The sequence below is a fragment of the Microcoleus sp. AT8-B5 genome, assembly GCF_036705565.1.
Lineage (GTDB): Bacteria > Cyanobacteriota > Cyanobacteriia > Cyanobacteriales > Microcoleaceae > Microcoleus.
Genome location: NZ_JAUBUY010000016.1, coordinates 1 through 57,671 on the forward strand (window position 1 = coordinate 1; position 57,671 = coordinate 57,671).

36 protein-coding genes, 1 other RNA gene, 5 pseudogenes and 1 CRISPR repeat array (1 of these 43 running past the window's edge) are annotated in these 57,671 nt (G+C 45.3%); of the genes and pseudogenes, 28 read left to right on the forward strand and 14 right to left on the reverse strand.

The features are described 5' to 3' along the window. Positions 1-14: 14 nt before the first annotated feature. From QUB39_RS13075 to QUB39_RS13090, 4 genes are all read right to left on the reverse strand, one after another. Positions 15-269 carry a hypothetical protein gene (locus QUB39_RS13075; RefSeq protein WP_333208182.1) on the reverse strand — a complete coding sequence of 85 codons (255 nt, stop codon included), beginning with the start codon at positions 267-269 and terminating at the stop codon, positions 15-17. A gap of 161 nt (positions 270-430) precedes the next feature. Further along, a complete protein-coding gene (locus QUB39_RS13080; RefSeq protein ID WP_333053709.1) occupies positions 431-682 on the reverse strand; it encodes a hypothetical protein in 252 nt (83 codons plus the stop codon). A gap of 242 nt (positions 683-924) precedes the next feature. After that, complete coding sequence (pdhA, locus tag QUB39_RS13085; protein WP_333053708.1) at positions 925-1,962, reverse strand: pyruvate dehydrogenase (acetyl-transferring) E1 component subunit alpha; 1,038 nt, start codon at positions 1,960-1,962, stop codon at positions 925-927. Positions 1,963-2,046: 84 nt separating this feature from the next. Next, entirely contained in the window at positions 2,047-3,234 is a 1,188-nt protein-coding gene (locus QUB39_RS13090) for an RNA-guided endonuclease TnpB family protein (RefSeq protein ID WP_333053707.1), read from the reverse strand. Between the two features lie 519 nt (positions 3,235-3,753). Between QUB39_RS13090 and QUB39_RS13095 the strand changes: the two genes are divergently transcribed. The 5 genes from QUB39_RS13095 to QUB39_RS13115 all read left to right on the forward strand — a co-directional run bounded on the left by QUB39_RS13095 (position 3,754) and on the right by QUB39_RS13115 (position 14,705). Continuing rightward, entirely contained in the window at positions 3,754-6,072 is a 2,319-nt protein-coding gene (locus tag QUB39_RS13095; RefSeq protein WP_333208181.1) for an IMS domain-containing protein, read from the forward strand. A gap of 419 nt (positions 6,073-6,491) precedes the next feature. Then, a complete protein-coding gene (locus tag QUB39_RS13100; RefSeq protein ID WP_333208180.1) occupies positions 6,492-7,718 on the forward strand; it encodes a glycosyltransferase family 4 protein in 1,227 nt (408 codons plus the stop codon). A gap of 87 nt (positions 7,719-7,805) precedes the next feature. Beyond that, a CRISPR array of direct repeats spans positions 7,806-10,345; the repeat unit is 37 nt; unit sequence GTTTCAATCCCTGATAGGGTTTTAGGTTTTTTCCGGC. A 1,192-nt stretch (positions 10,346-11,537) separates the two neighbouring features. Continuing rightward, positions 11,538-12,296, forward strand: a complete 759-nt coding sequence (locus QUB39_RS13105; RefSeq protein WP_333053703.1) for a dienelactone hydrolase family protein — start codon at positions 11,538-11,540, stop codon at positions 12,294-12,296. 83 nt (positions 12,297-12,379) lie between these two features. Beyond that, positions 12,380-13,624, forward strand: a complete 1,245-nt coding sequence (locus tag QUB39_RS13110; protein WP_333053702.1) for a transposase — start codon at positions 12,380-12,382, stop codon at positions 13,622-13,624. A 181-nt stretch (positions 13,625-13,805) separates the two neighbouring features. After that, positions 13,806-14,705, forward strand: coding sequence for a S1 RNA-binding domain-containing protein (locus QUB39_RS13115; RefSeq protein ID WP_333053701.1), 900 nt, complete (start codon positions 13,806-13,808; stop codon positions 14,703-14,705). A 349-nt stretch (positions 14,706-15,054) separates the two neighbouring features. Here QUB39_RS13115 and QUB39_RS13120 read toward each other — a convergent pair whose 3' ends face one another. Both QUB39_RS13120 and QUB39_RS13125 read right to left on the reverse strand, forming a co-directional pair. Then, positions 15,055-17,286: a polysaccharide biosynthesis tyrosine autokinase gene (locus QUB39_RS13120; protein WP_333053700.1), complete on the reverse strand. Its 2,232-nt coding sequence runs from the start codon at positions 17,284-17,286 to the stop codon at positions 15,055-15,057. A gap of 21 nt (positions 17,287-17,307) precedes the next feature. Next, the gene (locus tag QUB39_RS13125; protein WP_333053699.1) at positions 17,308-18,738 is read right to left on the reverse strand and encodes an SLBB domain-containing protein; all 1,431 of its coding nucleotides are present in this window, start codon (positions 18,736-18,738) and stop codon (positions 17,308-17,310) included. 33 nt (positions 18,739-18,771) lie between these two features. Here QUB39_RS13125 and QUB39_RS13130 point away from each other — a divergent pair, with 33 nt between their 5' ends. Next, positions 18,772-20,127 carry an O-antigen ligase family protein gene (locus QUB39_RS13130; protein WP_333231762.1) on the forward strand — a complete coding sequence of 452 codons (1,356 nt, stop codon included), beginning with the start codon at positions 18,772-18,774 and terminating at the stop codon, positions 20,125-20,127. A gap of 120 nt (positions 20,128-20,247) precedes the next feature. On the opposite strand, the gene QUB39_RS13135 is transcribed toward QUB39_RS13130, so the two are convergent. Together QUB39_RS13135 and purD are read right to left on the reverse strand one after the other, a co-directional pair. After that, positions 20,248-22,413 carry an ATP-binding protein gene (locus QUB39_RS13135; RefSeq protein ID WP_333053697.1) on the reverse strand — a complete coding sequence of 722 codons (2,166 nt, stop codon included), beginning with the start codon at positions 22,411-22,413 and terminating at the stop codon, positions 20,248-20,250. Between the two features lie 170 nt (positions 22,414-22,583). Continuing rightward, positions 22,584-23,864, reverse strand: a complete 1,281-nt coding sequence (gene purD / locus QUB39_RS13140; protein ID WP_333208178.1) for a phosphoribosylamine--glycine ligase — start codon at positions 23,862-23,864, stop codon at positions 22,584-22,586. Positions 23,865-24,202: 338 nt separating this feature from the next. Here purD and QUB39_RS13145 point away from each other — a divergent pair, with 338 nt between their 5' ends. Together QUB39_RS13145 and ssrS are read left to right on the forward strand one after the other, a co-directional pair. Continuing rightward, positions 24,203-25,465, forward strand: coding sequence for a 5-(carboxyamino)imidazole ribonucleotide synthase (locus QUB39_RS13145; RefSeq protein ID WP_333485070.1), 1,263 nt, complete (start codon positions 24,203-24,205; stop codon positions 25,463-25,465). A 50-nt stretch (positions 25,466-25,515) separates the two neighbouring features. Then, positions 25,516-25,703, forward strand: a non-coding RNA gene (gene ssrS / locus QUB39_RS13150) — 6S RNA. 73 nt (positions 25,704-25,776) lie between these two features. Here ssrS and QUB39_RS13155 read toward each other — a convergent pair. From QUB39_RS13155 to QUB39_RS13170, 4 genes and pseudogenes are all read right to left on the reverse strand, one after another. Then, positions 25,777-25,911: pseudogene (locus QUB39_RS13155) on the reverse strand (IS630 family transposase); the annotation flags it as partial. A 428-nt stretch (positions 25,912-26,339) separates the two neighbouring features. After that, on the reverse strand, positions 26,340-27,215 hold the full coding sequence (locus tag QUB39_RS13160; protein ID WP_333312636.1) for a hypothetical protein: 876 nt from the start codon (positions 27,213-27,215) through the stop codon (positions 26,340-26,342). Between the two features lie 39 nt (positions 27,216-27,254). After that, positions 27,255-27,932 carry a hypothetical protein gene (locus tag QUB39_RS13165; protein WP_333485071.1) on the reverse strand — a complete coding sequence of 226 codons (678 nt, stop codon included), beginning with the start codon at positions 27,930-27,932 and terminating at the stop codon, positions 27,255-27,257. A 125-nt stretch (positions 27,933-28,057) separates the two neighbouring features. Continuing rightward, the gene (locus QUB39_RS13170; RefSeq protein ID WP_333053692.1) at positions 28,058-29,014 is read right to left on the reverse strand and encodes a hypothetical protein; all 957 of its coding nucleotides are present in this window, start codon (positions 29,012-29,014) and stop codon (positions 28,058-28,060) included. A 359-nt stretch (positions 29,015-29,373) separates the two neighbouring features. On the opposite strand from QUB39_RS13170, the gene QUB39_RS13175 reads away from it, so the two are divergent. The 4 genes and pseudogenes from QUB39_RS13175 (at position 29,374) to QUB39_RS13190 (ending at position 37,632) form a co-directional block, all read left to right on the forward strand. Then, the gene (locus QUB39_RS13175; RefSeq protein WP_333208175.1) at positions 29,374-30,360 is read left to right on the forward strand and encodes an AEC family transporter; all 987 of its coding nucleotides are present in this window, start codon (positions 29,374-29,376) and stop codon (positions 30,358-30,360) included. A 164-nt stretch (positions 30,361-30,524) separates the two neighbouring features. After that, a pseudogene (locus tag QUB39_RS13180) lies at positions 30,525-33,353 on the forward strand (ATP-binding protein); the annotation flags it as partial. Positions 33,354-33,809: 456 nt separating this feature from the next. Further along, a pseudogene (locus QUB39_RS13185) lies at positions 33,810-35,606 on the forward strand (GAF domain-containing sensor histidine kinase); the annotation flags it as partial. 355 nt (positions 35,607-35,961) lie between these two features. Further along, positions 35,962-37,632 (forward strand): calcium-binding protein, encoded by a 1,671-nt coding sequence (locus QUB39_RS13190; protein ID WP_333053689.1) that lies wholly within the window; start codon positions 35,962-35,964, stop codon positions 37,630-37,632. A gap of 67 nt (positions 37,633-37,699) precedes the next feature. Here the strand turns inward: QUB39_RS13190 and QUB39_RS13195 are convergent, their stop codons facing one another. Then, on the reverse strand, positions 37,700-38,062 hold the full coding sequence (locus tag QUB39_RS13195) for a hypothetical protein (protein WP_333053688.1): 363 nt from the start codon (positions 38,060-38,062) through the stop codon (positions 37,700-37,702). A 401-nt stretch (positions 38,063-38,463) separates the two neighbouring features. Here QUB39_RS13195 and QUB39_RS13200 point away from each other — a divergent pair, with 401 nt between their 5' ends. Further along, complete coding sequence (locus tag QUB39_RS13200) at positions 38,464-39,306, forward strand: photosystem II manganese-stabilizing polypeptide (protein ID WP_333053687.1); 843 nt, start codon at positions 38,464-38,466, stop codon at positions 39,304-39,306. A 462-nt stretch (positions 39,307-39,768) separates the two neighbouring features. After that, complete coding sequence (locus QUB39_RS13205; protein ID WP_333053793.1) at positions 39,769-40,542, forward strand: RNA polymerase sigma factor SigF; 774 nt, start codon at positions 39,769-39,771, stop codon at positions 40,540-40,542. Between the two features lie 123 nt (positions 40,543-40,665). Here QUB39_RS13205 and QUB39_RS13210 read toward each other — a convergent pair whose 3' ends face one another. Further along, positions 40,666-41,832, reverse strand: coding sequence for a pyridoxal phosphate-dependent aminotransferase (locus QUB39_RS13210; RefSeq protein WP_333208173.1), 1,167 nt, complete (start codon positions 41,830-41,832; stop codon positions 40,666-40,668). Between the two features lie 237 nt (positions 41,833-42,069). Between QUB39_RS13210 and QUB39_RS13215 the strand changes: the two genes are divergently transcribed. The 14 genes and pseudogenes from QUB39_RS13215 to nrdJ (QUB39_RS13275) all read left to right on the forward strand — a co-directional run. Next, positions 42,070-42,582: an adenine phosphoribosyltransferase gene (locus QUB39_RS13215; protein ID WP_333175468.1), complete on the forward strand. Its 513-nt coding sequence runs from the start codon at positions 42,070-42,072 to the stop codon at positions 42,580-42,582. A gap of 225 nt (positions 42,583-42,807) precedes the next feature. Then, entirely contained in the window at positions 42,808-43,848 is a 1,041-nt protein-coding gene (locus QUB39_RS13220) for an ABC transporter permease (protein ID WP_333208172.1), read from the forward strand. Positions 43,849-43,942: 94 nt separating this feature from the next. Beyond that, the gene (locus tag QUB39_RS13225) at positions 43,943-44,242 is read left to right on the forward strand and encodes a BrnT family toxin (protein WP_333208171.1); all 300 of its coding nucleotides are present in this window, start codon (positions 43,943-43,945) and stop codon (positions 44,240-44,242) included. Next, positions 44,239-44,439, forward strand: a complete 201-nt coding sequence (locus QUB39_RS13230; protein WP_333208170.1) for a hypothetical protein — start codon at positions 44,239-44,241, stop codon at positions 44,437-44,439. Before QUB39_RS13225 ends, QUB39_RS13230 begins: the two co-directional genes overlap by 4 nt. Before the next feature lie 209 nt (positions 44,440-44,648). After that, complete coding sequence (locus tag QUB39_RS13235; protein WP_333208168.1) at positions 44,649-45,224, forward strand: hypothetical protein; 576 nt, start codon at positions 44,649-44,651, stop codon at positions 45,222-45,224. 224 nt (positions 45,225-45,448) lie between these two features. Beyond that, positions 45,449-46,663: pseudogene (locus QUB39_RS30600) on the forward strand (leucine-rich repeat domain-containing protein); the annotation flags it as partial. A gap of 498 nt (positions 46,664-47,161) precedes the next feature. Continuing rightward, positions 47,162-47,725 (forward strand): annotated as a pseudogene (locus QUB39_RS30605) (DUF6745 domain-containing protein); the annotation flags it as partial. A gap of 481 nt (positions 47,726-48,206) precedes the next feature. Continuing rightward, the gene (locus tag QUB39_RS13245) at positions 48,207-49,160 is read left to right on the forward strand and encodes an ABC transporter ATP-binding protein (RefSeq protein ID WP_333208165.1); all 954 of its coding nucleotides are present in this window, start codon (positions 48,207-48,209) and stop codon (positions 49,158-49,160) included. A 193-nt stretch (positions 49,161-49,353) separates the two neighbouring features. Further along, positions 49,354-51,048, forward strand: a complete 1,695-nt coding sequence (locus QUB39_RS13250) for a hypothetical protein (protein WP_333208164.1) — start codon at positions 49,354-49,356, stop codon at positions 51,046-51,048. An 826-nt stretch (positions 51,049-51,874) separates the two neighbouring features. Further along, positions 51,875-54,037, forward strand: coding sequence for a DUF4394 domain-containing protein (locus QUB39_RS13255; protein WP_333208163.1), 2,163 nt, complete (start codon positions 51,875-51,877; stop codon positions 54,035-54,037). Positions 54,038-54,459: 422 nt separating this feature from the next. Next, entirely contained in the window at positions 54,460-54,747 is a 288-nt protein-coding gene (locus QUB39_RS13260) for a hypothetical protein (RefSeq protein WP_333053679.1), read from the forward strand. 208 nt (positions 54,748-54,955) lie between these two features. Next, a complete protein-coding gene (gene nrdJ / locus QUB39_RS13265; RefSeq protein WP_333208162.1) occupies positions 54,956-56,200 on the forward strand; it encodes a ribonucleoside-triphosphate reductase, adenosylcobalamin-dependent in 1,245 nt (414 codons plus the stop codon). A gap of 104 nt (positions 56,201-56,304) precedes the next feature. After that, a complete protein-coding gene (locus QUB39_RS13270) occupies positions 56,305-57,339 on the forward strand; it encodes an NUMOD3 domain-containing DNA-binding protein (RefSeq protein WP_333053676.1) in 1,035 nt (344 codons plus the stop codon). A 5-nt stretch (positions 57,340-57,344) separates the two neighbouring features. Further along, positions 57,345-57,671, forward strand: partial view of a ribonucleoside-triphosphate reductase, adenosylcobalamin-dependent gene (gene nrdJ / locus QUB39_RS13275; RefSeq protein WP_333208161.1) — the 5' end (the start) only. The gene runs 747 nt beyond the window's last position; only the first 327 of its 1,074 coding nucleotides appear in the window; it begins with the start codon at positions 57,345-57,347; its stop codon lies off the right edge, out of view.

Consider the following 57,671-nt stretch of genomic DNA (forward strand, 5'->3'; position numbering starts at 1 on the left):
ATTCATCTTTTTATTCACGATCGAGTATTGCATATAATAGTATCATAGTCTTGATAATCATTTAGGATTGCTATATAGTAGTGAACTCTCAATACAAACCTTTCGGGATTTTCGGGATTGGGAATTAGACGCGGATTTTTGCAATCTACTAGCAAATCGAAAGTGTCTAACACAGTGTGACCGATGAATACGATATCGCCTAAAACCATTACCGCATCAATCGTTTCGCGCCCTTGCATTTCAATGATAATCGGCCCAGTAAAACCCACTGTTTCTTGTCGGCTATCAGCATATTTTGCTATTTCCTGACCACCAATTTCTTCATGTGGTAGCCGCCACGTGATTTATCCGTGGAATCAATCCAAAATCGAAAATCGAAAATCCTCAATAAAGAGCATTTATCTGTGGGGTCGCCTCTAAAATCTAAAATCTAAAATCTAAAATCTAAAATCGATTGACTCCTAATTCTTAAACCCAGGTGTTCGCGGACTTCTACAGGAATAGCTGTGCGTACCGTACCAGTATCTATGAGTGCTTCTGCTTCGTACACACGCAACAGATTTGGATTGAGCAATCCTCTTTGGACTACCTCTGCATCAATGGCATTCGTTAGCTTGACTTTGACTCGAACTGCACCCATATTTTTGCGGGATTGAGTTTGAGCGCGATCGAGATTTATCATATCGCCTCTTTTCGTCTAGAAAGTCTACCTTTGATTCTAGCCCTAATTGATGGTTGTAAGGTTCGCAATGCACACCCTACAAGTAGAGTTTGTACGTAAGTCTTACAGCGTATTTCTGGTTTAGGAAGTGCAGTAGGGACAAAGGCTTTCGCCGTATCCCTACGGGCTTCTATCACTCTTGTGGGGAGTAGGGGTTGGGCCTAAGAGCCCGCCCTAAACATACAAGTTAAATGCACAACAGCTTACTCATCTTCTGCATAGATAAACCGATACAATTCGCTAGGATCTGGTTCAGCGCTTTTCTCAGCAAAATCCACTGCATCGTCAATTACTGCTTGAATCTTACGATCGATCTCTTTCAATTCTTCAGCCGTTGCCAAAGTTCGATCGATCAACTCAGCAGCCAACTTCTTAATCGGATCGCGGGGGAACCAATATTCCTTCTCTTCCTTAGAACGCAACTCATCAGGATCGGCCAAAGAATGCCCGCGAAAGCGATAAGTCAAAGCCTCGATCAAAGTCGGTCCCTCGCCGGCCCGCGCCCGCGCCACAGCTTCCTTCGCCACTTCCCGCACCGCCAAAACATCCATCCCGTCAACCTCAAAACCAGCCATGCCAAAAGCATGAGCCTTCTTGTAAATTAGCGGGTCAGAAGTAGCTCGCTCGTGGGCCATCCCGATCGCCCATTTGTTGTTTTCCACAACATAAATAATCGGCAACTTCCACAAAGCCGCCATATTCAAACACTCAAAAAACTGCCCGTTATTTGCAGCACCATCGCCAAAAAAACAAGCAGTCACGCCATCGGAACTCTCATCCCCCAAAGCTTCGCGCCGGTACTTCGATTGAAAAGCCGCACCCGTAGCTACAGGAATTCCCTCAGCCACAAAAGCATAACCTCCCAACAGTCGGTGTTCTGCCGAAAACATGTGCATCGAACCGCCGCGGCCCTTCGAGCAACCCGTTTCCTTCCCGAACAACTCCGCCATTACCTCCCGCGCCGGCACGCCCGCGCTCAAAGCGTGAACGTGATCGCGGTAGGTGCTGCTAACGTAATCAGTGTCATCCCGGCGCATCGATCGAATCACGCCAGTAGACACAGCTTCCTGACCGTTGTACAAGTGGACAAAACCAAACATTTTGCCCCGGTAGTACATCTCAGCACACTTGTCCTCAAAGTAGCGCCCCAAGACCATATCCTCGTAGAGCATTAAGCCCTCATCCCGAGAAATGGTTACGCTTTGCGCGTCAAAAACTGGTAAAGTCCGTTCCTGAACCATAAATAATTAATACCCGACGATCGGCTTCCTAGACATGTGAACTACCCAGCGCTGACATAAAGGTACAGCGTGAGCTTCTGACTTCTACGGGGATTGCGTCAACTTGGACTTGCGTCCCAGTCTCGGACTCACATCCCCTCCATCAGCAGCAGTCCTGGTTCCCAAGACCGATAGCATTCTGATTCCTTCTGCTCTGATATTGGTTGCAGCGTTGCCATCTCTATCGTGATGAGTACCACAACTAGGGCAAGTCCATACCCTAACACCTAATGGCATTTCATTCACCTGATAGTGACAATTTGAGCAGAGTTTCGAGCTAGGGAACCATCGGTCAATCTCTACTAACACTTTACCTTCGCGGTCAAGTTTGTAATGCAAGAAATTGACAAACATTCCCCAACCTACATCAGAAATTGCTTGAGCTAGTTTGTGATTACGAACCATGCCCTTAACGTGAAGGTTTTCGACTACGATGACTTGGTTATCGTCAACAAGCTTTCTTGACAGCTTATGCAAGTAGTCTTGGCGGACATTGCTAATTCGTTCGTGAACCCTAGCCACCAGTTTCGTGGCTTTATTTCTAGACTTGCTTCCTTTCTCCTTTCTGGCTAATTTTTGCTGCTTTCTTTTCAGGTTGCGTTCATGTTTTGCTAAATGCTTGGGATTAGGGTACTTGGATGTCTTGATGCCATCATTAACAACAGCAAAATCTTTCAATCCCAAGTCAACTCCGGCAACTTTTCCATCGGTGCAAGCAACTGGTTTATCTCCTTCGAGTTTTGTCAGCACAGAGGCATAGTATTTCCCCGAAGGAGTAACACTGACTGTTACAGTTTTGATGGTTCCTTCAATCGGTCGATGTAACTTGGCTTTGACAAGGCCGACACGACCGGGAAACTTGAGGGAGCCGTCAACCAGTTTGACTGATTGCGGGTACTGGATTGACTGCCTATTTTTCTTGGATTTGAATCTAGGGTATTTTGGCCTAGACTCAAAAAAGTTCTTGTAAGCAGTTACCAGGTTAAGCGTAGTAGCTTGCAGAACCTGAGAGTAACACTCAGACAACCATTGTGTTTCTTCTTGTTTTTTAAGGTTTGGCAGGAGTTTGTTTAACGCAACTTGGGTCAAGCCTTTACCCGTGGCTTTGTAGGTTTCAATACACATATTTAGTGCGTAATTCCACCACCAGCGGGAACAGCCAAAGTGTTGAGCTAGTATCCCCTGCTGTTGGGTTGTCGGATATAGCCTAACTTTGACGGCTTGATGCTGCATTGTTTTCACATCCCTTTAGAATTATATATATTTCTGATAAAATTATTCCCTCTAGCTTGCAAATTTTACGCCTGATTGACCAGATAAAATTTGCTTGGGGGAGTCCATGTATCCCAACGCTGACCCAACGGGTACAGGGTGGGACTTAGAGCTGCCCCAAACCCCCTCAAAAGTTAAAATGAGTTTGGCCCTCGGGGCGGATTGCCGGGACTCGGAGAACAAACTCCCATCTAAACCCCATGCACACGAATGATATAATTCCATTACTCTCAAACCCGAAAATGCTCAAGAGTCAAACCACTCATTTAGCTGACGGGCAATGGGCCTTGGCATTTTCCTCACTGTAAAACGCCCTAGAGGGAAAAAAATCAGAGTATCTCTACGGCAAGTCCAACATACCGTGAAGGGGGCGGTTGGAAGCCAACACCAGAATTTTTGATTTGGTTTGCGGGAGTATGTCACTTAAGATAGGCTAATTCAGTTGCTAGCGCTTTGGGGAAGTGGACAGTTCTTTAACTTATGTTAATTCCACTAGATTACTACCGGATTTTGGGTCTACCGATTCAAGCTACTGCCGAACAGTTGCAGCAGGCTCACCGCGATCGAACTTTACAGCTTCCGCGCCGGGAGTATTCCGAAGTTGCGATCGTCGCCCGCAAACAACTGCTCGATGAAGCCTGCGCCGTTCTGTCAGACTCAGAGGGGCGCAAAGCTTACGATGCCAGTTTTTTAGCCAAAACTTACGATCGAGAGTCGGAAGCGGCACAGGAAGCCAAGCACCAGAGGTCAAAAACCTCAGCAGGCCCGGCCACCTTCCTGCAAGACGCAGGAGAAACCGTTCCGGCAGAGTCCAAGGCTTTAGAGGCTGCTCCCGACCCCCACACTCCAAGTATTGAAATCGATGACAACCAATTCGTAGGAGCCCTGCTCATACTGCAAGAACTGGGAGAATACGAACTCGTACAGAAGCTGGGTCGCCCGTATCTTAACAATGGCAGCATCGCGATCGCAGAAGGTCGTTTCGGCGACCCGCAGCTCGTGAGGCCAGATATAGTTTTAACCGTCAGCCTTGCCTGTCTAGAACTCGGCCGGGAACAGTGGCAGCAAGGTCAGTACGAAAATGCCGCAAAATCATTAGAAGCAGGTCAAGAATTGCTGCTGCGCGAAAGCCTATTTGCAAGCGTGAGGGGTGAAATGCAAGCCGACATATACAAACTCCGTCCGTACAACATTTTAGAGCTATTATCACTTCCGGAAGAAAAAGTCGCTGAGCGTCGCAAGGGACTGGAAATCCTGCGAGAAATGCTTCAAGAACGAGGCGGTATCGACGGTTCGGGAGACGATCGATCGGGTTTAGGAATAGAAGACTTCCTCCGGTTCGTGCAGCAAATGCGTAAACACCTAACTAGCAGCGAGCAGCAGGCGCTATTTGAAGCCGAAGCCGGTCGCCCCTCCGCAGTCGCCACTTACCTCTCGGTCTACACCTTGTTAGCCCAAGGATTTGCCGCCAGACAGCCATCGATGATCCGTCGGGCCAAGCTGATGCTGATGCAACTGGGTCGCCGCCAAGACGTTCACCTGGAAAAAGCCGTCTGTTCCCTGCTGCTGGGCCAGACAGAAGAAGCCAGCAGAGCCCTGGAACTGAGTTCGGAAAAAGAACCCCTGGCCTTCATTCGCGAACATTCCCAAGATTCACCCGACTTGTTGCCCGGACTGTGCTTGTACGCCGAACACTGGCTACAAGAAGAAGTGTTTCCCCACTTCCGCGACTTGGCCAACGAGTCAGTGTCCTTGAAAGATTACTTTGCTGACCCGAAAGTACAAGCTTACCTAGAAGCTTTGCCACAGGACGCAGAAACCGCCAACGAATGGGTCGTGGTGCAGCCCCGCTCCGGCAAGCTTCCAGGGCGACTGCAACCGACAGCAGGCCGATCGCCCGCTGCCATACCCACACCGGCACCCACAGCCAAGCAGGGAGCCAGTACGGTCACGTTGACCCCCGTACCGGGCGCGGATTCCACCGCAGCCTCTGGCGCGAAATCCCCGGCAACGGTGGCCGCGCCTAGCGCTGTTGCCCCCGTCTCTCTCCCGATAGCTACAGTGCCACACCCTGCAGAATCGACTTCCAAACATCGCAGACGCCAACATTCAGGGCGCAGCGGAGCAAGTGGCAAGGGGCTAAAGGGCGATTTTGTCGATCGAGCGCGCACCAAGGCAACAGAAATTACCGCCCAAGTCAAGTCCATGCCTCCAAACAAGCTGGCTTTGCTTCTAGTGGCAGGTGTCCTGAGCCTGTTATTCCTGTGGTTAATACTCAGTCTGTTGGCTAGCGCGATGCAAGCCCTATCGGGCCCCCTCCAAGGAGAGCAAGCCCTCGTTCGCCTGGAAGAACCGCCCATAGAAATCCCTGCCTTGGCCCCAACCCCAGAACCGAGCGCCACAGGCGCAGTATCGGGAGCAATCACTGAGGAATCAGCCGGACAAATAGTTCAAAGCTGGCTATCGGCGAAAGCAGCGGCTTTGGGCCCCAATCACGCTGTCGAAGAATTAAAGCAAGTTCTCACAGAACCGGCTTTGTCTCGCTGGCAATTAATGGCAGAAGCTCAACAGCGTAACAACGCGCACCAGCGTTATGTACACAAGCTGCAAGTTAATGGAGTTACCACAAATCCGACTAATCCCGATCGCGCCCAAGTAGATGCCCAAGTCGCGGAAAAAGCCGAAGTGTTCGATCGTTCTCAACTCGTTTCTTCCCGCAATGAAAACCTGCGGGTGCGCTACGACTTGATCCGCCAAGAGGGACAGTGGCGGATTATGGATTGGCAAGTGATTAAGTAAGGAATTGGTAATTAGTAATTGAGCAGAAGGAGTCAGAAGTCAGAAGTCATATTATGTCGAGTAGATTACGCCTAATAAGGTAGGGGCGGGTTCACGAAAAATATCTGCCAATAATTGACAATCTCAAAAACCCGCCCTTTTAATCGCTCGATATCCATCCGATATGATATCAGAAGAAAGAAGACTGGATTAAGCATACCTATGCCTGAAGTCAGGGGTAACTGTCACGGAAAGAATTTTTTGGTGTCCACGATTAAAATCGCGGGATTTAAAGCTCGATTCTCCATCCTGTCCCACAGAAACTGTTCTGGATTCTGGCTCCTGAATTATTCGTAATTGGTAATTTATGCTGGCTAATTACTAATTACCAATTTCTGATTATTAGGTGAATTTTTAATTCCAAAAGCGGGAGTTTTGAATTGCAGATTATTGTTGAAGGCTGGCGTTTTATTTATCATTCCTATTGCGTAGCCAATCAATTTCAACTGCTGGAAATGCACGCGCGGCGCAGCTATCCCGTAGGGAATCGCCCGCGAGGACAAATTGAGCTTTTTCACCGCGATATGCCCTACATTGACCCAGCTTGGGAGACGAAAATTAGTTTATTCGATCGCCCAAATGAAACATTACTTCGCAGCATTAAGAGCCCTGCGGTAAATCAGTCAGCGGATGTTACTCTGCGAATGTACTGCCCGTGGGACTTCTCGGCATCCAGCAGCGCTCAAACTTGGGTATTTGCAGCGACAGAATGGGGGATTATTACGAGTTCAGTATTACAGGGGATGGGTGTTAAGTCGATCGCCGAAACTGCGGTTAACTCAGAAACGAAAATTATTACACCTTCAGCTTGGTCAAAAGCTGGCTTAATTCGCAGCGGTGTTGAGGCCGATCGCATTGCCGTCGTACCTTTGGGAGTCGATCCTAAGATTTATTATCCTGCTGCGGGCGATCGGCGTCAATCACTGCGCCAAAGCTTGGGCTGGTCAAACTATTTTATATTTTTAAACATCGGAGGACAAACGGATCGCAAAGGTATTCGCCCTTTATTAAAAGCCTTCGCTGCGGTAGTTGACAAATATCCAGATGCGAGATTAGTTTTAAAAGGTTCTGAACTGCTTTATCCGTCGAGAGACGAGATTGCCCAAGCCTGCCGAGTTGTGCTCAACGATGCGGAAAGAGCGAGGGTTTTACCAAGATTAATTTATACTGGTAGCCAGCTATCTTTTGCTCAAATAGCAGAGTTTTACCAAGCAGCAGATGTTTATGTTTCTCCCTATTTGGCAGAAGGTTTTAATCTGCCGGTGTTGGAAGCTGCCGCTTGTGGTTTGCCGGTTATTTGCACTGCGGGCGGCCCTACGGATGATTTTACGCGATCGAACTTTGCACAGCGGATTGAGAGTAAATTTACGGCTGTGGTGAGTGACGGGGAAACCTTATTTATCTTAGCTCCTGATGGGGAACATTTGATTGATTTGATGTGCAGGGCGATCGAACAGCCTGGATTGGCTGCGAAAGCGAGGGTTGCGGGCCCGGCTTTTGTGGCTGAAAATTTTACTTGGAGGCGTGTAGTCGATCGATTGCTTGAGGTTATGGGAGGAGATAAAAAGAGAGAGGAGAGGTCTATTTTTGAGCCAATAATTTTGTAGTTTGGGCGTTTCAAGCCCTAGATGGGGAAATAGGTTTTTTCCGGCATAAGCGGGTGTTGATAGCACCCGTTCGGTTCAATCTTATTCGTTTCAATCCCTGATAGGGTTTTAGGTTTTTTCCGGCACTCTATTGCTTCTATTCTTTTCTCTATTTTATGGATAGCATGTTTCAATCCCTGATAGGGTTTTAGGTTTTTTCCGGCTCTAAGTAAACTTTGGTTAGTTTTTCTTGTGTCCAAAAATGTTTCAATCCCTGATAGGGTTTTAGGTTTTTTCCGGCGTTATTTAAATCAGAAGGGACGCCGATCGAATCGGTTTCAATCCCTGATAGGGTTTTAGGTTTTTTCCGGCAGCATAAGCAGCGCCTGTCGCTGTGTCAATTACTAACTCAAGTTTCAATCCCTGATAGGGTTTTAGGTTTTTTCCGGCAATACGAACGCCAGCAAGCGATCGAAAATGCAAGGTTTCAATCCCTGATAGGGTTTTAGGTTTTTTCCGGCTGAATGATGAAGGCAACCCAGTTAAAGGCTCAGTTTCAATCCCTGATAGGGTTTTAGGTTTTTTCCGGCTTATTGACTGAGTTTTGTTAAATTTCTTCAACCTACAGTTTCAATCCCTGATAGGGTTTTAGGTTTTTTCCGGCATTCTGCGAGCAATTCGTTCGTGGCGTGGTTGCCACCGTTTCAATCCCTGATAGGGTTTTAGGTTTTTTCCGGCTTCCTCGAATTTGTCGCAGCAATCTTGGATGAAATCTTGGATGGTTTCAATCCCTGATAGGGTTTTAGGTTTTTTCCGGCGACACGAGGTAATAGTTTTAGATCCTCACGCTGCTTATGGTTTCAATCCCTGATAGGGTTTTAGGTTTTTTCCGGCTGACCAGTTATTTAGAGTGGGCAAACTTTCTAGCGTTTCAATCCCTGATAGGGTTTTAGGTTTTTTCCGGCTCTATGCCGTCGTCCTTTGGTGGTTGATCGATGCCTGTTTCAATCCCTGATAGGGTTTTAGGTTTTTTCCGGCACACAATTAAGCAAGGAACCCCAGTTCATTTATTCCAGTTTCAATCCCTGATAGGGTTTTAGGTTTTTTCCGGCGCTATCGATCGAAGCGGCTTTAAATCCAATTCTGCGGTTTCAATCCCTGATAGGGTTTTAGGTTTTTTCCGGCAGGGAAAATCCAATTGTAGTAGAAAGGTTTTCGGGCGTTTCAATCCCTGATAGGGTTTTAGGTTTTTTCCGGCGAAATTATTTTCAAAGTAGCCGGGCTCCATTTCTAAGTTTCAATCCCTGATAGGGTTTTAGGTTTTTTCCGGCTTCGGGAATTTACACCAGTGAGGAATTTCCCGCAGGTTTCAATCCCTGATAGGGTTTTAGGTTTTTTCCGGCTTCTTCTTCTGACTTGTAGGTATAGTGGGCGATATTGTTTCAATCCCTGATAGGGTTTTAGGTTTTTTCCGGCTTGAGATTTGCTCTTTATTGCGAGACTTAGGTATCAGTTTCAATCCCTGATAGGGTTTTAGGTTTTTTCCGGCACCCCTAGCTCCTTTGTTGCCTTCTTGTTTGCAGCGTTTCAATCCCTGATAGGGTTTTAGGTTTTTTCCGGCCGATCGCCCTGCACTTCGCCCTCCCTCTCCCCATTGGTTTCAATCCCTGATAGGGTTTTAGGTTTTTTCCGGCTGGAGTAAAACCGTCTTCATCAACCCCCCATTCTCTGTTTCAATCCCTGATAGGGTTTTAGGTTTTTTCCGGCAGCTTTACATCAGTTCATAAGTGGACTGACGCGGCGTTTCAATCCCTGATAGGGTTTTAGGTTTTTTCCGGCTGAGCGACTAATGTCGTACCTCCTTGCGTACTAGCTGTAGGTTTCAATCCCTGATAGGGTTTTAGGTTTTTTCCGGCGAATCGAATCACATTCGACCCGGTTCGATTCATCGTTTCAATCCCTGATAGGGTTTTAGGTTTTTTCCGGCTCGGCGCTAGTGTTCCCGAAATCGTAGCTGGCACAGTTTCAATCCCTGATAGGGTTTTAGGTTTTTTCCGGCCTGCGAAATTGGCGTGAATACAAAGGAGTCATGTTTCAATCCCTGATAGGGTTTTAGGTTTTTTCCGGCAGTCATCCTCCTCCTCTTCAAATTCCCCAGAAAGTTTCAATCCCTGATAGGGTTTTAGGTTTTTTCCGGCGGTGACTGAAGAGGGTAGTTATTACACGATGAGTGATCTGTTTCAATCCCTGATAGGGTTTTAGGTTTTTTCCGGCTTTAGATTGCTCAATTTTGGATTCGGTATCAAATTTTAGTTTCAATCCCTGATAGGGTTTTAGGTTTTTTCCGGCATTCTTACCCGCTGTTGCCGGGATTCCTGATAATTTTGCACGTTTCAATCCCTGATAGGGTTTTAGGTTTTTTCCGGCGCAATTAGGAGGAAAAAGAAAATGTCAATAGATGTGTTTCAATCCCTGATAGGGTTTTAGGTTTTTTCCGGCTGATCAGTGCGGCGGTGTTGGGGGCGTGTGGCGAGGTTTCAATCCCTGATAGGGTTTTAGGTTTTTTCCGGCTAGTTGCACCAGTTGCCCCAAGTCCTCTCATTGTTGCTTTGTTTCAATCCCTGATAGGGTTTTAGGTTTTTTCCGGCCGCCCGTTCCAGAAGCCTGGGTGTATTTGGTTTTCAAGGTGCAGTTCCGTGAATCTAAAACAAAAGTACCATTCCAGCCTTCGGGTTGTCAATACCAAAAATTTCATATTCACTCCAAAACCTTATCCTGTAAAGCTTACAGATTTTCCGTGAATGTTTTTTTCAGACGAGGGGCATCAAACTCTTGCTGCACATGAGTTTGAGCCGAAAAATTTGATGCCCCTATTTTAACACCTACCGGTTCACGGAAACTAGGCAAAAAATATTGTGCGATCCACTGGCACTACCCCACCAATACCTTCGATCTTACCCTGACAGCAAGCGCACAGCGGAAAAAACCAAATACTGTCTTCCTTGGGTTGGATGACTTTGTTCGGCGGGGCGATCGTAACTTAGACTTGAGTCCTAGCCTCCATCCATCTCCTCAACTGGTTGGATGACCTTGTTCGGCGTGGCGATCGTAACTTAGACTTGAGTCCTAGCCGGAATCAATCTCCTCAACTGGTTGGATGACTTTGTTCGGCATGGCGATCGTAACTTAGACTTTTTGGGCTGCGAAATAGGCTTCGCCCCGAGTAAATGACTTTGTTCGGCGGGGCGATCGTAACTTAGACTTGAGTCCTAGCCGAAATCAATCTCCTCAACTGGTTGCATGACTTTGTTCGGCATGGCGATCGTAACTTAGACTTGAGTCCTAGCCGGAATCAATCTCCTCAACTGGTTGCATGACTTTGTTCGGCATGGCGATCGTAACTTAGACTTGAGTCCTAGCCGGAATCAATCTCCTCAAACTATTCCGCCAACCAGAAAGCAAAGCGATTAAAAAACAACTCCGATCTATCAAAAAAAATTAGCTCATATTCAACAGCTAACGGCTTAGACACTTATCTCTAAAATCTCACAAAAGAGCCAGATAAAAGCTGCCAAGTCCTAGACTTATCAAAATCTATGCTTTAGAAAATCACAGACCACAACTTATATTTTACCGAAATTGAATCTCCAATTAATTGCTAGGAGTGATTTTCCCTAACTTATTCAGCGAAACCTAAACATTCAATAAGTAGCGAAGTTTAACCTGCCATATTTGCGGTATTTGTGCTTCGCCGTTCCGAAAAACATTATTGGCAAATTGCATACACAATCCCCAAATTAACTTAAAATCAGTAGAGTGGCATTTACCTTAAAATTACTTATGACAAAAGCCGAAATTAGCACCGAAAACATCACAGTTCCTAACGGGGATTTACAAATAGCTGCATACCTAGCCCAGCCAGCCTCCCCAGGGCAATTTCCCGCAGTTATCGTGATTCAAGAAATCTTTGGCGTCAACTCGCACATCCGCGAAGTTACTGAAAGAATAGCAAAAGAAGGATATGTGGCGATCGCCCCAGCCATCTACCAGCGTCAAGCCCCCGGCTTTGAAACCGGCTACACACCCGAAGCCATCCAAATCGGCAGAGAATACAAAGAAAAAACCACCGCTTCCGAACTTCTCGGCGATATCCAAGCCACGATCGATTATCTCAAAACTCTACCCTCAGTCAAACCAGAAGGTTTTGGCTGCATCGGTTTCTGCTTTGGAGGGCACGTCGCCTACCTTGCCGCTACTTTGCCCGAAATCAAGGCTACAGCGTCGTTCTACGGCGCCGGTATCGCCACCCAAACCCCCGGCGGCGGCACCCCCACGATCGCCCGCACAGCAGACATTAAAGGCACTCTCTACGCCTTTTTTGGCACTCAAGACCCCAGCATTCCCTTAGAACAAGTTGACCAAATCGCCGCCGAATTGCAAAAACACAGTATTTCTCACCAAATTTTCCGCTACAATGCCGATCACGGCTTCTTCTGCGACCACCGCGGCAGTTACGACGCTACGGCAGCAGCCGATTCGTGGAGGCAGGTGAAGCAGCTATTTCATCAGAAAATATGGGTGGAAACCCCGTCCTTCTAGGACGGCTTTGCCTTTTTACCGCAATTTAACCAGAAAGTTGAGAGGTTTCGCTGTAGAATAGAATATGCAGCGAGACCAATAGGATGTACCTGACTCAAAAGAACCAAATCCGCAATCTAAACAAGTCTGAGTTTTTGGCACTGCGAGAGTTGTGTCGTCTTAGCAAAAATCTCTACAATGTAGGGCTTTACACTGTTCGACAATACTACTTTCAGGAGCGCAAACACTTGCGTTACGAATCTGCCTACCATCTGTGCAAAGAAAACGAGAACTATCGTTTGCTAAACACGGATATTGCTCAACAGACTTTGAAAGTAGTAGACAGAACGTTTCACAGTTTCTATGCCTTGATTAGCGCTGTTAAATCTGGCCGCTATCAACCGAAGGTGAGATTGCCTCACTACTTACCCAAAGATGGCTACTTTGTATTGATAATTCCTCGGATCGTGGTTAAGGACGGACGGTTTAATGTACCGATGTCAAATGCTTTCAAGAAGCTGTTTGGAGCGGTATCTATTCCATTCCCTGAGAGACTTAATCCTGAAGCTATCAAAGAAGTTCGGATACATTCTAAGTACAATGCTCGATTCTTTGAAGTCGAGTTTGTTTCCCAGGTTGAACCAGAACCTGTTGAAACAGTCGTTGATAGCGCTATTTCCATTGATTTGGGATTGGACAATTTGGCTACTTGCGTTGACACCAATGGGGCATCCTTTATTGTGGATGGTCGTAAACTTAAATCTATTAACCAGTGGTTCAACAAAGAAAATGCCAGATTGCAATCTATCAAAGATAGACAAAAGATTGAGCGGATAACTGAGCGTCAAGCTAGATTGCTTGTCAATCGAAACAATCAAGTTAGGGACTATCTCAGCAAAACGGCAAGGCTGATTATTGACCATTGCATTGCCCAGAAAATTGAGCGCGTGATTGTCGGGTTCAATTTGGGCCAGAAGCAGGAAATCAATATTAGCAGTCGCAACAATCAGAACTTTGTCCAAATTCCTTTTCATACTTTGAGAGGTAAGCTGAAATCGCTTTGTGAGCGTTACGGCTTGCTCTACCTTGAACAGGAAGAATCGTATACAAGCAAAGCTAGCGCTTTGGATGGTGACGATTTGCCTGTCTACAATGCCGGCAAACCAGCAACTTACCAATTTTCTGGCAAGCGTGTTAAGCGCGGATTGTATCGGACTTGGGAAGGACATTTGATTAACGCTGATTGTAATGGTGCTGCAAATATTGGCAGAAAAAGTAAGCAGAATGGTTTTACCGGACTGTCTAGAGGCTGTTTGGCACAGCCATTACGAATCAAGATCCACGCTTGATTGCGGTTCTTAAGAATCCCCTCGCCTTCAGGCAGGGGAGTGTCAACAGCAACTTCAACCAGCTTAGAGAGTGGGAGATGGGGAGATGGGGAGATGGTCCGATAGTCCGATGGTCCGGGTGGGAAAATTTTTCTACTGACAACAGACAACTAAATTACTGACAACTGACAACTAAACTGACATGAATTCCAAATCTACAGGTTCTCAAAGCGCAAAACCATCCTTTTCAATGGATGATTTTGCTAAAGCCCTCGAACAGCACAATTACGAATTCCAGAAGGGACAAGTAGTGCGCGGCAAAGTGTTCGAGTACGACTCAAACGGCGCGTATGTTGATATCGGCGGCAAGTCTTCGGCTTTTTTGCCGATCGAAGAGGCTGCTTTGAGAACAGTAACGGATTTGTCGGAAGTGGTTCCGCTGGACGAGGAACGGGACTTTTTGATTATCCGCGAACAAGATGCCGATGGCCAAGTTACCTTGTCTCTGCGGCAGTTACAAATTCAGCAAGCTTGGGAAGATTTAGTGGAATTGCAGGAAACCGGTAAAGTTCTTCAGGTGCGGGTTTCTGGCGCAAATAAGGGCGGCGTGACTGTAGATGTTCAGGGAATGCGCGGCTTTATTCCCCGATCGCACTTAGTCGATCGCGATAACCTAGAATCGCTGATCGGTCAATCTTTGAGCGTTAATTTCTTGGAGGTCGATCGCGAACGGGAAAAACTCGTACTTTCCCAGCGGATGGCCACTCAATCGAATGCTTTCAAGGACTTGCAAATTGGTCAGTTGGTGGAAGGAAAAGTCAGCAGCATCAAGCCTTTTGGCGTGTTTGTGGACTTGGAAGGAGTTAGCGGTTTGCTGCACATCAAGCAAGTCAGCCAAAAATATATTGATAACCTTGGCAAGGTGTTTGCTCCCGGTCAACCCCTGAAAGCGATCGTGCTTGACCTCGATGAAAGTCGTGGCCGAATTTCACTTTCTACCCGGGTACTAGAAAATTACCCAGGGGAAATGGTGGATAAGATGGCGGATGTTATGGAGACTGCAGAAGAGCGATCGGAACGTGCTAGAAAGACTCTTTCTTAAGTCTTGATCTAATTACCACCCCGACTTTTAAGAAGTCGGGGTGGTAAGAGTGCGATCGTTTTACGTTTAATTAAGTTGATTTACTTATTTTGCATTTTACATCGACTTCTTATACCAGTTTCCCAAAAGAATCCCACTATAGCAATCGTCGCATCATTTAGGAATTTCTTACTCCCTCCCCTTACCAAGGGGAGGGTTGGGGTGGGGTAAAAAATTTACGACTCCTGCAAGGATTGCTATATAGGCTAACTCCAAACCCCTATCCAGTAAGTTAATACCTCTCGCCCATCAAAAATCCCAAATAGTCTTACGTCTTCCTTTCCCTATCTAACTCCATTTTTAGCGTTCGTTATTTAACCCCATTAGCTACTACTCCCAAGACTTTAAAATCTGCTACATTTAGTTGATCTAAAGCTTTATTTACCATCCCGCGATCGGTTTTTTCTATTTTTACTATCAGCACTGTACCATCAGTTTGAGAAGCTAGTAAATGACCGTCTGCTAAACCAATTAAAGGTGGTGTATCGTAAATGACTAAATCAAATAAGGCTAGGAATTGTTCCATTAAATAGTGCATCTTTCTCGAAGAAAGTAATTTAATTGGATCAGAGGGAATAGTACCTGCTGTGAGGACAAAAAGATTGTCATCGTCGGGTAATCGCTGAATAGCCTCATTTAAGCTTAAATCAGAACTTAAAACATTACTTAAACCTTTCATATTTGACAAGCCAAGATATGTGTGCAGTTGAGGCACACGCATATTAGCATCCACTAATAATACTCGTTTACCAACAGCAGAAGCAGTTTTAGCTAAATAAAGTGCTACAGTTGACTTACCCTCACCTTTAATGGTCGAAGTGATGGTTAAAGAACTTATTGGGTGTTCAGCATTTAATAATTGAATATTTGTGTATAAGTAGTGAAATGCCTCGACTACAGGAAAATCTTTGTAATTTGAAACTATTATTCGTTTTAAGCTTGCACTGTTAGTATTTGAACTTACGCTAGTGAATTTAGCTGGAACACGTTCACCTCGACCAGATTTAATTTTCATCGCTTTGGCGATCGGAATGACTCCCAAAATAGGGCGTTTAGTTGCTGATTTAATTTCTTCGGGAGTATGGAAAACAGTATTTAAAACTTCTACTAGGAAACCTATAGCAATGCCTAGTAAAGTGCTAATAACGATCGCAATGGCTAGGTGGCGACGGGTTGGTTTTTCTGTTACTGGGTAAAAATCACCATTTTCGTTTGTGATTAACTGTGGTTTAGATATAATTTGCCAAGAGCCATCAATTTGACCAGCATCTAGTTGTAAAGTTTTTTGTTTTTCGAGGAAGAGTTTGAGATTATCTTTAGCTAGTTCTAGTTTTAATTGTATGTCATCATAGCGAAGTTGAGCTTGAGGCATTTGAGTGATTTTTGCTTGCAGTGAATTTTGGCTATTAGTTATCAATCGCTCGCGAGCTTCCAACTGTTTTAGTTGTGATTGCATCTGCAAGAGGACAATATCAGCTTCTTTTTTGATTAAATCACGCAAACTTTGCTGCTTTTCCCGCAAAGATTGAATGGGAAGGCTATTTTCATAAAATTGAGTAGAGCTTAAAGCTAATTGCGACTCTATTTCATTTACTTTGCTAATTAAATTTTCATAGGATTTGGGGCTAATATCAACAATCCAACGATTATCGCCCGTTAACGCTCTTTTTTTGTAGCTTTCATATTGAAGCCTACTTTCTGCCAGTTGTGCTTGCACTTCTAGGCGACGATTAGTTAAATTATCGAGCTGATCTGATAGGCTGCGGCTGCGTACTTCGGGTTGATTAAAGTTATACTGAAGCCTTAACATTTGTAATTCTTGTTGCAATTTATCGACTCTCTGCTGGAGTGGGGGCAGTTGTCGATCTATAAAATCAATACTTTGTTTGCTAACTTTCAAACGCTCTTTATCCATATATTCTAGGTAATATTTTGCAGTTTCATCCAGCACATATTGGATGCGCTTTGGATCTCGATCGCGATAGCTAATATCTATGAGTTTAGTACCACCCTGCTTCCCATCTCGCAAGAAAGTAATACGTTGGATAGTCAAGCGGCTACTGAGACTTTTATAGTCAAATTTTGGATATTTTGTTTGCAATTTATTGACTAATGGTAGTAACACTTCTGGGCTTTTTAAAACCCGCGCTAAACTTTGATAATCCACCGAGGAACCGTCTTCCGCTGATGATTTAATTTTGTTCAAGTCTGTGATGCCTAAACTGTTATTTTGAGCTTGAACCAATAGTTTTGATAGCCGATCGTCAGCCGTAATCGGTTCTGCTAAAACTGTGAATTTTCCTTCATACTCAGTAATAGAGTTTTTGGCAGCCCTGAGCACGAAACTACCGCTTAAAGTAGCTATGCTGGCAGCTACTATGCCCATCACCAGAAGGCGACGTTTGATGACAGCTAGTACCCAATTCATATCAAGAACTTGGTCATCCTCTGCTGGGGTACTAGCTAGGTAATTAGCGGAGGGAGCAGACAAATATTGACCATTAAGGTCATTTTTGATGGAAGACAACAGTTTTTTATCCATAGCAAGAATCTTATTTAATTCCTAATTTCCGAATAGTCTGAGTAGCTCTATCAGTCGGGTGGGAACGAGAATTCCACCAATAATATTACTAGCTGGTGAGAAAACAGTATTAATGTTGTCTACGAATATAGCAGTCCTCGATCGTGCCACTATAATTATGTCATTATCTTGAATCAGTGGGTTGCTTTGAGCGTCGATTCCTTGATTAAAGTTAATTGATACTTGCGATCGAGATATCGTGCCATTAGGATTTAGCCTGATCAGTTCCACATATCTAGAGTTAGCGCGATTTGGTCGAAAACCTCCCGCACTCATAATTGCTTGATTTAAGGTAGTATTAGGAGGTAATTTGAGTCCACCCGGAGCATTGACTTCTCCGATAACACTTACTTGCAAAGTCGCCGGAGCAAAGCTAGCAGTAGCTAGAACAGAAACTTCTCCGGGGTCGATCGCCGTCGCTGTCGGGACAAAGATGATATCCCCTTCTTGTAGTATAGTATCTTGAGAGGTATCTTGTTCTTGCAAATATTGCCAGAGGTTAATAGTTCTAATTTGTTGTTGGCCACTTCTAGTATAACGTTGGAGTTGGATTTGCCGAATATCAGCGATTGATGTTATGCCACCAGCTAGTTGTAGAGATCGAATGATGGTCGGTTGTCCGCTGGTTCTTTCACCATTTCGGGTATCACCACCAATGGCTACATATCTACCCGGACGCTTCACCTCTCCGAATACTGAGACAGTACGGGGTTGATCTGCTGGTATAGAAAAATTAGATTCACTAAGTTGATTTGTTTCTGCTAAATTAATGGTTTCTTGAGGGGGAACCAAGATTTGATCTCCATCTCGCAACGTGATATCTTGGCTGCTCTGACCAGTTTGTAAATAATCCCACAGATTATAAGTGATAGTTATTTCTTTGTTAGCCGTAAGCCGACGCCGCACAATTACTCGTCGAATATCAGCGCTAGCTCGAATACCCCCAGCTTTTTCTAAAGCTTGAGGAAGCGTGGGAAACTGAATCGATGGTCTAGTTCCACCTCCATTAGCTAGGGGTAATAAGTAAGAGCCCGGACGACTTATTTCACCCGATAACCAAATATTAAGCGGGCGGGCAGCTTGTAAGCTGATTGTAACTAAAGGTCTTTTTACGACCTTACCATAAGCTCTAGTGATAACTTGGGCTGCCTGTTCTAAAGTTAATCCTTGAAGGGAAACACTACCAATAATGGGGATTTGAATAGCTCCCCCAGCGGGAATTTGATACTCCCCACTAAGCTGAGGCAGATCGTAGATATCAATTTTAATATTGTCTCCACCACCTAGATAGTAATCAGTATTAATACTTGTTGCGGGGGCTGGCGACTGAGCGAGGTTGGTTTGAGGGTAGGAGAGAGTGAGTACCAGCGCCAGCAGTGGCAGTTGTAAAGCACGGAGAGTAAGCCATTTCATAGGTAGTAACAAATTTATGATAGAGGTAAAGCCATGAAAGATATTTTAAGAATGCCGATGTTTGCGTTGATGCTATTGTGTTTAACGCTTATCGTGTTTGTGACTATTTATATTTTAGCTGCACGCCATCCGAAATTGAGTGGCACATTAGAAAAGATTTTTGTGGGCATACTTTTTTTTACCATCACTGGTGGTTCGGGGATCACGGCAATGCCCTTTACCAAACTCCATCCTAACGTTTTCTACAACTTAGAAACTACACCCCCAACGATGATTGCTCAAATTGCCATTTATGGGGGCATGATATTAATGCTATTTCCCCGCTTAACTAAAACTACCCAAAAAACAGTTTCTATGTGCATTAAATGGATAGCAGGAGACATTTTTTTAGGTTTGTTTTTGTTGATTATGACTTTATCGGGCTTGTGGTCACAAACTCCTGAAATTACTTTTAGGGCTATTTTTGCTATTTGGGTAGTAACACTGGCTTCTATTTATGTAGGGAAAGTGTATAGTTGGTTAGAAATTTATGGATTATTGAGATGGCTAACTGGTTTATTAGCTTTATGGTCACTTGTGAAAACAAATGCAGCGCCAGACGGTTGTTGGACAGGAGTTTTAGGTCATAAAAACCCTTTTTCTTTTCAAATGGCTAATACAGCTTCTTTATGGCTTTTATATGCTTTTAAGGATCGTAAGTATCGATATTTATCATTATTTATAACTTTAATAGCTTTAGTAGGATTGCAAAAAGGTTGTAGTGGTGCTAGTCGGATTTTGACAGTGGTATTAATCAGTTTGTGGAGTTATTTAGCCCTCTTAAAAAAATTACCTGTAAAATGGGCTTTTCTCTGCTTTATCTTATTTTTGGTCGGTAGTATAGGTATAAGTATTTTGGTATTAAATAATTTAGAGGCTATTATTGTGGATGGTTTGAAAAAAGATATGACTTTAACAGGTAGAACCGATTTTTGGCCTTTAATTATTGATCGAATTAATCAAAACAATCCCATATTTGGTTATGGAATACAAGGATTTTGGCAGTGGTGGCGTCGCTCGGAAAATCCCGCTTACGGAATTGTAGTAGCTAAAACTGGTTTTGTGCCACCCCACTCTCACAATGGTTTTATTGATATACTTTGCGAACTGGGTTGGGCCGGACTCTTGTTGTTTATTGGGTCATTTTTGAATAATATATTTAGAGGTATAAAGTACCTAGTTAAAGGAACTTTTCCAGAGTCAGGTTTGCCTTTGTATTTATTAACATTTATGCTAATGACCAATTTGACAGAGGGGGGACTATTGGGGGTTGGTACTTATTGGTGTTGGTATGTAGTTTTATCGGTAAAATTGAGCTTAGATAGGACAGCTAAGGATAATCCACCCTGATGATGTCAGCGTTTGGTCAGGCCTATTAGGAGAATCTTTACAAAGAATAGGCATATCCCCCACTTCTTAAAGAAGTCGGGGCTTTAACACCGATCGCGTTTTACGTTTAATTAAGTGGGCTCACTTAATATGACTCGCAATTGTTTCACTCTCCACCGTTGCTTCCACGGGCCAAGAATTTTCCATCTCTACTGTTTGTTGCGGCTGATAAACTGCCAAGTCGAACCAGAAAGTCGTACCCACATTAACTTCGCTAACTAAATTAATTTTAGTGTGGTGCTTGTCAATAATGTTTCTGACAATAGAAAGACCTAATCCCGTTCCTTCTAAAGTGTGTACTCGGTTTTCTACCCGGAAAAAGCGATCGAATATTGCTTGTTGGTCTTCAGGATCTATGCCAATCCCAGTATCAGAAATTTCGATCCGCACTACCGGAAAATGTTTAGCATCCGGTGACAAGTTTTGGTTGACGGATTGACCGTCTTTGTAGGTGGGCGTCTCCGACTCTAGCAAATACGCTCGAATTGCCACCTTGCCGCCGGACTCAGTAAATTTTAAGGCATTTCCTACTAAATTTGCAAATACTTGCAGCAGCAAATCGTAATGACCTAAAGCAGGCGGCAAATACGGGTCAACTTCTTGCTCTAATTCAATGCCTTTATCCTTAGCATTTAACTGATAAGTCCGCAGGGTTTGTTCCACAGCTTGCGGTAGGTCAACAGCTTCCAAGTGATAAACTCGACAGGATTCCAGTCGCGACAAGTCTAACACGTCGTTTACTAAACGAGTTAGTCGATCGGTTTCTCGATTGGCAATTTCTAGGAATTCCCGGCGCTCGCTTTCTAGAAGGTCTTCTCCGTACTCGTGCAGAGTCTCGATAAAAGATTTGATATTAAATAAAGGCGTTCTCAATTCGTGAGAAACATTGCTGATAAAATTGCTTTTAGCCTCATTTAGTTCTACTTCCCGAGTAATGTCCTGCACTGTCATTGCAATGCCTTTGAGACTTTCTCGGTAATTTCCGGAACCTTGATGCTTGGAGGTTTGCTCGTAGAAAGTACACTCTACAGCTACCGGGCGTTGTGGTTCGGTACAGGTATTTTGCTCGTGGCGGATGCAGCTTCTGCACAGCGGTTCGGCACCGGGCGCTTTGTGCAGAATGACTGTAGTTAAAACAATGCGAATTGTACGGTTAACTGGTTCGCTCATGGAGATGCGAAATTCGCCGCCGTCGCGATCGCCCGCAGCTATTTCCTGCAAAGGTCTAGCCAACTCCTGCTGCACTTCCGAAGGCAAAATGTTGAGAACATTTACTCCAAGCGCATTTTTGCCTTCCCATCCAAAAATCCGCATCCCTGTCGGATTAACTAAAATCACCTGCAAATTTGCGTCTAATAAAAGCGCGCCATCAGCAATCGTTGATACCAAAGTTTCTAACTTAGCTTTTTCCGCTGTCAGTTCTTCAATATTTTGTTCTTCATAACTTTCGAGTTTCTGGGCCATTTCATTAAAACTGCCAATTAACTCGCCCAATTCTCCGCCTAAAGGCAGGTCAACTCGCTGCTTAAAATTCCCGCTGGCAATGTTTTTGACCCCGAAGACTAATTGTTTTATCGGCTGAGTAATTGTCAGGGCATTAAATACAGCCCCCAAAATGACCATCACCCAAATAGTCACAAATACTGCTAAAGTGACATCCCTAGTCAGATTTGAAGATATAACTGCTGCGGGATTTGGGTTAATGCCGATCGCCAAAACTCCCAAATATTTGTCTTCATGAATTAACGGCACAAATACATCGGTAACTTCTCCATCGGGGGTCAAATGCTGCCGCACCAAAGGCAAAGAAGTTAAATTTCTCGCCTCAATATCGGCGAGAAAATTATCGGGAAGTTTGATCTGGCGGCGCAGTGTCAGGGAAGTCTCCACCTCGGATTCCGAAAAGGGTATCCCCAGAAAAATATCTCCCGCTTCGTCTGCGTAAAGCATATAGCGGACGCTGGAGGTGCTGCTGTAAAATTGGCGGGAAAAGCGGGCGACTTCGGAGCGATCGTTGTTGGCAATCAGCGGCGCCACATTTGCTGCCAACAGCAAGCCGAGGTCGCGGCCGTAACGAGTATCGTTAAGTCGGGCGTCTTGCTGGATAGTATTCACGGCCCAGAATGTCAGGCCACTCATAATTAACGACACTACGAGGGTAGCAGCGGCCATCAGGCGGGTCTGGAGGGTAAAATCCGACCACCAGCGGGCAATAATTTCTCCGATTTTGTTTAGTATGGCCAGCATTTCACCAGTTCACCCGTTCAATATTAAAAGCAAGATAAATTCAGTTGGCTTCAGATAAAATTTTCTGATGCGACTTGTCCGCTACCGCCACCGCAGAGATACCAAACTTCATTGTTACATTTCTACATTGAGATTGCTTGGCTTTCGGATGGCGGTCGATGTCGCAATTCCTAATTTTTATCGCCCAGAGCTCGGCGACCGATGTCCCGACGGCAGTAGACGCCTTCAAATTGGATGCAATCAACTGCTGCATAAGCTGTGGAGATAGCTTGTTCCAAAGTTTCTCCCGCTGCGGTGACGCCCAAAACCCGGCCGCCGTCGCTCACCAACTGCTGGTGCTTCAACTGGGTGCCGGCGTGAAAGACTTCTGCTCCTTTGGCTTCAGCTTCCTCGATACCTGTAATAACTTTGCCTTTTTGATAACTTCCAGGATAGCCCCCAGAAGCCAAAACTACGCAAACAGAGGCCCCCGACTTCCAGCGAATAGAAGATTCACCGAGACGCTGCTGACAGCAGGCGAGCACCAAATCTTCTAAAGGCGTTTCCAGCAGTGACAAAACCGCTTGAGTTTCGGGATCTCCGAAACGGCAGTTGAATTCTAAGACTTTGGGTTCTCCGTCGGGGGTAATCATTAAACCTGCGTAGAGTACACCCCGGTAGTCGATTTTGCGTTTTTGCAGTGCGGAGAGGGTGGGTTCGAGAATTTCTTCTTGAATCCTTTCCATGAGTTCCGGGGTGACAATGGGCGCTGGGGCGTAGGCTCCCATACCGCCGGTGTTGGCTCCCTGGTCGCCTTCGCCGATAGCTTTGTGGTCTTGGGCCGGCAGCAACGGTTCCACTGTGATGCCGTCGGTGAGGGCGAGAATCGAGACTTCTTGACCGGTTAAGAATTCTTCGACGACGACTCGGATGTTGTCGGTGCCGAATTCGCCTCGGAAAATGGTGTTGATGGCGCTGTGAGCCATTTTGACGGTGGTGGCAACGGTGACTCCTTTGCCTGATGCGAGTCCGTCTGCTTTAATGACTATTGGGGTTCCTTGTTCCAGAACGTATGCTTTGGCTGCTTCTGCGTCTGTAAATACGGCAGCTTTGGGTGTGGGGATGCCTGCTTCGAGCATCAGTTCTTTGGCCCAGGATTTGCTGGATTCAATTTGGGCGCCGGCTTTGGTGGGGCCGAAAATCATCATTTTTCGCTGTTGGAAATAGTCGGCGATGCCTAGCGATAGGGGCAATTCGGGGCCGACGATGACTAATCCGATGTTGTTGACCATCGCAAAGCGTTCGATGCCTTGGAAGTCGTCGATGTTGAGCGACAGATTTTGACAGCCTGGGGTGGTAGCTGTGCCGCCGTTCCCAGGCACGCAGAATACTTGTTTAATCCGCGTAGATTCTAGCAGTTTTTTTGCGATCGCGTGTTCGCGACCTCCGTTTCCCACAACTAAAACTTTCACAGTATCCTCACCTATAAATTTTGTTCCCTGAATGTCTGATTTTCAGTGTTGGCATCTGTCTATCTGCTTTTTGCAGTGCTGTCAATTATGCCATGCTTGGCGCTAGGGAATTGCTAGATGTGGCACTTTTCTGGAGGAGTGGGGTTCGACGGCTGTTTCTCAATGGCTGGGAGCGTGCAATAATTAAAGACTTTAGCTGCCCAATTTTTCTAGGTTCTGCCTCGATTTAATCCTGCAATTAAAACTATTTTCTGGCTTTTAACTCTGCAATTACTGTAATTCATCCGGCGACAAATAGCGATAAGATAGGCAGGTTGACTCTGCGGAATTTTACTCACATGAAATCAAATCAAACCGCTGCGAGTTCGTCTGCCAAATTTAAGCGGGTGGGCGTTGTCGGCGGCGGCCAGCTAGCTGGAATGATGGGGGATGCTGCTAGGGCGCTAGGTATTGAATTGGTAGTGCAAACTCCCCATGCTACTGACCCGGCCGTTTCTGTTGCTGCTGGTGCTGTTTTGGCTGCTGTTGATGATGTTTTGGCTACGGCTCAATTGGCGGCTGGATGCGATGTTATTACTTTTGAAAATGAGTTTGTAAATTTAGATGGTTTGCTGCCACTAGAACAGCAAGGTGTGTTATTTCAGCCGAGTTTGTCGTCGCTTTCTCCTTTGTTGGATAAGTACGTTCAGCGCTGTTATTTACAAGGTTTGGGTTTGCCAACTCCGAGGTTTTGGGAATGGGATTGCAGCGCGGATTTGCCCCCGGAATTGTTTGATTCGGTGGCGATCGACTTTCCGGCAATTTCTGTTTCCGACAGCGTGCAGATTGCAGGAGACTCGGATGCTGGATCGATCGACTTTCCCTTTGTCGTCAAAGTTCGCCGCCACGGTTATGACGGCCAAGGTACTTTTATTGTTAAGGATCGGGGGAGTTTTGAGTCAATTCGTGCTACACTCCAAGGTCAGTCTTTGCTAGTGGAAGAGTTTGTGCCGTTCGATCGCGAGTTGGCTGTGATTGCAGCTCGATCGGCAAATGGGGAAATTGCGACTTATCCGATCGTGGAAACTCAGCAGCAAAATCAGGTTTGTCATCTGGTGATTGCGCCCGCTGATATTAGTTTAGAGGTGAAAAATGAAGCTTGTGCGATCGCCCGCACTCTCCTCAACAGTTTGCAAGCTGTCGGCGTATTCGGCATTGAATTATTTTTAACCGCCGACAATAAGCTGTTAGTCAATGAAATTGCACCCCGCACTCACAACTCGGGACATTTTACGATCGATGCTTGCGAAACTTCCCAATTTGAACAGCATTTGCGCGCAGTTTGTCAACTGCCTTTAGGTAATTCGGCTCTGAAATGTGCAGGCGCTGTCATGGTAAATTTGCTAGGCTACGAGTCTGCCCAGTCCGATTATTTAGCAAAAAGACAACAACTGGCACAAATTAGTGGTGCTTTTGTCCATTGGTATGGTAAGAAAGAATCGCGTCCCGGCCGCAAACTCGGTCACGTTACAGTTGTGATCGACGCGGATTTGGTGGCTCAGGGGCGATCGCAAGCACTGGCGATCGCTCAAACCGTAGAATCCATCTGGTATGCAAGTTAAATTGCTCGAAGCTTGCCAAAATCGGGTTAGTTGGTATATATTTAATAAAGGTTCTACTGCGACGTTGGTGACTGCCAATAATGTTTTTTTGATCTATAACTCTTAACTCTCGGGAATCAAGATGTTTGGACAGCAGTAAACTGGGCTTGTACCCAGAAACTTTAAGTCCGAGCCAACGGTACCCACCTGGTAAAATACCAGGTCAAAAGCTGAGGTAAGACGGCGTTGCGGGGAACCATTAAAATTTGGATAGAGATAGGCGCTGTGAAATATGGCTAGCCTATTTTTTTTTGAGATAAGCTGTTGCATATTTAAACTATACAAGCATTACCCTTGTTTTTGATTTGGCGACCCCATTTAATTATTAATTGTCCTTCATTTAAGAGGATCTGCAATAAATACTCCAGCTCTTCAATAGATGTAAAAAGTCGATTTGCAATATATTTTATCGAAAAATAACGGATATGGAATGAGAATTAAATAACTTAGAATGCGTGATGGTTCTTGTGGGATGGGCGTCCCGCCCGCCCTGAATATACAATTTAAATGCGCGACAGCTTAGCAGTCTATTTGCAAATTTGAGATGTTCCCAATCATCTTGCGATCGCCCTGGTAATAATTTCCACAAACTGATGCAGTAAAGCAGTCATTCTATTTTAGATTTTAGATTTTGGATTTTGGATTGAACCCACGGATAAATTCGGGGGCTTGAGGATTTTAGATTTGAGATTTTGGATTGATTCCACGGATAAATTACGTGGCGGGTACCACCTTTGAAATTCTTGGTCAACTCTCAGCAAAATCTCCGGCGTGGAATCGATCGCCCTTCCAATAAAAATATTTAACCAAGGTGGGCAAAAGCCCACCCTAATTCCTACTTCCCTACAGTGAAATACTCATTCTTAGCATACACGCTAATAATGCAGTCTCCCACTTCAAAAAACATCCCCTCTTGCTCATCTTTAGAAAATTGCAAGTTGCCGTATTTAGAATTAATTTCCTCAGCAGTCGCCGCTTTTGCCTCCATTTCATCCGGGATAAGTCCAGTAGAACCGATATAGAAAACCAGCGGTGAAACTTTTTCCCTGTACACTTTTTCAGCATAAGCTTCCAGTCGCTCATTCGCATTAGCTAAAGCAGCGACAAATTCGTCTCGCTTGACATCTTCTCCCTGCCATTTCGCTTGCAAAAGGCGCAGCAAACTATCTGCACCCACTTTGGCTAAAGTAGCGCTAACAATTCCGTTATCCTCCAACCCCAAAAACTCATCAAAAATCAGTTTCATCAAGTCGTCAACTTTGGTGATTTTTGTTCGGGATGACAGCGTTTTGTGGGCGAAGACAACAGGCTCATCTAAGGTGATGTCAAATGTCGGTTTTGCTAGCTTTTCGCCCGTGTTTTTGTGGTAAACTTCATAAAGGCGATCGAGAAATTTGTTGGCCGAGTGCAACTTGCCGAAGTTGAGGATGTTTTTGCTGCCGATGTCGATTTTGTAGCTGACTCGCGAATCTACTGAACCGTTGGCGATCGCACTTTTTAAATCTGTGTATTCCGTCGTCGTCGGAAAGTTGATGTAAAGGCTTTTTGACAGATAATGCTGTTTCAATTCTTCCAATTGTTCCGCAGTGTAAGCCTCAGATTCCTCCTTCAAATGAGCCGAGAGAATGCTAGAGAGAATTTTGATTTCTGCTAGTTCCTCAAACACTCCGTCAAGGCTGCCGTAACGCCCGTCAAAAGGCACGAGGGGCAAAGTCTCTAACTTAATATCGTACTCGGAACGGAAGTCAAATTATTGCACGGGCGAACCGTCTTTTTCAAGGAGACCGCATTTTTTGAGCAAATCAAACACAGGTTTGCTGCTGATTTTGGTTCGCAGCGACTTAATATTAACTTCGCCGTCGCTGACAATGGTATAATTGTTGAAAGTATTGAGGTCTGTAACTAGAATTCCCGCCACTTCGGCGATTAAAGTTTCATCCTCAACTTTTACCAGCTTAGCTTTTCGGGTAATCAGCATATTGATGGTAGCGGTATTTTGATTGATGGCAAATGAACCCATTTGCACGTATTCGCCACCATCTAAGAATTCAGTTTTCAGCCAAGGCTTGACAAGGTTGCCGTTTTCGTCTCGCTTTCCTTCAATTCGCTTCAAACCTTTTCGCTGATAATTTTCTTGCAAGTGTTTCAAGTTGATGATGATGCTGTTGCTGTTTTCCTCCAATATCTTGATTAACTCCAGCAGGGAAATTTTCTCGCTAACTTTTACCCGATCGCCAATTTCATGATTTTTCAACACATCAGGCGCAAAAACAGCCTGTTCCAAATCTTCCGTAAACTCGGCTATTTGGGCATTTGTCAAAGCTTTCGCGTGTTTTTCCGTCAAAGTAGCATCGAAGGTGCTCGCCAGCGCATACTTAGCCGTATTTAAATTGCCGTCAGCGAGGTTAGCTTTCGCAAAAGCCAACACCGACCACGAATTTCTTCATGTGGTACCCGCCACGTGATTTATCCGTGGAATCAATCCCAAATCGAAAATCGAAAATCACTTATTGCCCCCGCATTTATCCCTGGGGTCAATCCAAAATCTAAAATCTAAAATCTAAAATCGAATGACTCATCAGTTTGAGCAACGGGAACATCTAATTTGTCATACTCATCTTTGGCGACTTTCTGATATTTGTAAAACAGTCCGCGATCGTCTGCTTTCAGCCCGCAGATTTTCAGCGTACTCGATGAACCGTTGATTTTCTTGCCACTTTTGGAAACAAAAACTTGATAATCATATTCCTTAATTAACGGTTCTTCCAGCGGCGGTGCAACGGAACTGCCTAACAGTTTTGTGCTGTCGTAAAGAGCATCATAAACCATTTTAACTTCGCCCGCGCGGATGCAATTTCCCGATAATGTGTTGGCGATTTTGGAGAGAAGTTTGAAGTCAGCAGAGGCATAGGATATGGTGTTGGCAAACACATCCATGTCTTTGAGTTCTTCGCAAATTTCCCCTAGTTTTGCAGCTTCCGAATTGGCACTTGGGTCATTTGCATAGCCGTCTGTGTGCAAATTTATCGCTGTCATTTCTCCCGCTTTAACCAGAGATTTAGCGAGTTGCATCGACTGCGATATGCAGGTAGAGCCAGCCGTGTGGATTTTTTGAATTTCTTTGATGTATGGAGAGTCAAACTTCAGCACTTCTTGAATGGGAATTCGCTGGAAATGACAAATTACGTCCCCATTGCCAGCATAGGAAATCAGGCTGACGATTAGCTTGTAATTGTTGTACTCGTCTAAGGTCAAAAGCTTGATTAGGGTTTCTTTCAGCGGTTCTAAGTCATAATACATTGAGCCGGAACGATCGATGATGATGATGCTGTGAGCGACGGATTTTTCTGGGATATCGCCTGGTGTTCTCTCTAAATTAATGCGATCGACTAGATAGAATGCCTTGGCGTTTCCGGCAAAATTGTAGAGGGTAAACTTGGTGCGAGTATTGGAGGCTGCTTGGCTGCTGGAACGTTTGACTTGAGATGATTGTTTTGCTTGCCGTGCCATAGTTTTCACCTATGTTGACTTATTCATCAACTTAATCATGACACGCGCTTCTGTGGATGTCAAGGCCTGTGTGGAAAATTATGTGCGAGGCTGAATAATCATTAATATTTAGCCCTGCGATGCCAGGGAAAACTGCGGCGATAGGCTAAAGGTGGGCTGTTTTGGCAAAAGTAGTGGATCTGCGTAATACCAATTTAATGTGAAGTTGCACATATCTCGATCCCCCTAAATCCCCCTTAAGAAGGGGGACTTTGATCGGAATCTTGTCCCCCCCTTATTAAGGGGGGCTAGGGGGGATCGGATTCTATGGAGGCTCATAAAAAATTGGTATAAGTCGTTTAGAAAATATTTAGTCAATCATGGTTTATTTAGAAAATCCGGTGCTCAAACTTTATCTAAATCTAATCGGATGGGTGACGTTGGGATTCATTCTCGGCCGCCTGCTACCGAGAAGCTATTCTACATATTTAGCCAAGTTTCTTTTCTTCTTTGGCACGCCATTGAGCATTGTTGCTTTTATCCGCAGCGCCAATTTGTCGGGCGCTATTTGGATGGCGCCGCTGATAGCTTGGGCGGCAATTCTAGCAGGTGGAGGACTCGCTTGGATTTTGATAAGTTTCGGTGTCGGCGACGAACGTTTTAAGACTATTAATCCGATCGCCCAAAATAGCCCGGAACACACGAGCGCTTGGAGTTTGCCCACTCAAGGCAGCTTTTTATTGGCAACGATGCTGGGTAATACGGGTTTTTTAGGCATTCCCGTCACCTTGTCCTTATTAGGTTCGGAACACTTTGCCTGGGCGTTGTTTTACGACTTGCTAGGCACTACGATGGGAATGAATATACTGGGAGTTGCTATTGCTTCTCACTGCGGTAAAAGCGATCGCCGTCAGGGTTGGTTAACACCCCTGCTGGCAATCTTTCAGAATCCGGCACTGTGGGCTTTTGGTTTAGGATTTATCTCGCGCAGCTTGCCGCTGTCGGCACCAATCGCAGAATTGTTAACAACAGGTGCTTGGACGGTAATTACTTTAGCTTTAATTACGATCGGGATGCAGTTGAGCAAGTTGAATTCCTTGCACAACCTCAAACCAGTTTTGGCTTGTCTGGCGATTAAAATGCTGTTTATTCCCTTGGTAATTGGCACGGGATTAACGTTTTTTGGCATCGCAGGCGCGCCGCGACTCGTGCTAGTGCTGCAAATGGCGATGCCTCCTGCTTTTGGTACTACGTTGTTGGCAGAAGCTTTCAATCTCGATCGCGAATTAGCCGTAACAGCGATCGGTCTCGGCTGCGTTAGTTTATTATTCACTATTCCCCTATGGATGAGGCTATTTAATTTTTAATAAAAATAGCATTTGGTAAGTTTAAAAAGTGTATTATTTCAGTGATACCCATCACAATTTTTGAGCGCTATATGTCATATTAATTTAACAATCACTGGACAGGGAAAGTGTATTGGCTTCTCCTAATGTGGAAATAGCCCGTGGAGGACGGGAAGAATATAAGTATGGCAAGTATAAATTTTAGATTGACAGGTTATCAAATTCTCGATCGCATTTACTCAGGAACTCGCACCCTAGTTTATCGAGCTTTCCGTATTGACGACAAACAGCCAGTCGCCATCAAAGTCTTGCGGAGTCAGTATCCCAGCTTCAGCGAACTGGTGCAATTTCGCAATCAGTACACGATCGCCAAAAACCTCAACTTGCCCGGAATCATCGAAACCTACAGCTTAGAAACCTACCACAACAGCTATGCGTTGGTAATGGAAGACTTTGGGGGAATTTCTATAAAAGAATGGACGGAAGAAAGGGAAACTGGGCCGTCTCTGATGGAGTTTTTGCAAGTTGGGATCGACCTGAGTGATACATTAGATATACTCTATCGCCACCGGATAATTCACAAAGACATTAAACCCGCCAATATTTTAATTAATCCGCATACAAAACAAGTCAAACTCATTGACTTTAGTATTGCATCTTTGCTGCCGCGAGAAACTCAAACCCTGATGAATCCTAACGTACTGGAAGGAACACTGGGTTATTTGTCTCCCGAACAAACGGGAAGGATGAATCGCGGCATAGACTACCGCACAGACTTTTACTCTTTGGGCGTAACTTTTTACCAATTGCTGGCGGGACAATTGCCGTTTCAATCCAACGATGCGATGGAATTGCTACACTGTCATATTGCCAAGCAACCACCATCACTGCATCAAATCAATCCTGAAATCCCGCCCGTACTTTCGGAGATTGTCAGCAAATTAATGGGGAAAAATGCCGAAGACCGCTATCAGAGTGCGTCGGGGCTGAAATTCGATTTAGAATTTTGTTTGGAGCAACTTGAAGAAAAGGGTAAGATAGAGAGTTTTACGATCGCCCAGAGGGATGTTGGCGATCGATTCACTATACCAGAAAAACTTTATGGTCGCGAAACAGAAGTAGAAACCCTACTCGAAGCCTTCGATCGCGTCAGTAGTGACCGAACTGAAATGATGCTAGTAGGTGGTTTTTCTGGCATTGGAAAAACTGCAATTGTAAATGAAGTTCAAAAACCAATTGTCCGCCAGCGCGGCTATTTTATCAAAGGTAAATTTGACAAATTTAACCGCAACATTCCTTTCTCAGCTTTTGTGCAAGCATTTCGAGACTTAATGGGACAATTGTTGAGCGAAAGTGACGAGGAGTTGAAAAAATGGCAAACTCAAATATTGCAAGCACTGGGTGATAACGCACAAGTCATTATTGAAGTAATTCCCGAACTCTAAAAAATTATTGGCCAACAATCACCTGCACTAGAATTATCAGGAACAGCGGCAAAAAATCGGTTTAATTTGCTGTTCCAAAACTTTATTAAGGTGTTCACAAAACCCAAACATCCCCTGGTGATGTTTTTGGATGACTTGCAGTGGGCAGATTCCGCCTCGCTGCGGTTAATGGAAATGCTGGTGGCCGATGCGACAATCGGCTATTTATTAGTAATTGGTGTCTACCGAGATAATGAAGTGTTTGCAGCACATCCGTTGATGCTGACACTGGATGCAATGGCAAAAGCTGGGGCGACGGTGAATACTCTGACGCTGGAACCGTTGAGTTCAGAAAGTCTCAATCATTTGGTTGCTGATACGCTCAATTGTGCTCCATATTGGGCAAAACCGTTGGCGGATTTGCTGGCACAAAAAACCCAGGGAAATCCCTTTTTTGCAACGCAGTTTCTCAAAGCACTGCATCAGGATGGGCTGATTGAGTTTGATCGGCTTGCTGGTTATTGGCAGTGCGATATTGTGCGAGTTAGGGAGGCAGCGCTGACGGATGATGTGGTCGAGTTTATGGCGTTGCAGTTGCAAAAATTGCCGCCAGCGACTCAGAATGTGTTGAAGTTGGCTGCTTGTGTTGGTAATCAGTTTGATTTGGGGACTTTGGCAGTTGTTTCCGAGCAATTGGAAACGGAAACGGCGGCGGATTTGTGGAAGGCTTTGCAAGAGGGGTTAATCCTGCCTGAAAGTGAAGTCTACAAGTTTTATATGGGGCGAGAAAGACAGGAGGAGGCCGAAAATTCGGAGGTGGTGAATTACAAGTTTTTGCACGATCGCGTTCAGCAAGCTGCCTATTCTTTAATTCCCGAACAAGAGCGATCGCGCGTTCACTATCAGATTGGACAATTGCCGATCCAGCAAATTTCACCCGCAGCTATAGAAGAGGAAATTTTTTCAGTTGTCAATCAGTTGAATTATGGTATTGCGCTGATTGAAAACCAAACAGAACGATCTGAATTGGCGCAACTCAACCTCACGGCTTGCCGCAAAGCCAGAGGCGCTACTGCTTATCAAGCTGCTCGCGATTATGCTGCGATCGGGCTAAATTTGCTGGGAGAGAGCGCTTGGCAACGACAGTACGAGATGACCTTGAACTTGCACGACATAGCAGCAGAAGTGGCTTCACTCTGTGGTGATTTTGACCAGATGAATCAGTGGATTGACACTGTGATTTATCATACCAGAACTCCCCTAGAGCGAGTGAGCGTTTACATCGTCAAAATTCAGGCATTATCGTCCCAGAACAAGTTTTTAGAAGCAATTGCTATCGGTTTGTTGAGTCTAAAAGAACTAGGAGTTGAGTTGCCCGATCGCCCTACATCAGAAGATATTCAGCAAGCAGTGCAGGAAATTAATAGCTCGATCGGCGATCGACCGATTGAAGAGTTATTCGAGCTGCCAGCGATAGTGGATGCCCAAAAACTGGCCACCATGCAAGTGGCGGCAAGTATGGTGTCAGTTTGTTATGTGGTCGGTTGGTCTTTGTTTGCGTTGGTGACTGCCTTACAGGTAAATTTATCAAAAATTTGGGTTTAAAACCCTGTCCTTCTAGGACGGCTTTAATTTCTTAAAACTTCTTTCAACAAGTCCAGTAAGTTCCTATATTTGTGATATACTATAAAAGTCAAGGTTTAATTCCTTTACCATCGTAAAACAGTTAAGACACACTTTTAGGTATAAACCGGGGGACGCAGAGCAGCGAAAACTCTTTAAACAGCTAGAGGTTGAATTAAACCTTAAACCAGTTAAAACAAACTATTCTTTTAGGATTGTTAAGTAGGGTAGGGCATACCCAAACTCTAGGTAAATATCCTAGTACGCTTTTGGAGATAGACCCGCTGGGGTGGCTGCGAATCAGGCTCGTTAATTGGTAGTTTTCTACGGTTAAAAGGTCTGAATATTGCCTTTCATGACGCAACACTTAAAGGTTAGTCGCTGAATTAAGAATCCTCGCACTTTTAGGTCGGGGAGTGTCAATTGCATAAGTGGCAGTTGGTAGAAGCAGAGAAATACCGAGTTGCCAGACAGAGGGCAGAAGCTATTGAAATGTACGATCGCGCTATTTCTGGAGCGAAAGAAAACAAATACATCCAAGAAGAAGCCCTCGCTAACGAACTAGCAGCTAAATTCTACCTCGACTGGGGCAAAGAAAAAGTGGCCCAAGCCTATATGCAAGAGGCTTATTACTGTTACGATCGCTGGGGTGCAAAAGCCAAAATCGATGACTTAGAAAAACGCTATCCCCAACTTCTTGCTCCCCTATTGCACGCAATAGAAAACCGTTTGGCAATCAGCGAAACTCGCCTCCACCCAATCAATAAATCGTCAATCTTACCTCAAACATTCCCACGAATTTTATCGAGGTGCGACAGTATTTACGAAACCCTCGATTTCGCGGCTATTCTCAAAGCCTCCCAAACTCTATCGAGTGAAATTAAATTAGAAAAATTGCTAGCTGGACTGATGTCTGTGGTGATGGAAAATGCCGGAGCAAAAAAAGCAGTTCTCCTGTTGCTTAAGGATGGGAATCTCGCGATCGAAGCTGTAGCCTCCTTCCATCAAGATGTCATCTCAATATCTGTACCGCTGTCAGCCAGCGACGAGGTTCCCGCTGCTGTGGTCAACTATGTTAAGCGGACTTGGAAAACTGTGGTTTTGGATAATGCTGCAGTACAAAACGATTTTATTGCCGATCCGTATTTGATGCAGAAAAAGCCCAAAAGTGTGCTGTGCGTGCCAATTTTAAATCAGGGTAAATTAATCGGGTTGCTATATCTAGAAAATAACTTGACAATTGGTGCATTTACAGAAGATCGCACTGATCTCATCCAACTTTTGTGCGCCCAAGCGGCTATCTCTATAGAAAATGCTCGCTTGTACCAACAATCTCAAGCTTATGCACAAGAATTAGAGCGATCGCTCTTTGATTTGCAGCAAGCACAGTTACAGATCGTGCAAAGCGAAAAAATGTCCACATTGGGCAATCTAGTCACAGGAATAGCCCACGAAATAAATAATCCTGTCGGCTTTATTAGTGGCAATATTGAGGAAGCAACCACCACGATTAAAGATGTGATTGGCCACTTAAAATTATATCAAGAAAAACTGCCAGATCCCGGCGAGGAAATTGAAGAAGATGCTGAGGATATTGATTTAGAGTATGCCTTAGAAGATTTGCCAAAAATGCTGTTGTCGATGAAAGTCGGGTGCGATCGCATTCGCGGCATTAGCACCAGCCTCCGCACCTTCTCCAGAGCCGATAAAGACTACAAAGTTCCGTTTAATATCCATGAGGGCATTGACAGCACTATCTTAATTTTGAAACATCGGCTGAAAGCCAACGAACACCATCCTGCGATCGAAGTCGTCACAGACTACGGCAATCTCCCTCAAATCGAATGCTTTCCCGGTCAACTGAACCAAGTCTTTATGAACCTGCTTGCTAACGCGATCGATGCTCTAGAAGAATCAAGCCAAGGAGGTAGTTTCGAGGCTCTGAAAGCCTATCCCCACTGTATCACAGTTCGTACCAGTCAGTCGGGCGATCGACACATCAAAATTCAGATTGCCGATAACGGGGCGGGCATGACCGAAGCAGTGAAACAGCGGATTTTTGACCATCTGTTCACAACGAAGGCAGTAGGAAAAGGCACTGGGTTAGGATTGGCGATCGCCCGCCAGATTGTAGTCGAAACCCACGGCGGAACAATTGAGGTGAATTCCCATCAGGGAGAGGGAACTCAATTTGAGATAGTGTTACCTGTTACCGAATAAAAGTTGACTGTTGACTGTTAACTGATGACGGTTGACGGTTGACGGTTGACTGATGACTGAGGAGTGTTGACTGTTAACTGATGACGGTTGACTGTTGACTGTTGACGGTTAACCGTTGACTAATGACTAATGACTAATGACTAATGACTAATGACTGATGACTAATGACTAATGACTAATCGGGCCTTATACCAGCCCCGATCGCAACTCCGAACAGGGACAAAACTTCCCGCGCCCCTTCGCCTGATCCCCACAATCTCAACTATGCTAACGTAGGCAAGCAGCAATCCCTTGTCACGAAGGTGATTAATATAATTTCAAACAATTTATTTGATTTAGGAGCGGTGTATCCCGTATGGCAAACCTGATCGGCACAGACAGCAACGACTTTATTCTAGGAACTCCGCTGAGCGATCGAATTCGCGGCTTAGATGGCGATGACACGGCCCTGGGTGCGGGAGGAGATGACACCCTAGAGGGCGACGGCGGCAACGACCAGCTTCTGGGAGGTGACGGAGCAGATTCGCTGATTGGCGGTGAAGGAAATGACGAACTTATTGGCAACCAAGGCCGCGATTTTGCTTCCGGCGGAAACGGCGACGACTCAATTCGCGGTGGTTTGGGCAACGACATCCTCGAAGGCAACGACGGGATAGACAGCGTGTTGGGAGACGCCGGGGACGACTTAGTTTTTGGCAACGGAGGCTTTGATGTAATTGCCGGCGGTACTGGTAACGACACCCTCACAGGGAATGACGGCGACGATTCCGTGTTCGGCAATGCTGATGACGACTTTCTCTACGGGAATGCGGGGAACGATTCTCTCAACGGCGGCAGTGGTAGAGATCAAATGTTGGGCGCTGAGGGCAACGATTATTTGACCGGCGGCGACGGCGACGACACTTTGTACGGCAATGCTGACAACGATTCGCTTTTCGGAGATGCTGGTAATGACCAGATATTCGGCGGCAAGGCTGACGATACAGTTTTTGGCGGCACCGGTTCCGATACCCTTCGCGGCGATGAAGCCGACGACTCGGTACTGGGAGATGAAGGCAATGACTTTTTGTTTGGTGGCAAAGGTAATGATGGTATCGACGGCGGTTTTGGCGATGACTCCTTGGCTGGAGGTATCGGCGACGATACAATTTTGGGCGGTTTCGGCAATGACAATTTATTTGGAGCAGAGGGTAATGATTCTTTAATCGGAGGCGAGGGTTCGGATACTCTGACTGGCGGCAGCGGCAGCGATGTCTTTGGATTGGGAGCCGGGCCTGGCAGTCTGGCTTTAATTACTGATTACAATGACACAGAGGATTTCTTTGGACTGCCGAGCAATTTATCTTTCGCTCAACTGCTAGTTACCCAAGGCAACGGTGCAAATGTCAGGGATACAGTAATTACGACGCTCGACGGCAAGCTTTTAGCAATTTTGATCGACACTCCGGCGGCGCTAATCGAAGCGAATGATTTTATCGCTGTGACTGGGACGGCTACTCCCAGGCCAACCACCATTACCACTACAACTACAACTACAGTTACAAGCACAATTACAGATCCAACTCAACCTCAAACTTCAACTACAGAATCACTTCCAACTCCGTCTCCAACTCCCACGGAAGCACCGACTCCAACTCCCACGGAAGCACCGACTCCAACTCCCACGGACGAAGCGACGCCTACTCTCACGGAAGCACCGACTCCGACTCCCACGGAAGCACCGACTCCGACTCCCACAGCAGCGCCGACTCCGACGCCAACTGCTGCGCCGACTCCGACTCCCACAGCAGCACCGACTCCGACTCCCACAGCAGCACCGACTCCGACTCCGACGCCAACTGCTGCGAGGATTCCTACTGCACCGACAGTTAGCCCGCCTGATGATTCGCCTCTGGTGTCAATGAGTTCTCTGGCCCCGACTCCGACTCCCGGACTATTGCCAATGCCGGGCCAGACGCCGATATTCCCGACGGTGCCGAACCTGATACCTTTTCCTACACCTGTCCCTCCACCTTTCGGGTTGTAGGTGCGATCGCGCAGTTTAGTGATGAGTTATGAGTTAATGTAAAACTCACTAAACTCATAACTCAAAACTATTTAACGTCCTGGGGAGTTTCGGCCGAGTCTTCTGGCGACTCGGCTGGAGAATCTTCTAGGGGAGATAATTGTTGGCTATACTCCAAGAGCGATCGAAGCTTCATGCGGTGGATGTAAGGCCAGCCGCCATTGGCTTCAATATTCCTGAGCAGTTTGTAAAGTGCTTGGCGGTTGTCGGGAAAAGACGCTTGAAACAAACCGTCCCGAATTTCCCGGTGCGAAGCTTCCAGCCTCCGCAGCAGGGCCAAAAGCAGCAGACTGTCTCCCTGACAACTTTCGCCTAAAGTCCGAATCGCCTCTGTCAGCGATTGCATTTGAGACTGCAACTTTTCTGACTCTAAATCTTTGCCGTTGTCCATACTGCTGCTTCCTTTGAAATCTACAAGGCCTTTGTCCCCAGCCTTTTGGTCAACCGACTAATCGAGCTAGTCGCGATCGCCATTCGGGGTCATAAGCAAAGTAACTTAAGTAGGTTGACTTAAGCAATATTAATTTGCAGTCCAAGTCAGGAAAAGAGCACAACCCGTCGTACCATGTGTATTGGGCTGCGATCCGAACATGATTGAGAAATCATAAGTTCATGCTTATTTTCACGACGCACTAGCTTGATTTTTTGAGTCAATGCCGGTCTCGGTGAAGCGAGGGATCAGGATCTAAATGCTACCCTAAGCGCTGGCCTAGCCTGCCGGCGGGCAATTATATTTTGCTCGAACTAGGGCTTTTTCTTAATATAATCCGATGTTGGATATTGAGGTTTGCAATGAAATATCGTGCTTTAATTGTTGCACTTTTAGCTTTTTGCATGAGTGCGCTGGTTGCTTGTTCTTCTGCTTCTGACACGACGGTGGCAACTACTGAGTTGCTCACCTACGACCAGATTAGAGGTACTGGCTTGGCTAATAACTGCCCTAGCTTGGCAGAAACTTCTCGGGGATCGATCCCCATCGAAGCGGGCGCCACCTATAAACTGACTGGTTTGTGTTTGCAGCCCACAACTTATTTTGTGAAGGAAGAACCAGCAAACAAACGCCAAGAAGCGGAATTTGTGCCTGGTAAATTGCTGACCCGGTTCACGTCGAGCATTGACCAAGTTCAAGGTACGCTCAAGGTCGGTACTGATGGAACTCTGACTTTCACAGAAGAAGACGGCTTGGATTTTCAAGCTATTACGATTCAATTACCGGGCGGAGAGCAAGTACCTTTCTTGTTTACCATTAAACAGCTAGTGGCAAGTTCCGAACCCGGAGTGGTTGCTATCAATACTTCCACCGATTTGAGAGGGGAGTTTAACGTTCCTTCTTACCGCAGCGCAGGCTTTTTAGACCCTAAAGCCCGCGGGGTATCGACTGGCTACGACAATGCTGTAGCGCTTCCGGCTAGTGACAATTCCAAACGGGTGCGGGCTAATGTTAAGGTTGCTGACACTCGCACCAAGGCCGGCAAAATTTCTCTCCAAGTTGCTAAAGTCAACAGCGCCACAGGCGAAGTTGGCGGGATTTTTGAGAGCACGCAGCCTTCTGATACTGATTTGGGAGCTAGACCGGCTCTGGACGTGAAAATTCGGGGTTTGTTTTACGCTCGCATTGAGCCTTCTGTGTCATAAAATTGGCTTTCAGGATCGATCGAATTTGAGCAGTTTCTGGCCGTAAAGCTCCTGCTCCCTCTTCATTAGCCAACAGTCTCGAGCAATATAACTTAGGACTGTTGACTAATGACTAAATTTATGGTTAAACTGTGGTCATTCGCAACTTATTAAGTTGGAATTTTTAATTAATTAAAGTATTGTATTAAAACCGCTTTCAGATTATAATATACTTGGGCAAAATCCCGGTTTAATTCTGGCTTGTCTCGAAAGTCTTCTACCTGATAAAGTTCTGCCTTATGCGGAAAACCTTCGGATAATTCAGCTAAATCCCTGCACCTTCGGAAAGTTAAACGGGTGTGTCCGCTATCACACCGATTAAGTGCTAGGATTACACTACCTAAAAGTGAATTTTTTTAGACTAGATTGGAAACTATATCTAAAGCAACTTCAGTCCTCTGCTCTACCAACCCTTATGTCACCATGTCTACCACAGTGCCGAACGAGCTAAAAAGCGAAAATTTGCAATTGTTGCGCGAGTACCAACTTTCTGGATCGAATGAAATCCGCAATCAGTTAGTTAAACTGAATGTTGGACTGGTCAGAAAAGAAGTTTACCACTGGCTCAACCAGTGCGGTGAAAGCTACGACGATTTGCTGCAAGTCGGATGTATTGGGTTGATCAGGGCGATCGAGCGGTTTGATATCGCCAAGGGACACGCTTTTAGTTCCTTTGCAATTCCCTACATACGGGGCGAAATTCAACACTACTTGCGCGACAAAAGCCCTTCGGTGCGCTTTCCCCGCCACTGGCAGTCCCTGGAACGCAAATCAGTAGCAGCGATCAAGGAGTTGCAGGTGCAGTTAAACCGGAAACCTACGGATGCTGAAGTAGCAGCAGCCCTTGAGGTTTCTGTACAAGAATGGCAAGAAATTAAGTTGGCCCATCTCAACAGATCGCCTCTGAGTTTGGACGCGCCGATGCAAGATGAAGACGAGGGGGCGACTTGTCTGGGAGAATTGGTACCCGATAGCAAGTATCGGAGTTTTCAGTTGGCGCAAGAGGATCAAATTCGCGTACAGCAAGCTTTGGCTATGTTGGAACAACGGACTCGCGAGATATTGGAGTTTGTTTTTCTCTACGATTTGACTCAGAAGGAAACGGCTGAACGCTTGGGTATCAGTGCGGTGACAGTTTCTCGGCGAGTTAAGAAGGGGCTGGATTTGCTCAAAGAGATTATGACTAAACAGCTTTAGTTATTATTAGTCAGTTGTTGGTTGTCAGTTGTCAGTTGTTGGTTGTCAGTTGTGAACAGTTAACAGTTAACAGTCAACCGTTAACAGTTAACAGTTAACCGTTAACAGTCAACAGACTAATTTTTAGATGCTGCGGACAAATTTATCGAGCCTTTCTACGGCTTTTTTAATGGTGCCTAAATCGGTAGCGTAAGACAAGCGAATGTGGTCATCTGCGCCAAAAGCAATCCCCGGAATAACTGCTACTTGCTGCTGTTCTAAGAAAGCGTCGCAAAATTCCAAAGAATTCATTCCAGTCTTGCTGATGTTGACAAACATATAGAAAGCACCGTCTGGTTTAATACAGCTAATTCCAGGGACAGCATCGAGTAATTCAAATATTACCTGACGCCTTTCGGCAAAAGCTAGACGCATTGTTTCGACAGACTCTTGACTGCTTTCCAAAGCTGCGATCGCACCGTACTGTGCAAAGGTACAGACATTTGAGGTACTGTGACCTTGAATGGTGTTGGTGGCTTTGATTAATTCGATCGGCCCGGCCAAATAACCGATTCGCCAGCCTGTCATCGAGTAAGCTTTAGCAAAACCGCTGCTGATCAGGGTGCGATCGAAGATTTCTTTGCCCAGGGAACCGATGCTGACGTGCTGGGCGTCGTCATATATAATTTTTTCGTAAATCTCGTCAGCAACGACTAAAATATCTCGATCGACTATCACCTCGGCCAATGCTTTGATTTCCGCCGGAGTATACACCATTCCCGTCGGATTAGAAGGCGAATTCAGTACAAATAACTTGGTTTTGGGAGTAATCGCTCGACTCAGTTGTTCCGGTGTAATTTTATATCCTGTAGAAGCATCAGTCCGTACAATTACTGGCTTGCCGCTAGCGAGTTTGACCATTTCTGGGTAGCTTAGCCAGTAGGGAGCCGGAATAATTACTTCCTCTCCCGGCTCGATCAGAGCCATCATCAGATTGTAGAGGGAATGCTTGCCGCCGTTGGTGACAATGATATTTTCTGGTTGATAGTGGAGATTGTTGTCGGATTGGAGTTTGCGGGCGATCGCAGCTTTTAACTGCGGTTCCCCAGCCACAGGGCCGTACTTAGTCTTCCCCGCGTCTAGAGCTTGTTTTGCCGCTGCTTTAATGTGTTCGGGGGTATCAAAGTCGGGTTCTCCCGTACTCAAACTACAGACATCAATCCCTTCGGCCTTCATAGCTTTAGCCTTAGCGGCGATCGCCAAGGTTATAGAAGGAGTAACCTCACCCACTCGTGCTGCCAACTTAATCATTGGATTTTAGATATTAGATTTTTGACTTTAGATCATAGGGCGACAAATCGTGATATTCAACCCTGTTGTTAGGGAATTATGACATTTGTTTACATAGTACGTAAAGGATTAAGCAATTAAAGAATAAAAATTAAAAAAGCTCTTAGTTTTAATTTTTATTTTTTAATTTTTCAATTTTGACGTTATTATTGTAGCATTTTTGATGCCTCGTTACCCTCAACGCCGATCTGCAAGCTTATGGATCTCAAATCTCTGATTCGCGACATTCCTGATTTCCCCAAGCCGGGAATTCTGTTTCGAGACATTACAACTTTGCTGCGCGACCCGCAAGGGCTGAGCTACACCATTGACAGCTTAGCGGAAAAATGCTCTGCAATGTCTGTTGACTATGTGGTGGGCATGGAATCGCGGGGCTTCATCTTTGGCGCGCCGTTGGCTTATAAAATGGGAATAGGCTTTATTCCTGTCCGCAAGCCGGGGAAACTGCCAGGTGCGGTTCATTTTGCTGAGTACGAATTGGAGTACGGTGTCGATCGACTGGAGATGCACCGAGATGCGATGACATCCGGCAGCCGGGTGCTGATTGTGGACGATTTAATCGCCACTGGCGGAACAGCGGCAGCGACGGCTAAATTGTTGGAACAAGCTGGCTGCGAGCTTGTCGGTTTTGCTTTTATCATTGAATTGCAGGGTTTGGGCGGCAGGCAGAAATTGCCGGATGTGCCGATCGTCACGCTAGTGGAATATTAGTTAGTTAACTGTTGGCAGTTGACAGTTGACAGTTGACTGCTGACAGTTGAATAAAAACTCCTGACAAATAATATCCTTGACCTTTGCATCGCAATTATTTATTTCTCTCTTCTCTTTCTCTGCGTTCTCTGCGTTCTCTGTGGTTAAATCATTCCGATGCAACCGGCATTAATATCATTCACAATTCTTCAAATCTAAAATCTAAAATCTAAAATCTAAAATCCTATGACTTCTCTTAAATTGAATCAAAATTGGCGAGGGTTGAGTTCTCTGTTTAGCAGCGAGACATTTACTTATATTTTCAAGCGACTGTTGCAGGCACTTTTAACCCTATTTTTGGCATCGATGCTTTGTTTTGCAATTATTGAGCTAGCACCGGGAAATTACTTGGATACATTGAGCCAAAATCCCAAGATTTCGCCGGAGACACTCAAGCAACTCGAACAGCAGTTCGGCTTAGATAAACCAGCGATTGTGCAGTATTGGCTGTGGCTGCAACAAATTGTGACGCGGGGGAATTTTGGCACGAGTTTTGTGTATCAGCGATCCGTAGCTTCGCTGCTGTGGGAACGGGTACCGGCGACGTTATTAATGGCGATCGCATCTTTGATTGTAACTTGGGCGATCGCGATTCCCTTGGGAATTGTCGCCGCCGTCAATCAAAACCGCACAGTCGATCGAGTTCTGCAAGTAGTCAGCTACACGGGACAAGGATTTCCCAGCTTTATCACAGCTTTGCTGCTGCTATTTTTTGCTCAGAATACTTCGCCTCTGTTTCCCGTCGGAGGAATGACAAGTATTGACCACGCAGACTTACCTTGGTGGGGTCAAATCCTCGATTACGGCTGGCACTTAATTTTGCCAACAGTCGCCCTCAGCGTTACTGGTTTTGCTGGTTTGCAAAGATTGATGCGCGGACAATTTTTGGACGTGCTGCGTCAAGATTATATCCGAACAGCACGGGCTAAAGGTTTGCCGGACGATCGAGTAATTTACGTTCATGCTTTGCGGAATGCTGTTAATCCGTTAATTACGCTATTGGGTTTTGAGTTTGCTAGTTTGTTGAGCGGTGCGTTTATTGCCGAATATTTCTTTAATTGGCCGGGCTTGGGAAAGCTGACTCTGGATGCGGTGAACAATCAAGATTTGTATTTAGTCATGGCGAGTTTGATGATGGGTGCGACGATGTTGATTGTTGGGAATTTGTTGGCGGATTTGCTGCTCAAAGCTGTCGATCCTCGGATTAAGCTGGAAGATTTGAAATAGTAGAATTAGTCCTGGACGCACGCGGGGTGAAAAACCCTAACTTATAATTGGTGTTATAATTTGATAGTACCTCGATTTAACCTGATAAATTGCTTTGGATTATAATTTTGATTGGAATCCAGCCAAAGAAAAGCAAAATATTCGCAAACATCAATTAAATTTTCGTTTGGCATCAACTGTTTTCCGCGATCGTTCTCAATTAACAATCTATGATGAAGAACACAGTCAAGATGAAGATAGATGGATTACCATAGGTTTAGATGAAACAGGAATTTTAAGGGTTGTTGTCCATACCTTTGAACAAACCGATCGCACCTCCTGTGTAATTCGGATTATTTCAGCCCGCAAAGCTAATTCCACTGAAACCCAACCTTATCAAGAGAGGAAATTATGAAATCAGAGTATGAGTTTTCTTCATCAGAGCAAGGCAAGTTTTACCATCCTGATGCTACGTTTCATTATCCCATTTATCTCGAACCCGATGTCGAGGACTTTGTGACTAAAATTGCCGATCATAAAAAGATTGAGGTTCAAGCTTTGGTCAATGAATGGCTGAGAAATAACATGAAACTAATTCAAAGTGTTGAGTAGGTGAAAAACCCATTTTTTTCTCAAGTGGCTTGCCTGATAGTGTTCGATCGCGATCGACCGCAAAAGGAGATAGGAACTTACGCAGGGATAGTCAGCAACCGGGTTTTTCCCTTGAATACTTCGTTTCAGCTCGCAAATTAGATAAAAACCCGGTTTATTTGGCGGAGTCGATCCAAATAATGCTGATATCGAATATGTAGAGTAGATAAATGATGACTCAATCTCCTACGACAATATCCCTCGATCGCATTCTCGAACAAAATGCCGAATCTGTACTGATTTGGGCGAACAACATATTTTCAGGTCAAACCACCGAACCACAAGGGTTTAACTGGCTATTATTAGCCGATGTTGCCTCGGCTAAGGCTCGAAAAGGTCAAAATGGTTCCGGTTTGTGCGATCGCAAATGGGCAGAAGTCGCGATCGCAATTTACGATCGCAAGGCCGATGATGCAGAGCGGAAAAAACCAGGTAGTGGCGAGTCTTTTACGATTTCCTCAATGATGTTGCGGGCTGCGATGATAGAAAAACAGGAAGTAATTTCCGATCGTGCTGTTCTCGATGTTAACTTAATTTTAGAATGGTTTTGGGATAACATCAAAGAGTCGCAGGAAGATGTCGAAAAAAAGGCAGCTAATTGGAAAACGCTACCTATTGCAGAAATTCGCGAGTTAAGAAAAATTAAAAATCGATTGAAAGTTATTGCAGCACTTTCTGATACTGATAAATATGTTTTAGATGAAAAACTCAACACTTGGCTTTTACTACGCGATAAATTACCATAAAAGTGCGATAAATATTCCCATGCCCCATTCCCGATGCCCCATTCCCCATCTCGGAGTGTTTTATGTCAGAAAAACAACCAAACGAATCAATTAGTTTTAGCCGCTTTGCCGACTGGTGCAGGCATATTGACAGTCTTTCAGAAGAGGCAAGGCGCACAGTTAAAGTGTTGTTAAAAAAGGCTGGCACTGATGACGCTGAAGAAGCGGAGCGGATACTTTCAAGCATGACAAAACTGGATCTCAGCGACAATGAAATTACCGACATCAGCTTTCTCGGCTCGCTCACCAATCTGACCACACTGGATCTCAGCGACAATGAAATTACCGACATCAGCTTCCTCGGCTCGCTCACCAATCTGACCACACTGGATCTCGACTACAATCAAATTACCGACATCAGCTTTCTCGGCTCGCTCACCAATCTGACCACACTGGATCTCAGCCACAATCAAATTACCGACATCAGCTTCCTCGGCTCGCTCACCAATCTGACCACACTGGATCTGGGCGACAATCAAATTACCGACATCAGCTTTCTCGGCTCACTCACCAATCTGACAACACTGGATCTGGGCAGCAATAGAATTACCGACATCAGCTTCCTCAGCTCACTCACCAATCTGACCACACTGGATCTGGGCGACAATCAAATTACCGACATCAGCTTTCTCGGCTCACTCACCAATCTGACAACACTGGATCTGGGCAGCAATAGAATTACCGACATCAGCTTCCTCGGCTCACTCACCAATCTGACAACACTGGAGCTCAGTGGCAATCAAATTACCGACTTCAGCTTCCTCGGCTCGCTCACCAATCTGACAACACTGTATCTTCGCTGCAATCAAATTACTGACTTCAGCTTCCTCGGCTCGCTCACCAATCTGACAACACTGTATCTCGGCTTCAATCAAATTACCGATATCAGCTTCCTCGGCTCGCTCACCAATCTGACAACACTGGCTCTTAACTACAATGAAATTACCGACATCAGCTTCCTAGGCTCGCTCACCAATCTGACAACACTCGATCTGGGCAAGAATCAAATTGCCGATATCAGCGCCTTGCGCTCGCTTACCAATCTGACAACACTGGAGCTCAACGACAATCAAATTACCGATATCAGCGCCTTGCGCTCGCTTACCAATCTGACAACACTGGAGTTCAGCAACAATCAAATTACCGATATCAGCGCCTTGCGCTCGCTTACCAATCTGACAACACTGGATCTGGACAGCAATAAAATTACCGACATCAGCTTCCTCGGCTCGCTCACCAATCTGATAATGCTGAATCTCAGCGAGAATCAAATTATCGATATCAGCTTCCTCGGCTCGCTCACCAATCTGATAATGCTGAATCTCAGCGAGAATCAAATTATCGATATCAGCGCCTTGCGTAAGCTCACCAATCTGAGAACACTGGAGCTCAGCAACAATCAAATTACCGCTATGTGCGTGTTAGGCCTCCTGGCACAGAAACGTCTTACTCTCTCGACTAGGTCAATTGAGGCTCAAAAAGCCACTGAAGCAGTCAAAGTTGCCTATGCCGCTATTGGCCTAAAAGAACCCTCCGTTATTATTTGCAGCAGTCCCCGCGACGTTTGTCTCCAAATCTTCAACTTGTTCAAACACGACCATTCACAAAACTGCTCAGACGAATACAGCAATAGATTGGGGCAAAATCTAGACCGGAAATGGATGTCTCCTGTGGGAGAATTTGCAAGTCCAGCGGTGTGGAAGTATGAGTTCAATCGCATGACGATCGAACCCGAAGCAGACAGCACCCTGAGTGAGCTAATGTACGAATTGGTTTACAGCTATATGCGATCGGAAGGAACGATGGGGAATCTTTTTCGCGCTCATTTTTACCCCCAGAGCTCCCTTGAAACCCCCACGACTTTGTGTAAATCAATCTATTTGACCCAATGTTATATCTCTTCATTAGGCATCAATTTTTCCCAAAAGGCACAAGAAATACTTCGTTCCCAAAAGCTGCTTTTCAAGCATTGCGGTTGGATATTTCCCTTTGAAAAGATTTGTTATGTGTGCGATCGCCCCCGCCACCTGCGCTTTGACAGTCAAAACCGCTTGCACGCGGAAGGAGAACCTGCGATCGAGTTTGCCGATGGATGGAATTTTTACTATTATCACGGTGTCAGATTGCCTGAAAAATACGGCAAAGTCCACCCAAATCAATGGCAATCCCAATGGCTTTTAGGAGAAGAGAATGCCGAAGTTCGGCGAGTGTTAATTGAAGGAATTGGTTACGATCGTCTTTGTCAAGAATTGTCAGCAAAACAAATAGATAGTTGGCAGGAATATGCACTATTACAAATAGATAATGCCGATGTGGAGCCGATTTGTTTGTTAAAAATGACTTGTCCGAGTACGGGATTCATTCACGCTTTGAGAGTGCCGCCTAACCTCACATCAGCTAGGGAGGCAATTGGCTGGGTAAATTGGGATATCGATCCAGAGGAATTTTCCGTGCAGACTTAATCTATAACAACTCTCAATCATTCATGAACATTTGTAGGCGTAGTGTCCCCGTGCCTACCCCGATTGGGGCAATTTACGCACGGGCGATCGGAAACGGTTTTTTTTTGGGAATACTTAGTTATAGCACCCAAAAGCGACAAAAACCCGGTTTCTTTGGTGTTGATGCGTAAGATCCTGTGCGGTAGATTAGCGATTTGTCGTCGAGGGGGCAGGTTTATGAGATTGTCGGTTTTCGGCAATTATTGTCGGTGAACCTGCCCCTACAAGACATGGCGTTTGTAATAACGGATCGGATCTATCTGAGATATTGCAGCATTCTCCATTAGCTGTAGGGGCGGGTTCGCCAGTAGGCTGAAACGTTTGCAGACAGGTTAAATAAACCCGCCCTCCCCCAGGAATAATCCCCTCAAATCAATCAGACTCGATATAACTCCTATTATTCCCAGAAATGCACCGATAAAATTTCATTCACCCTCCAAACATGGCAAAACAACTAGCAATAGAAACTCGCGGGCTGACGAAACAATTCGATCGCCATATAGCCGTCAATGACATCGATTTGCAAGTAGCAGCAGGCGAAGTATGCGGACTGATCGGCCCCAACGGTGCCGGGAAAACTACTTTGCTGCGGATGTTGGCGGCGGCCCAGGAACCGACTACAGGGGAAATTTACATCAACGGGGATAGGTTATTGCGCGATCGATCGCACCCGATTCTCAAACAGCGCATCGGCTTTCTTCCCGATGACTTTCCCCTCTACGACGACTTGACTGTTTGGGATTATTTAGACTATTTTGCCCGACTCTACAACCTCCAGCAACCGCGCCGCCGAGAGCGAATCAACTCCGTGTTAGAACTCGTGCAACTAACCAACAAGCGCAACAGCTTAATTTCCACCCTTTCGCGGGGAATGAAACAGCGCCTGAGTTTGGGGAGAACTATTATCCACGAACCGCTATTGTTGTTGTTAGACGAACCGGTTTCTGGCTTAGATCCGATCGCCCGAATGCAGTTCCGCGAAATTATCAAACTTTTGCAACAAGTGGGCATGACTGTAGTCATATCATCTCACGTCCTCAGCGACTTAGCCGAACTTTGTACCTGGGTTGGTATCATGGAACTCGGATATCTGGTCGAAAGCGCACCTTTACAAGAACTTTACAAACGCCTCAGCCGCCAGCAAATTTTGATGTCGGTTTTAGGAAATAAATTAGAAGCGCTAATATCCGAGTTAAAAAACTTTCCTTGGATAGAAAATTGGGCAATAATCCCGGAAACTCAACAGGTGTGCGTTGATTTTTCAGGAAGCCCGGAAGATGCAGCCAATTTATTACGCGAACTCGTCGCCGCCAACATTCCCCTAACCGAATTCCACTGCACTCAAGAAGACTTAGAAACCATCTTCCTCAAGATGGGACACCAGCAAGCATCTTAATTTAGTCGTTTCCATAATCAAATTAATTCTTTGTGGAACGGGCATCTTTCCCGTTATTGAAAATAATTCAACAGTGAGTTATAACTGAGTTATATTCTTTACGGTTGGACCGGAATTATTTAACCGCAGAGAGCGCAGAGGACACAGAGGAAGAGAAGAGAGAGAATTACCAATTACCAATAACTAATCAACCATGACACTCAACTTACTGGACAAAGTCGGCAACTGGAATCCCCAGTTATTTCGAGAAATCAAAGGCCGCTTGAATATTGGCAATATGGCGATCGCATCTGCTTTCTCGTTAGGGCCTCAACTGCTGCTGTTCATGTATTACAGCGCCCAGTTACCCGTTGCCCTTCGTAATGTCGATCGTACTGAACCGATTTATAACAGATTTTGTGTTTTAAAGACGACCACTAACACGAAACAAGGAACACAATGTCTCACAGATGCCTTGGGTAATATAGTAATTGATTGGCCCAAGTGGTGGGTAGAAATATTTATTTGGCTGAGTATATTTAGCGTGTTAGTCCTATTAGTAGCAGGGACTTATATGCTCGTCAGTGACTTAGACAAGGAGGAACGCCTGGGTACGCTCAACTTTATTCGCCTCAGTCCCCAATCTGCCAACACCATTTTTATTGGCAAAATTCTCGGTGTCCCTATTTTAGTGTATCTAGCAGCAATTCTGGCGATACCACTACATCTATACAGTGGATTAGCTGCTCAAATACCTTTGAATGAAATTTTATGCTTCTACATGGCGATTGCAGCCAGTTGTAGTTTATTCTACAGCACTGCGATGCTATTTGGATTGACAACCAGTTGGTTGGGAGGATTTCAACCTTGGTTGGCTAGCGGTATCGCTTTGTTTGTGTTTGTAATCTCTACCATGAAGTTAACAGTAACTGCTGGGGATTTAGGAACATTTGTATCTGCCATTGGCATCCTAAGATATCTAATTGTTGGAATAATGGATAACTATGAATTTAATTCATTAGGTGCAGACATACACCAGTTACAATGGTTTTACTTGCCCATCGGTAAAAATATTGTAAGTGGCATTATTTTGTCTCTGTCAATTTGTAGTATCGGAACCTATTGGATGTGGCAGGGATGGCAGCGCCGTTTTCCCAATCCCACTACTACAGTTTTGAGCAAGCGACAAAGTTATTTTGCTGTTATCTGCTGTCAGCCCATTATCTTAGGCTTTGCACTCCAATCTGACCCCCTAGCCTACGGTAAAACTTTTCCTTTGCTAACATTGAATTTGGTGATGTTCTTAATTGTAATAGCATCTTTAACATCTGAGAGACAATCTTTGTATGATTGGGCAAGGTATCGGCAACAAATTGTTCCCAGCGGTCACAAGTTGTGGCGACGTTACCCACTACTCGATTTGGTTTGGAGCGAAAAAAGTCCGGCTGTAGTTGCGATCGCGATTAATCTTCTCAGCTCATCCTTCATTTTACTCAGCGGACTAATTTTAATAGATCGGGGCGAGTTTGAAAAGTCTCACACAAGCATATTTTGGAATGTAATTCTCGGTATCAATCTGATCCTCATCTACGCAACCATCACCCAACTATTCCTATTTCTCAAAACCCGCAATCAGGAAATTTGGGCCGTAGGTACTATCAGCGGTGCTATCTTGTTACCACCTGTGATTTTATCTATGCTCTTGCTCACTCCAGAAAAAAATCCTGTCTTCTGGCTATCTTCAACCTTTCCGATTTTTTGGTCTTTTTCGCCTGACATAGGATCTGGAACTACGATTTTGATTTCGATACTCAGTCAGTGGACTGTGTTGCTGTTGTTGAATCTCAAATTGCGATCGCAACTGAGACTCGCAGGGGAATCAGCTTCTAAAGCACTGCTGAAAGCTTGAAAAAGCAGGGGAAACTTGAAACTCCGATTCAGGCCGGGATTTAAACCCCTGCCTGAAACCTTAAGTCGTCTGAAGACGACTGTTCAACTAACTTAGGAGCGCGAATTAAATAACTTACAATTTTAATTGTTATTGTGAGATGGGCTCTTATAGCCCGTCATGAGTGGACGGGCTATAAGAGCCCATCCCACTTTCAAGAGTGGAAGTTATTTAATTCTCATTCCTTATTATGCCAATTCCGCATTTATACTCGACTTTATATTAAGCGATAGCGGTCGCCGCTACATACAAAGCTCACCTTCGCAGGCTTTAAGATTAAAGTTGAAAAAAAAATCTGACTGTAAGCTGTTCGACATTTAAAGGACGATTGTAGGGGGCCCAGCGTACATAAGCGTTTCCCTTGTAAGCGTAAGTGTTCGCGAATGGCGCACCTTACCTGGTTCGTTAGTCGTTTAAATGCTCCACAGCTTACAGATCCAAAATTATAGAGTCAGCGTATATTACTAATGAACGCAGTACAAAATTTCATAGGTTCGCACCGCTAAAAATTTCAGCTTGCCTGTTTGGAGTTGAGCCGCGCTCCCCCGCCAGCTACACACCCAACTATAAAATACGGCTAAGCGATCTGTCTTTAGGACTGGGTTTATTTGAATCCGGGGGCGGGTTTATATATCATTTTAGCTGCCTGTAATACTTGTATGGCAAGCCCCCCCCTACAGCCGAAAATCATAAAAACTATCCTAAAAGTGCGAATTTGTGATATTTTGACTGAGAATACCACCGCCGTTAGGCAACAGAAGTATCAAATTTAGAGGGTGATTAGAGCATGGCAGAAATTAGAGGCACCGCCCAAGCAGACTTGCTAGCAGGAACTCCAGAAGATGACCTGATTTTTGGTTTGATGGGCACTGACACCATTGCCGGAAACTCTGGTAATGACAGTATTTTTGGAGGTAAGCAAAGCGATTTAATTGATGGCAATTCTGGTCAAGATTCGCTTTTTGGAGATTTAGATAACGACATTATTAACGGCGGCGAAGGTAACGATTTTTTAGTGGGCGGAAAAGGCAGCGATTCCATATCGGGCAACTCCGGCAATGATGTTTTGTCGGGCGATCGAGATACTGATATCCTGATAGGCGGAGACGGGGCAGACCTATTTGTTTTGAGGCGCTACGCTGAGGCTGACCCTTTCCGTACCAGTGGCGGTGTTAGTTTGGCAACTGCTGACCTGATCGCCGATTTTACACCCGGTACAGATTTAATCGGTTTGGGGGAAGGTCTCAGTTTTAGCGACTTAAATATTTTGGAAGCTGGAAACAATACTGTTATTCAAGACCGGGTAACAGGAGAATTTCTCGCTACTCTCCAAGGAGTGAGACAAAGTGCGATTAACCAGGCAAGTTTCACTAATAATATTAGCAGCGTTGTTCCCAATCCCCCGCCTCCAGCGCGGACAACGGCTTATGCTTTAACTCCTGCTAATCGGATTGTCGGTTTTAGTCTTTCCAATCCCGGAAGTGTCCTCACAGATTTGCCCGTAACTGGATTGCCAGCGGGAGAAAGTTTGCTGGGAATTGATTATCGGCCGGCTAATGGTGTGCTTTACGGTGTGGGTTCTAGCAATCGCTTGTATACTATCAATCCGATGACTGGGGAAGCAAGTCCAGTCGGTAACGGGCAGTTTGCTGTTCCCCTAAATCCGGGGGCTGCAGGTTTTGATTTCAATCCGACAGTCGATCGAATTCGCTTTGTCAATGAAGGCGATCAAAACGCCCGCCTCAACCCGGATAACGGGGCACTTGTGGATTTTGACACGGTGGCGGGGGGAATTCAACTCGACGGGAATTTGGCTTATGTTGCGGGCGATCGCAATTTTGGGTCAAATCCGGCGGCAGCAGGGGCTGCGTATGTGAATAACTTTGCCGGGGGAACTTCGACAACCCTGTTTGTAATTGACAGCGATTTGGATGTTTTGGTGCGACAAGATCCGCCGAATAATGGAGGGTTGAATACGATCGGATCTTTGGGAGTTGATGCGAATAGCGTTCTCGGCTTTGATATCAGGAGTATTGGCGGCCGCGAGGTGGCTGTGGCGGCGCTGGAAGTCGGTGGCATTTCCGGCTTGTACAATATCAATTTAAGCAGCGGTCAAGCTTCCTTTGTCGGTCAAATTGCCGACGGAAGACAGATTAACGGTTTGGCTTTGCCTTTGCCTACAGCTTACGCCTTAACTGTCAGAAATGGCGCTGAAACAATTGTCGGTTTTAACGAAGCGGCACCGCGGGCGATTCTCAGTGACGTGTCAGTTACAGGGTTGCAGCCCGGAGAAAGTTTGCTGGGAATTGATTTTCGCCCCGCTAACGGTGTGCTATACGGTGTGGGTTCTAGCAATCGCTTGTACGCGATTAATCCAGTTACTGGGCAAGCCAGTGCCGTCGGTAGCGGGCAGTTTGCTGTTCCCCTAACTCCGGGGGCTGCGGGTTTTGATTTCAATCCGACAGTCGATCGAATTCGCTTTGTCAATCAAGCCGGTCAAAACGCCCGCCTCAACCCGGATACGGGGGCAATTGTCGATGTTGACACGCTGACGGGGGGAGTTCAACTCGACGGGAATTTGGCTTATGCTGCGGGCGATCGCAATTTTGGCAATCCCGGCGCGGCGGCGGCGGCTGCGTATGTGAATAACTTTGCAGGGGCAGCTTCGACGACACTGTTTGCAATTGACACCAATTTAGACATTTTGGTGCGGCAAGATCCGCCGAATAATGGGGTGTTGAATACGATCGGATCTTTGGGAATTGATGCTGGTACTGTTCTCGGCTTTGATATCAGGAGTGTTGACGGTAACGAGACGGCTTTGGCTGCGATCGATGTTGGCGGAGTTTCCAGTCTATACAATATCAATTTGACGACTGGTCAAGCTTCGATTGTCGGTCAAATTGGTGACGGGCAAGGGATTAAAGGCTTAGCACTAACTTTGATTTAAATGGTGCAGTCCGACAGTCCCGCAGTCCAACAGTCCGACAGGGGTTGAAACCCCTGTCTCATAGCGAAAGTCCTCTAAAGAGGACTAAAAATTAGCAACTAAAAATTAGAATTTGAGTCGGTTTTTAACCGACTTTTGCTATTAGCCAGGGAATTCATTCCCTGGCGGGTTTCGGGAGAATGGAACAGCCTTTTTTCTTCAGGAAAGTTGGAAGGTATCGAGAATGTACCTCACACGCACGCAATCCGCTATCAAATAAATTCATCGTTAATTTGATAATAATATCAAGTCGGGTCGATCCATTATAATATAATGCCATATCTTGTAGGGGCGGGTTCACCAGTATTCTCTCCCTCAAAACCAACAAATTCATCAACCCGCCCCCGCCCATAGCAACACTAATCGATCGGACACAACATAAAATGTTATCTCAAGTTTTTTACTTGCTACGTTCCCGCAGTGACGGCAAATATCTGTCCGCGAATCCCAATCCAGATGCGGCAGTGAGTTACCTGCTGATGTTTCGCGAAGACTATGACGCTTTGAGCTATCTCAATGCCCACGCTGCTGATGTTGCCGATCGATTCGGAGTAGAATCGATTTCCGGTTCTCAGGTAAAAAAGCTACTCGAACGTTGGGGCTTTAACGGCGTGGGGGTTGTTCAAGACCCGCTGTTACCGAATATTGAGTTTTTATTGACAAATAATTGACAATTGACAAGATTTGCGCTTCACCCGGTTTCTGGAAGAAATCGGGTTTTTTTGTCAAGTTTTGAGCCGATCGCCCGATCGAGTTTGTACAGTTCTGTGCCCCATATCTAGTGCAAATTGTCAAATATATTAACCTTTTACCCTAAATCTGAATCCTGTTGTATATTCGTAGTCTGTTGATTTATTCCGACACGTCAGTACACAACCTATGGTTAGAGAATTAGAGCGATCGAGTGCCAACGAGAAACGCAACCTGTCCGATTTCCCCGAAACAGCACCCGCCGCCAATCCCGTATTTTTTAGGACTTACAGCCGCCGTACCGAGACGGGAAGGGAGACTTGGGCCGAAGTGTGCGATCGAACAGTCAAGGGGCTGCAAAAGCTGGGAAACCTCACCCCCGAAGAAACACAACTGCTGCACCGAATGCAAAACCAGCTCAAAACCCTCGCTTCAGGCCGCTGGCTGTGGGTAGGTGGCAGCAAATGGATCGAGCAACCAGAGAATTTTTCCGGCGCATATAATTGCTCCTCAACAAATATTCTCGACTGGCGTTCCTTTGGTTTGTTAATGGATTTGGCAATGATGGGCTGCGGCACCGGCGCAGTCTTGGAACCACAATATATCAACCAACTGCCGCCGATTCGCAACCGTTTAACCCTAACCATGCAAGGCGAAATCGGCTCTACACCCGCCCAGTCGCGCCGTCAAGAAACAGAAGTAAAAATAGCAGAAAAAACCGCAACTATTTATGTCGGAGATTCTCGCCAAGGTTGGGTAAGCTCCTATCAAAGTTTGCTGGAATTATCCACAGATGAAAGATTTGCAGGAGAAGTTCAAGTTTTCATCGATTTGAGCGATGTTCGCCCGGTGGGAGAACCTTTAAAAGGTTTTGGCGGAGTAGCAAATCCGGTGAAATTGCCCGACCTTTATCAGCGCTGCGCGGCAATTTTGAATAAAGCTTTAGGGCGGCAGTTAAATTCAGTTGAATGCTGCGTGTTGATTGATGAAGCGGCGGTCACGATCGTCGCCGGCAACATTAGGCGCAGCGCGGGGATTCGTCAATTTGATTCGAGTGATGAACTGGGCGCAAATGCTAAAAATAATTTGTGGCAGCAAGATGAAAATGGCAACTGGAAAATCGACCCCGATCGAGATGCTTTGAGAATGGCAAATCACTCTCGCGTTTTTCATCATAAACCGACGCGGGAAGAGTGTATTGATGCCGTTCGCCAACAGTATTATTCTGGTGAAGGTGCAATTCAATGGGCTGGTGAAGCTGTAGCTAGAGCTAACGTTGATTTACTTTCAACACCGAGTCTTAAACTTGAGTTTTTGAAAGCTTACGACGAAGGAAAAGCTAAACAGTGGTTCCAGGAACGCTATCCTGACATGACTGCGGAAGAATTAGAACACCGGTCAGTTCGTTTGGGCTTAAACCCGTGTGGTAAGTAATTTTGCCTCACGTTAAAAACCTCGCAAATACGGGGAAAGCTGAAATGCTAATCCCGTGGTAATCAGAAGAACTAAAAAGCTTTTGACACCGTACAGCGTAGAGAGTGAAGCTAGATTACAATGAAAAAAGCAATCTAGAATATAATCTCTCCAAGAGTGTGGGGGCGCGTATGACAAGCACCTTTTATGGCTACTCAGGTTTCTACGGTGAGCATTGTTTAAGGTCAAGTCTTGAGTACATTTACGCGAAATACCTGGACTACATGGAAATTGGCTGGACATACGAAGATAAAACCTATCTACTCTCGAATGAAGTTCGGTACAAACCAGACTTCCTTCTAGAAAATGGTGAGTATGTCGAAATTAAAGGCGTTTTTAATTATCAAAGCGACTTGCCAAAAATTCAGCGATTTGAGTCTGAGTACAATGTAAAAGTTACTATTTTTCAAGAAAAAGATCTAAGACAACTCATTAAGGATACTCCTTTTGTATTTGAGCATTTGAAACAGGAATGGAAATCTCATGCTAAGGTAAGAGGCATGGATAATTTCGGAAAGAGAAACCCTATGTATGGCGTTACTCAATCTGAAACCACCAAAGCCAAAATCAAAGCTAAGGCGAAGGCAAGATTTGCAGATCCTAGTTTCAAGGAAAAGTTTGTCAATAGTGCCAAGCGAAAAGCATACCATGAGTCACGCAAGGGCAAGAAAACAGGTGCATTAGTACCTAGATTTATTCTTACTTGCGAATTTTGTCAGAACAGTTTTGAAGTTATACAACACAAAGTATCGAAGCGTCGTTTTTGCTCCAAAAATTGCTCTGTTCAGGCACAGCATGGAAAAACTTCAACAACTAATTCTGATATTCAAACATTAGCTCATGCTTTTGCCTTGGATAATTATGAGACACTCTTATCTGTAAAGTTGAATAACCTAAAAGAGCTTTTTCAAGCTTTACAGGACTCAATACAAAAAGAAAATAACATTCTGGATATCCGAACAATATGTCAGATTGTTACAGGTAAACCATGTAGCAGAAAGGAACTCCTCTATTATTTGAGGGAATACGCGCAAAAGGTACGCGGAGCTACTGCGAAAAATAAAGCAGTAGAACTAGAGGATAAAAAGCCTTTAGGATAACAAAAATGGAAATTATCGGTTCTAACTTTCACTGTAATTTGGCGGAGGTTCACCTCAATCAAATTGACCCTTACAACTTCAAAGAACAGGAGGAAGCTTTCAAGGCTGCGGCTCTATCTGTGGCGGTACTTCTCAATCACAAATTTCTTGAACCCCGCTATCAATACAGCCGCGAACTCGACCCGATTGTCGGCGTCTCTTTCACGGGATTGTTCGATTTCTTCGTTCACGCTTTTGGCGTTGAGTGGCTGCGCTGGTGGGTGGAAGGTCGCCCGCAAACTCCGCAAGGAATCGCTTTTAAACAGCGGGAAGAAGAGTATTTGAGTGGTTGG

What these genes read in the sequence shown, in the direction of transcription:
- QUB39_RS13170 (WP_333053692.1), bottom strand. Translation starts at nt 29,014, where the DNA reads ATGGCACGGCAAGCAAAACAATCATCTCAAGTCAAACGTTCCAGCAGC.
- QUB39_RS13195 (WP_333053688.1), bottom strand. Translation starts at nt 38,062, where the DNA reads ATGGACAACGGCAAAGATTTAGAGTCAGAAAAGTTGCAGTCTCAAATG.
- QUB39_RS13095 (WP_333208181.1), top strand. Translation starts at nt 3,754, where the DNA reads ATGTTAATTCCACTAGATTACTACCGGATTTTGGGTCTACCGATTCAA.
- QUB39_RS13260 (WP_333053679.1), top strand. Translation starts at nt 54,460, where the DNA reads ATGTTATCTCAAGTTTTTTACTTGCTACGTTCCCGCAGTGACGGCAAA.
- QUB39_RS13205 (WP_333053793.1), top strand. Translation starts at nt 39,769, where the DNA reads ATGTCTACCACAGTGCCGAACGAGCTAAAAAGCGAAAATTTGCAATTG.
- QUB39_RS13145 (WP_333485070.1), top strand. Translation starts at nt 24,203, where the DNA reads ATGAAATCAAATCAAACCGCTGCGAGTTCGTCTGCCAAATTTAAGCGG.
- QUB39_RS13250 (WP_333208164.1), top strand. Translation starts at nt 49,354, where the DNA reads ATGACACTCAACTTACTGGACAAAGTCGGCAACTGGAATCCCCAGTTA.
- QUB39_RS13235 (WP_333208168.1), top strand. Translation starts at nt 44,649, where the DNA reads ATGATGACTCAATCTCCTACGACAATATCCCTCGATCGCATTCTCGAA.
- pdhA (WP_333053708.1), bottom strand. Translation starts at nt 1,962, where the DNA reads ATGGTTCAGGAACGGACTTTACCAGTTTTTGACGCGCAAAGCGTAACC.
- QUB39_RS13130 (WP_333231762.1), top strand. Translation starts at nt 18,772, where the DNA reads ATGAAAGATATTTTAAGAATGCCGATGTTTGCGTTGATGCTATTGTGT.
- QUB39_RS13215 (WP_333175468.1), top strand. Translation starts at nt 42,070, where the DNA reads ATGGATCTCAAATCTCTGATTCGCGACATTCCTGATTTCCCCAAGCCG.
- QUB39_RS13090 (WP_333053707.1), bottom strand. Translation starts at nt 3,234, where the DNA reads ATGCAGCATCAAGCCGTCAAAGTTAGGCTATATCCGACAACCCAACAG.
- QUB39_RS13190 (WP_333053689.1), top strand. Translation starts at nt 35,962, where the DNA reads ATGGCAAACCTGATCGGCACAGACAGCAACGACTTTATTCTAGGAACT.
- nrdJ (WP_333208162.1), top strand. Translation starts at nt 54,956, where the DNA reads ATGGTTAGAGAATTAGAGCGATCGAGTGCCAACGAGAAACGCAACCTG.
- QUB39_RS13115 (WP_333053701.1), top strand. Translation starts at nt 13,806, where the DNA reads ATGAATTCCAAATCTACAGGTTCTCAAAGCGCAAAACCATCCTTTTCA.
- QUB39_RS13230 (WP_333208170.1), top strand. Translation starts at nt 44,239, where the DNA reads ATGAAATCAGAGTATGAGTTTTCTTCATCAGAGCAAGGCAAGTTTTAC.
- QUB39_RS13245 (WP_333208165.1), top strand. Translation starts at nt 48,207, where the DNA reads ATGGCAAAACAACTAGCAATAGAAACTCGCGGGCTGACGAAACAATTC.
- QUB39_RS13175 (WP_333208175.1), top strand. Translation starts at nt 29,374, where the DNA reads ATGGTTTATTTAGAAAATCCGGTGCTCAAACTTTATCTAAATCTAATC.
- QUB39_RS13255 (WP_333208163.1), top strand. Translation starts at nt 51,875, where the DNA reads ATGGCAGAAATTAGAGGCACCGCCCAAGCAGACTTGCTAGCAGGAACT.
- QUB39_RS13105 (WP_333053703.1), top strand. Translation starts at nt 11,538, where the DNA reads ATGACAAAAGCCGAAATTAGCACCGAAAACATCACAGTTCCTAACGGG.
- QUB39_RS13125 (WP_333053699.1), bottom strand. Translation starts at nt 18,738, where the DNA reads ATGAAATGGCTTACTCTCCGTGCTTTACAACTGCCACTGCTGGCGCTG.
- QUB39_RS13135 (WP_333053697.1), bottom strand. Translation starts at nt 22,413, where the DNA reads ATGCTGGCCATACTAAACAAAATCGGAGAAATTATTGCCCGCTGGTGG.
- QUB39_RS13080 (WP_333053709.1), bottom strand. Translation starts at nt 682, where the DNA reads ATGATAAATCTCGATCGCGCTCAAACTCAATCCCGCAAAAATATGGGT.
- QUB39_RS13110 (WP_333053702.1), top strand. Translation starts at nt 12,380, where the DNA reads ATGTACCTGACTCAAAAGAACCAAATCCGCAATCTAAACAAGTCTGAG.
- QUB39_RS13200 (WP_333053687.1), top strand. Translation starts at nt 38,464, where the DNA reads ATGAAATATCGTGCTTTAATTGTTGCACTTTTAGCTTTTTGCATGAGT.
- QUB39_RS13220 (WP_333208172.1), top strand. Translation starts at nt 42,808, where the DNA reads ATGACTTCTCTTAAATTGAATCAAAATTGGCGAGGGTTGAGTTCTCTG.
- QUB39_RS13210 (WP_333208173.1), bottom strand. Translation starts at nt 41,832, where the DNA reads ATGATTAAGTTGGCAGCACGAGTGGGTGAGGTTACTCCTTCTATAACC.
- QUB39_RS13120 (WP_333053700.1), bottom strand. Translation starts at nt 17,286, where the DNA reads ATGGATAAAAAACTGTTGTCTTCCATCAAAAATGACCTTAATGGTCAA.